General features: G+C 71.1%; 80 protein-coding genes and 1 pseudogene (1 of these 81 cut by a window edge). 23 read left to right on the top strand and 58 right to left on the bottom strand.

The window, feature by feature from the left end:
* From FF041_RS23965 to FF041_RS23935, 7 genes are all read right to left on the bottom strand, one after another.
* On the bottom strand, positions 1 to 228 hold the 5' portion of the coding sequence (locus tag FF041_RS23965) for a hypothetical protein (protein ID WP_323392531.1). It extends 210 nt beyond the left edge of the window; 228 of the gene's 438 nt are visible here — the first part of the coding sequence; its start codon is at positions 226 to 228; the stop codon falls past the left edge of the window.
* An 11-nt stretch (positions 229 to 239) separates the two neighbouring features.
* A complete protein-coding gene (locus tag FF041_RS23960) occupies positions 240 to 794 on the bottom strand; it encodes a DUF6221 family protein (protein WP_153524726.1) in 555 nt (184 codons plus the stop codon).
* A gap of 142 nt (positions 795 to 936) precedes the next feature.
* Complete coding sequence (locus FF041_RS23955) at positions 937 to 1,218, bottom strand: HNH endonuclease signature motif containing protein (RefSeq protein ID WP_323392530.1); 282 nt, start codon at positions 1,216 to 1,218, stop codon at positions 937 to 939.
* A gap of 14 nt (positions 1,219 to 1,232) precedes the next feature.
* A complete protein-coding gene (locus tag FF041_RS23950) occupies positions 1,233 to 1,541 on the bottom strand; it encodes a hypothetical protein (RefSeq protein ID WP_153524724.1) in 309 nt (102 codons plus the stop codon).
* Between the two features lie 174 nt (positions 1,542 to 1,715).
* Entirely contained in the window at positions 1,716 to 2,063 is a 348-nt protein-coding gene (locus tag FF041_RS23945) for a hypothetical protein (protein ID WP_153524723.1), read from the bottom strand.
* Positions 2,017 to 2,280: a hypothetical protein gene (locus tag FF041_RS23940; RefSeq protein WP_153524722.1), complete on the bottom strand. Its 264-nt coding sequence runs from the start codon at positions 2,278 to 2,280 to the stop codon at positions 2,017 to 2,019. The genes FF041_RS23945 and FF041_RS23940 overlap by 47 nt, the downstream gene beginning before the upstream one ends.
* A complete protein-coding gene (locus FF041_RS23935) occupies positions 2,277 to 2,948 on the bottom strand; it encodes a hypothetical protein (protein WP_194292144.1) in 672 nt (223 codons plus the stop codon). Before FF041_RS23935 ends, FF041_RS23940 begins: the two co-directional genes overlap by 4 nt.
* Before the next feature lie 117 nt (positions 2,949 to 3,065).
* On the opposite strand from FF041_RS23935, the gene FF041_RS23930 reads away from it, so the two are divergent.
* Positions 3,066 to 3,257, top strand: a complete 192-nt coding sequence (locus FF041_RS23930; RefSeq protein WP_153524721.1) for a hypothetical protein — start codon at positions 3,066 to 3,068, stop codon at positions 3,255 to 3,257.
* 49 nt (positions 3,258 to 3,306) lie between these two features.
* Here the strand turns inward: FF041_RS23930 and FF041_RS23925 are convergent, their stop codons facing one another.
* The 15 genes from FF041_RS23925 to FF041_RS23855 form a co-directional block, all read right to left on the bottom strand.
* Positions 3,307 to 4,008 carry a hypothetical protein gene (locus FF041_RS23925; RefSeq protein WP_153524720.1) on the bottom strand — a complete coding sequence of 234 codons (702 nt, stop codon included), beginning with the start codon at positions 4,006 to 4,008 and terminating at the stop codon, positions 3,307 to 3,309.
* A 166-nt stretch (positions 4,009 to 4,174) separates the two neighbouring features.
* Entirely contained in the window at positions 4,175 to 4,633 is a 459-nt protein-coding gene (locus FF041_RS23920) for a Pycsar system effector family protein (protein WP_153524719.1), read from the bottom strand.
* A 99-nt stretch (positions 4,634 to 4,732) separates the two neighbouring features.
* Complete coding sequence (locus FF041_RS23915) at positions 4,733 to 5,092, bottom strand: RapZ C-terminal domain-containing protein (RefSeq protein ID WP_267133224.1); 360 nt, start codon at positions 5,090 to 5,092, stop codon at positions 4,733 to 4,735.
* Positions 5,089 to 5,442: an HIT family protein gene (locus FF041_RS39290; RefSeq protein WP_153524718.1), complete on the bottom strand. Its 354-nt coding sequence runs from the start codon at positions 5,440 to 5,442 to the stop codon at positions 5,089 to 5,091. The genes FF041_RS23915 and FF041_RS39290 overlap by 4 nt, the downstream gene beginning before the upstream one ends.
* Before the next feature lie 32 nt (positions 5,443 to 5,474).
* Positions 5,475 to 5,621, bottom strand: a complete 147-nt coding sequence (locus FF041_RS23905; protein WP_153524717.1) for a hypothetical protein — start codon at positions 5,619 to 5,621, stop codon at positions 5,475 to 5,477.
* 85 nt (positions 5,622 to 5,706) lie between these two features.
* Positions 5,707 to 5,925 carry a hypothetical protein gene (locus FF041_RS23900; protein WP_153524716.1) on the bottom strand — a complete coding sequence of 73 codons (219 nt, stop codon included), beginning with the start codon at positions 5,923 to 5,925 and terminating at the stop codon, positions 5,707 to 5,709.
* Between the two features lie 52 nt (positions 5,926 to 5,977).
* On the bottom strand, positions 5,978 to 6,799 hold the full coding sequence (locus FF041_RS23895; RefSeq protein ID WP_153524715.1) for a hypothetical protein: 822 nt from the start codon (positions 6,797 to 6,799) through the stop codon (positions 5,978 to 5,980).
* Complete coding sequence (locus FF041_RS23890; RefSeq protein ID WP_323392528.1) at positions 6,796 to 7,254, bottom strand: hypothetical protein; 459 nt, start codon at positions 7,252 to 7,254, stop codon at positions 6,796 to 6,798. The genes FF041_RS23895 and FF041_RS23890 overlap by 4 nt, the downstream gene beginning before the upstream one ends.
* Positions 7,251 to 7,928 (bottom strand): hypothetical protein, encoded by a 678-nt coding sequence (locus tag FF041_RS23885; protein ID WP_153524714.1) that lies wholly within the window; start codon positions 7,926 to 7,928, stop codon positions 7,251 to 7,253. The genes FF041_RS23890 and FF041_RS23885 overlap by 4 nt, the downstream gene beginning before the upstream one ends.
* Before the next feature lie 9 nt (positions 7,929 to 7,937).
* The gene (locus FF041_RS23880; RefSeq protein WP_153524713.1) at positions 7,938 to 8,156 is read right to left on the bottom strand and encodes a hypothetical protein; all 219 of its coding nucleotides are present in this window, start codon (positions 8,154 to 8,156) and stop codon (positions 7,938 to 7,940) included.
* Positions 8,153 to 9,172, bottom strand: a complete 1,020-nt coding sequence (locus FF041_RS23875; RefSeq protein ID WP_153524712.1) for a winged helix-turn-helix domain-containing protein — start codon at positions 9,170 to 9,172, stop codon at positions 8,153 to 8,155. Before FF041_RS23875 ends, FF041_RS23880 begins: the two co-directional genes overlap by 4 nt.
* An 11-nt stretch (positions 9,173 to 9,183) precedes the next feature.
* Entirely contained in the window at positions 9,184 to 9,636 is a 453-nt protein-coding gene (locus tag FF041_RS23870; RefSeq protein ID WP_153524711.1) for a Pycsar system effector family protein, read from the bottom strand.
* 270 nt (positions 9,637 to 9,906) lie between these two features.
* Positions 9,907 to 10,059 (bottom strand): hypothetical protein, encoded by a 153-nt coding sequence (locus FF041_RS23865; protein WP_153524710.1) that lies wholly within the window; start codon positions 10,057 to 10,059, stop codon positions 9,907 to 9,909.
* Positions 10,056 to 10,223 (bottom strand): hypothetical protein, encoded by a 168-nt coding sequence (locus FF041_RS23860; protein ID WP_153524709.1) that lies wholly within the window; start codon positions 10,221 to 10,223, stop codon positions 10,056 to 10,058. The genes FF041_RS23865 and FF041_RS23860 overlap by 4 nt, the downstream gene beginning before the upstream one ends.
* Positions 10,220 to 10,873 carry a hypothetical protein gene (locus FF041_RS23855; RefSeq protein ID WP_153524708.1) on the bottom strand — a complete coding sequence of 218 codons (654 nt, stop codon included), beginning with the start codon at positions 10,871 to 10,873 and terminating at the stop codon, positions 10,220 to 10,222. Before FF041_RS23855 ends, FF041_RS23860 begins: the two co-directional genes overlap by 4 nt.
* A 156-nt stretch (positions 10,874 to 11,029) precedes the next feature.
* On the opposite strand from FF041_RS23855, the gene FF041_RS23850 reads away from it, so the two are divergent.
* From FF041_RS23850 to FF041_RS23835, 4 genes and pseudogenes are all read left to right on the top strand, one after another.
* Complete coding sequence (locus tag FF041_RS23850; RefSeq protein ID WP_153524707.1) at positions 11,030 to 11,350, top strand: helix-turn-helix domain-containing protein; 321 nt, start codon at positions 11,030 to 11,032, stop codon at positions 11,348 to 11,350.
* A pseudogene (locus tag FF041_RS40575) lies at positions 11,331 to 11,555 on the top strand (GIY-YIG nuclease family protein); the annotation flags it as partial. The gene FF041_RS23850 and the pseudogene FF041_RS40575, both read left to right, overlap by 20 nt.
* Positions 11,556 to 11,924: 369 nt before the next feature.
* The gene (locus tag FF041_RS23840; protein WP_153524705.1) at positions 11,925 to 12,749 is read left to right on the top strand and encodes a DUF6221 family protein; all 825 of its coding nucleotides are present in this window, start codon (positions 11,925 to 11,927) and stop codon (positions 12,747 to 12,749) included.
* A complete protein-coding gene (locus tag FF041_RS23835; protein ID WP_153524704.1) occupies positions 12,746 to 13,057 on the top strand; it encodes a hypothetical protein in 312 nt (103 codons plus the stop codon). The genes FF041_RS23840 and FF041_RS23835 overlap by 4 nt, the downstream gene beginning before the upstream one ends.
* Before the next feature lie 57 nt (positions 13,058 to 13,114).
* Here the strand turns inward: FF041_RS23835 and FF041_RS23830 are convergent, their stop codons facing one another.
* The 29 genes from FF041_RS23830 to FF041_RS23690 form a co-directional block, all read right to left on the bottom strand.
* Positions 13,115 to 13,372 (bottom strand): hypothetical protein, encoded by a 258-nt coding sequence (locus tag FF041_RS23830; protein ID WP_153524703.1) that lies wholly within the window; start codon positions 13,370 to 13,372, stop codon positions 13,115 to 13,117.
* Positions 13,369 to 13,674, bottom strand: a complete 306-nt coding sequence (locus FF041_RS23825; RefSeq protein ID WP_153524702.1) for a hypothetical protein — start codon at positions 13,672 to 13,674, stop codon at positions 13,369 to 13,371. The genes FF041_RS23830 and FF041_RS23825 overlap by 4 nt, the downstream gene beginning before the upstream one ends.
* Before the next feature lie 161 nt (positions 13,675 to 13,835).
* Entirely contained in the window at positions 13,836 to 14,585 is a 750-nt protein-coding gene (locus FF041_RS23820) for a hypothetical protein (RefSeq protein WP_153524701.1), read from the bottom strand.
* Entirely contained in the window at positions 14,582 to 14,959 is a 378-nt protein-coding gene (locus FF041_RS23815; RefSeq protein WP_153524700.1) for a hypothetical protein, read from the bottom strand. Before FF041_RS23815 ends, FF041_RS23820 begins: the two co-directional genes overlap by 4 nt.
* Positions 14,960 to 15,028: 69 nt before the next feature.
* Positions 15,029 to 15,169, bottom strand: a complete 141-nt coding sequence (locus tag FF041_RS23810) for a hypothetical protein (protein WP_153524699.1) — start codon at positions 15,167 to 15,169, stop codon at positions 15,029 to 15,031.
* An 8-nt stretch (positions 15,170 to 15,177) separates the two neighbouring features.
* Complete coding sequence (locus FF041_RS23805) at positions 15,178 to 15,537, bottom strand: DUF4326 domain-containing protein (protein ID WP_153524698.1); 360 nt, start codon at positions 15,535 to 15,537, stop codon at positions 15,178 to 15,180.
* Complete coding sequence (locus FF041_RS23800; RefSeq protein WP_153524697.1) at positions 15,537 to 15,950, bottom strand: hypothetical protein; 414 nt, start codon at positions 15,948 to 15,950, stop codon at positions 15,537 to 15,539. Before FF041_RS23800 ends, FF041_RS23805 begins: the two co-directional genes overlap by 1 nt.
* Before the next feature lie 75 nt (positions 15,951 to 16,025).
* Entirely contained in the window at positions 16,026 to 16,463 is a 438-nt protein-coding gene (locus FF041_RS23795; protein ID WP_153524696.1) for a hypothetical protein, read from the bottom strand.
* Between the two features lie 194 nt (positions 16,464 to 16,657).
* Entirely contained in the window at positions 16,658 to 16,885 is a 228-nt protein-coding gene (locus tag FF041_RS23790) for a WhiB family transcriptional regulator (RefSeq protein WP_153524695.1), read from the bottom strand.
* Positions 16,886 to 16,922: 37 nt separating this feature from the next.
* Positions 16,923 to 17,201 carry a hypothetical protein gene (locus FF041_RS23785; RefSeq protein ID WP_153524694.1) on the bottom strand — a complete coding sequence of 93 codons (279 nt, stop codon included), beginning with the start codon at positions 17,199 to 17,201 and terminating at the stop codon, positions 16,923 to 16,925.
* A complete protein-coding gene (locus FF041_RS23780) occupies positions 17,198 to 17,473 on the bottom strand; it encodes a hypothetical protein (RefSeq protein ID WP_153524693.1) in 276 nt (91 codons plus the stop codon). Before FF041_RS23780 ends, FF041_RS23785 begins: the two co-directional genes overlap by 4 nt.
* A gap of 169 nt (positions 17,474 to 17,642) precedes the next feature.
* Entirely contained in the window at positions 17,643 to 18,356 is a 714-nt protein-coding gene (locus FF041_RS23775) for a zinc finger domain-containing protein (RefSeq protein WP_153524692.1), read from the bottom strand.
* Positions 18,353 to 19,327, bottom strand: a complete 975-nt coding sequence (locus tag FF041_RS23770; RefSeq protein ID WP_153524691.1) for a hypothetical protein — start codon at positions 19,325 to 19,327, stop codon at positions 18,353 to 18,355. The genes FF041_RS23775 and FF041_RS23770 overlap by 4 nt, the downstream gene beginning before the upstream one ends.
* Positions 19,297 to 19,755: an HNH endonuclease gene (locus FF041_RS23765; RefSeq protein ID WP_228388572.1), complete on the bottom strand. Its 459-nt coding sequence runs from the start codon at positions 19,753 to 19,755 to the stop codon at positions 19,297 to 19,299. Before FF041_RS23765 ends, FF041_RS23770 begins: the two co-directional genes overlap by 31 nt.
* Before the next feature lie 72 nt (positions 19,756 to 19,827).
* Complete coding sequence (locus FF041_RS23760; protein ID WP_153524690.1) at positions 19,828 to 20,241, bottom strand: hypothetical protein; 414 nt, start codon at positions 20,239 to 20,241, stop codon at positions 19,828 to 19,830.
* A 75-nt stretch (positions 20,242 to 20,316) separates the two neighbouring features.
* A complete protein-coding gene (locus tag FF041_RS23755; protein WP_153524689.1) occupies positions 20,317 to 20,592 on the bottom strand; it encodes a hypothetical protein in 276 nt (91 codons plus the stop codon).
* Positions 20,589 to 20,831: a hypothetical protein gene (locus FF041_RS23750; RefSeq protein WP_153524688.1), complete on the bottom strand. Its 243-nt coding sequence runs from the start codon at positions 20,829 to 20,831 to the stop codon at positions 20,589 to 20,591. Before FF041_RS23750 ends, FF041_RS23755 begins: the two co-directional genes overlap by 4 nt.
* The gene (locus FF041_RS23745) at positions 20,831 to 21,625 is read right to left on the bottom strand and encodes a hypothetical protein (RefSeq protein WP_153524687.1); all 795 of its coding nucleotides are present in this window, start codon (positions 21,623 to 21,625) and stop codon (positions 20,831 to 20,833) included. The genes FF041_RS23750 and FF041_RS23745 overlap by 1 nt, the downstream gene beginning before the upstream one ends.
* Complete coding sequence (locus FF041_RS23740; protein ID WP_153524686.1) at positions 21,622 to 21,987, bottom strand: hypothetical protein; 366 nt, start codon at positions 21,985 to 21,987, stop codon at positions 21,622 to 21,624. The genes FF041_RS23745 and FF041_RS23740 overlap by 4 nt, the downstream gene beginning before the upstream one ends.
* Positions 21,988 to 22,067: 80 nt before the next feature.
* Positions 22,068 to 22,475, bottom strand: coding sequence for a hypothetical protein (locus FF041_RS23735; RefSeq protein WP_153524685.1), 408 nt, complete (start codon positions 22,473 to 22,475; stop codon positions 22,068 to 22,070).
* Entirely contained in the window at positions 22,475 to 23,260 is a 786-nt protein-coding gene (locus FF041_RS23730) for a hypothetical protein (protein ID WP_153524684.1), read from the bottom strand. The genes FF041_RS23735 and FF041_RS23730 overlap by 1 nt, the downstream gene beginning before the upstream one ends.
* A complete protein-coding gene (locus FF041_RS23725) occupies positions 23,257 to 24,129 on the bottom strand; it encodes a PD-(D/E)XK nuclease-like domain-containing protein (RefSeq protein ID WP_194292142.1) in 873 nt (290 codons plus the stop codon). The genes FF041_RS23730 and FF041_RS23725 overlap by 4 nt, the downstream gene beginning before the upstream one ends.
* Before the next feature lie 101 nt (positions 24,130 to 24,230).
* Positions 24,231 to 24,617, bottom strand: a complete 387-nt coding sequence (locus FF041_RS23720; protein ID WP_153524682.1) for a hypothetical protein — start codon at positions 24,615 to 24,617, stop codon at positions 24,231 to 24,233.
* Positions 24,614 to 25,126: a hypothetical protein gene (locus FF041_RS23715; protein ID WP_153524681.1), complete on the bottom strand. Its 513-nt coding sequence runs from the start codon at positions 25,124 to 25,126 to the stop codon at positions 24,614 to 24,616. Before FF041_RS23715 ends, FF041_RS23720 begins: the two co-directional genes overlap by 4 nt.
* A gap of 183 nt (positions 25,127 to 25,309) precedes the next feature.
* Complete coding sequence (locus FF041_RS23710; RefSeq protein ID WP_153524680.1) at positions 25,310 to 25,537, bottom strand: hypothetical protein; 228 nt, start codon at positions 25,535 to 25,537, stop codon at positions 25,310 to 25,312.
* On the bottom strand, positions 25,537 to 25,680 hold the full coding sequence (locus FF041_RS23705) for a hypothetical protein (protein WP_153524679.1): 144 nt from the start codon (positions 25,678 to 25,680) through the stop codon (positions 25,537 to 25,539). The genes FF041_RS23710 and FF041_RS23705 overlap by 1 nt, the downstream gene beginning before the upstream one ends.
* Positions 25,681 to 25,906: 226 nt before the next feature.
* Positions 25,907 to 26,374, bottom strand: coding sequence for a DUF6197 family protein (locus FF041_RS23700; protein WP_323392522.1), 468 nt, complete (start codon positions 26,372 to 26,374; stop codon positions 25,907 to 25,909).
* Between the two features lie 91 nt (positions 26,375 to 26,465).
* Positions 26,466 to 26,708, bottom strand: coding sequence for a helix-turn-helix transcriptional regulator (locus FF041_RS23695; protein WP_153524678.1), 243 nt, complete (start codon positions 26,706 to 26,708; stop codon positions 26,466 to 26,468).
* Positions 26,692 to 26,994: an XRE family transcriptional regulator gene (locus tag FF041_RS23690; protein ID WP_153524677.1), complete on the bottom strand. Its 303-nt coding sequence runs from the start codon at positions 26,992 to 26,994 to the stop codon at positions 26,692 to 26,694. Before FF041_RS23690 ends, FF041_RS23695 begins: the two co-directional genes overlap by 17 nt.
* Positions 26,995 to 27,262: 268 nt before the next feature.
* Here FF041_RS23690 and FF041_RS23685 point away from each other — a divergent pair, with 268 nt between their 5' ends.
* From FF041_RS23685 to FF041_RS23675, 3 genes are all read left to right on the top strand, one after another.
* The gene (locus FF041_RS23685; protein WP_323392520.1) at positions 27,263 to 27,628 is read left to right on the top strand and encodes a helix-turn-helix domain-containing protein; all 366 of its coding nucleotides are present in this window, start codon (positions 27,263 to 27,265) and stop codon (positions 27,626 to 27,628) included.
* Between the two features lie 162 nt (positions 27,629 to 27,790).
* Positions 27,791 to 28,033 (top strand): hypothetical protein, encoded by a 243-nt coding sequence (locus FF041_RS23680; protein ID WP_153524675.1) that lies wholly within the window; start codon positions 27,791 to 27,793, stop codon positions 28,031 to 28,033.
* A complete protein-coding gene (locus FF041_RS23675) occupies positions 28,023 to 29,303 on the top strand; it encodes a tyrosine-type recombinase/integrase (RefSeq protein WP_323392518.1) in 1,281 nt (426 codons plus the stop codon). The genes FF041_RS23680 and FF041_RS23675 overlap by 11 nt, the downstream gene beginning before the upstream one ends.
* 402 nt (positions 29,304 to 29,705) lie before the next feature.
* Here FF041_RS23675 and FF041_RS23670 read toward each other — a convergent pair whose 3' ends face one another.
* Positions 29,706 to 30,494, bottom strand: coding sequence for a GntR family transcriptional regulator (locus FF041_RS23670; RefSeq protein ID WP_153524674.1), 789 nt, complete (start codon positions 30,492 to 30,494; stop codon positions 29,706 to 29,708).
* Between the two features lie 117 nt (positions 30,495 to 30,611).
* Here FF041_RS23670 and FF041_RS23665 point away from each other — a divergent pair, with 117 nt between their 5' ends.
* From FF041_RS23665 to FF041_RS23615, 11 genes are all read left to right on the top strand, one after another.
* Positions 30,612 to 31,019, top strand: coding sequence for an NUDIX hydrolase (locus FF041_RS23665; protein ID WP_323392546.1), 408 nt, complete (start codon positions 30,612 to 30,614; stop codon positions 31,017 to 31,019).
* A gap of 57 nt (positions 31,020 to 31,076) precedes the next feature.
* Positions 31,077 to 31,487, top strand: a complete 411-nt coding sequence (locus FF041_RS23660; protein ID WP_407698188.1) for an ATP-binding protein — start codon at positions 31,077 to 31,079, stop codon at positions 31,485 to 31,487.
* A gap of 452 nt (positions 31,488 to 31,939) precedes the next feature.
* Positions 31,940 to 32,128, top strand: a complete 189-nt coding sequence (locus FF041_RS23655; protein ID WP_153483909.1) for a hypothetical protein — start codon at positions 31,940 to 31,942, stop codon at positions 32,126 to 32,128.
* Between the two features lie 23 nt (positions 32,129 to 32,151).
* Positions 32,152 to 32,340 (top strand): hypothetical protein, encoded by a 189-nt coding sequence (locus FF041_RS23650; protein WP_153524671.1) that lies wholly within the window; start codon positions 32,152 to 32,154, stop codon positions 32,338 to 32,340.
* Between the two features lie 78 nt (positions 32,341 to 32,418).
* A complete protein-coding gene (locus tag FF041_RS23645) occupies positions 32,419 to 32,616 on the top strand; it encodes a hypothetical protein (protein WP_153524670.1) in 198 nt (65 codons plus the stop codon).
* Positions 32,617 to 32,683: 67 nt separating this feature from the next.
* Positions 32,684 to 32,899, top strand: coding sequence for a hypothetical protein (locus FF041_RS23640; RefSeq protein ID WP_323392516.1), 216 nt, complete (start codon positions 32,684 to 32,686; stop codon positions 32,897 to 32,899).
* Positions 32,900 to 33,322: 423 nt separating this feature from the next.
* Positions 33,323 to 35,140 carry an alpha/beta fold hydrolase gene (locus FF041_RS23635; RefSeq protein ID WP_153524745.1) on the top strand — a complete coding sequence of 606 codons (1,818 nt, stop codon included), beginning with the start codon at positions 33,323 to 33,325 and terminating at the stop codon, positions 35,138 to 35,140.
* Entirely contained in the window at positions 35,137 to 35,745 is a 609-nt protein-coding gene (locus FF041_RS23630; protein WP_228388571.1) for a hypothetical protein, read from the top strand. Before FF041_RS23635 ends, FF041_RS23630 begins: the two co-directional genes overlap by 4 nt.
* Positions 35,742 to 36,536, top strand: coding sequence for a class I SAM-dependent methyltransferase (locus FF041_RS23625; RefSeq protein ID WP_323392513.1), 795 nt, complete (start codon positions 35,742 to 35,744; stop codon positions 36,534 to 36,536). The genes FF041_RS23630 and FF041_RS23625 overlap by 4 nt, the downstream gene beginning before the upstream one ends.
* Positions 36,533 to 38,497, top strand: a complete 1,965-nt coding sequence (locus FF041_RS23620) for an ABC transporter ATP-binding protein (RefSeq protein WP_153524669.1) — start codon at positions 36,533 to 36,535, stop codon at positions 38,495 to 38,497. Before FF041_RS23625 ends, FF041_RS23620 begins: the two co-directional genes overlap by 4 nt.
* Positions 38,498 to 38,646: 149 nt before the next feature.
* Positions 38,647 to 40,134, top strand: coding sequence for a phytoene desaturase family protein (locus FF041_RS23615; protein ID WP_153524668.1), 1,488 nt, complete (start codon positions 38,647 to 38,649; stop codon positions 40,132 to 40,134).
* Between the two features lie 72 nt (positions 40,135 to 40,206).
* Here FF041_RS23615 and FF041_RS23610 read toward each other — a convergent pair whose 3' ends face one another.
* Positions 40,207 to 41,214: a helix-turn-helix domain-containing protein gene (locus FF041_RS23610; RefSeq protein ID WP_153524667.1), complete on the bottom strand. Its 1,008-nt coding sequence runs from the start codon at positions 41,212 to 41,214 to the stop codon at positions 40,207 to 40,209.
* Positions 41,215 to 41,410: 196 nt separating this feature from the next.
* On the opposite strand from FF041_RS23610, the gene FF041_RS23605 reads away from it, so the two are divergent.
* Positions 41,411 to 43,249, top strand: a complete 1,839-nt coding sequence (locus FF041_RS23605; RefSeq protein ID WP_153524666.1) for a hypothetical protein — start codon at positions 41,411 to 41,413, stop codon at positions 43,247 to 43,249.
* Between the two features lie 86 nt (positions 43,250 to 43,335).
* Here the strand turns inward: FF041_RS23605 and FF041_RS23600 are convergent, their stop codons facing one another.
* On the bottom strand, positions 43,336 to 44,190 hold the full coding sequence (locus FF041_RS23600; protein WP_323392510.1) for a nuclease-related domain-containing protein: 855 nt from the start codon (positions 44,188 to 44,190) through the stop codon (positions 43,336 to 43,338).
* A gap of 133 nt (positions 44,191 to 44,323) precedes the next feature.
* Here FF041_RS23600 and FF041_RS23595 point away from each other — a divergent pair, with 133 nt between their 5' ends.
* Positions 44,324 to 44,569 carry a DUF2277 domain-containing protein gene (locus FF041_RS23595; protein ID WP_153483897.1) on the top strand — a complete coding sequence of 82 codons (246 nt, stop codon included), beginning with the start codon at positions 44,324 to 44,326 and terminating at the stop codon, positions 44,567 to 44,569.
* A gap of 15 nt (positions 44,570 to 44,584) precedes the next feature.
* Here the strand turns inward: FF041_RS23595 and FF041_RS23590 are convergent, their stop codons facing one another.
* The 4 genes from FF041_RS23590 to FF041_RS23575 all read right to left on the bottom strand — a co-directional run bounded on the left by FF041_RS23590 (position 44,585) and on the right by FF041_RS23575 (position 48,806).
* Positions 44,585 to 45,283 carry a DedA family protein gene (locus FF041_RS23590; RefSeq protein ID WP_323392508.1) on the bottom strand — a complete coding sequence of 233 codons (699 nt, stop codon included), beginning with the start codon at positions 45,281 to 45,283 and terminating at the stop codon, positions 44,585 to 44,587.
* A 275-nt stretch (positions 45,284 to 45,558) separates the two neighbouring features.
* Positions 45,559 to 46,029: a DoxX family protein gene (locus tag FF041_RS23585; RefSeq protein ID WP_407698187.1), complete on the bottom strand. Its 471-nt coding sequence runs from the start codon at positions 46,027 to 46,029 to the stop codon at positions 45,559 to 45,561.
* Between the two features lie 222 nt (positions 46,030 to 46,251).
* The gene (locus FF041_RS23580) at positions 46,252 to 48,003 is read right to left on the bottom strand and encodes an alkaline phosphatase D family protein (protein WP_153524664.1); all 1,752 of its coding nucleotides are present in this window, start codon (positions 48,001 to 48,003) and stop codon (positions 46,252 to 46,254) included.
* 119 nt (positions 48,004 to 48,122) lie between these two features.
* Positions 48,123 to 48,806, bottom strand: a complete 684-nt coding sequence (locus FF041_RS23575; RefSeq protein WP_153524663.1) for an HNH endonuclease family protein — start codon at positions 48,804 to 48,806, stop codon at positions 48,123 to 48,125.
* A gap of 265 nt (positions 48,807 to 49,071) precedes the next feature.
* Between FF041_RS23575 and FF041_RS23570 the strand changes: the two genes are divergently transcribed.
* Both FF041_RS23570 and FF041_RS23565 read left to right on the top strand, forming a co-directional pair.
* A complete protein-coding gene (locus FF041_RS23570; protein WP_323392506.1) occupies positions 49,072 to 49,809 on the top strand; it encodes an ABC transporter permease in 738 nt (245 codons plus the stop codon).
* A gap of 248 nt (positions 49,810 to 50,057) precedes the next feature.
* Positions 50,058 to 50,642 (top strand): TMEM165/GDT1 family protein, encoded by a 585-nt coding sequence (locus tag FF041_RS23565; protein WP_323372369.1) that lies wholly within the window; start codon positions 50,058 to 50,060, stop codon positions 50,640 to 50,642.
* The last annotated feature ends 87 nt before the right edge of the window (positions 50,643 to 50,729 follow it).

Raw genomic sequence — 50,729 nt, 5'->3', positions numbered from 1 at the left:
GTAGACATCGATCTTGTCCAGGTGCTGACAGGCCTCGTCGATGGCGGCGAACCGTGCACGCTGGGCGACCCGTTGTACCAGCGTGGCCTGGTTCCACTGGGGTGCGCCGGGTCCGGTGAGCGCCAGCGCGATGCGGTCGAGGTCGATGACGATGTCCGTCGGCTTGGCGTGGGCGTCGATCCAGCTGGACTTCCCTGCGGCTGGTGGGCCGGTGACGACGTACAGCACGGTGCGTCACCTCACTCCTCGGGGTGCCATGACTCCTGGTGGTCGGGATGGCTGGCGTAGAGGGTGGCGTCACGGTGGAGGAGGCGACGAAGGGTGTTCGCGGCACCGGTCATGACGTCGTGGGGTGTGGTGCCGGGGCCGGCTGTGCTGAGAGAGACGAGGGCTTCCTCGAACTCCGTGACGGTCTGCTGCTTCGCTTCGGTCTCGGCAAGGGTGCGCGCCGGGTCCTGGCGGGCCATGTGCCGGACGACGCCGCCATCGTCGGCGGCAGTGCATCGGACCTCGATGCCCTCGTCCAGGTCGTCGATCAGGACCCACCGATCGTCGGCCGTTCGGTAGTGGGCGTGCCAGTGCCGGGAGTCAGCGTCGTCCCAGGTGGCGTCGAGTGCGGCCTGTCTGTCCTCGGCGTGCCGGGCGCGGAGGAAGGCGATCAGCTCGTGGTCGCTCATAGTCGATACCTCTGTGGTGTAGCCAAACCGGTGCCCTTCCATGTGTTCATGGAGCGGGGCGAAGTCGAGGGTCGTCGTGGCGTGCTGTCCGCGCTCGTAGCGCAGTCTCGTCGGCACGGTGATGGGCTGACGGCATTCGGGGCAGGGGACTGCTCCTGGCTCAGCACGGGCCATGCTCAAGACCTCCGGGAGTGGCCAGCGGCCCCGCGTATCGGGGGACTTCGGTGAGCCCGGCCTCGGCGAGCGCGAGGAGGCATTCTCACCACCTCCGTGAGGACCGTACCGGCTGCCGTGGCGGTGAGGGTCGGTTGCCGCGGGCGCTGTTGCACCGCCGGTGCGCGCTACGAGCGTTGGCGGGGTCGAGGAGGGAACCTCCTCGGGACAGCGGGATCAGGTGGTCGAGGGTGAACGCCATCGGGTGCCGCTTCCCGTCAAGCTTCCCGTCGATGTTGTGGCCGCAGATCCAGCACGGCAGACCGAGCGCCCGTTGCGCGTCGACCAGGCGGCGGTAGGGGCGTCCGTTGCGCGGGTTGGCGGCCACGGACGCCCCCTCCATCAGTCTTCGAGGAGCGGGTCGTCTAGGTCGGGGTCGCCTGTGGGGTTGAGGAACTTGTCCATGTTGACGTCTCCGTCTTTGTCGACCCATCCGCCCTTTTCGAGGACAGAGCTGATCGCCAGCTTGTCGTAGTCGTCCTCGTTGACGTCCTTGCAGGCGTCGGGCTTCTCCTTGTCGCCTTCGGCCCGCTTCTCAAGTGCCTTGACGCACTTGGCGGTGATGTCGGCGTAGCTTTCTTCTTCGCCGCATCCGGCGAGCAGGAGTGCTGCGCCGATGGCGAGGGCGAGGGTGGTGGTTCGGGTGCGCATGGTTCCCCCACGGTTGGTTGTGGGGTGCATGGTCCCGGATTGGGGGCGGTGATGGGGTGGCTGTGCTCGTTCCGTGACATGCGTCGAGCCCCAGCAGGGAGGGCTGGGGCTCGGTGTGAGTCCTGTCGGGCATGCCGGACGTGCCCCGAGTGTTACACGTGTCGGGGTAACGGGTCAATAGCGCTTCGGCGTTACACCGGATTCGGTGAGCGCGATCCGCAGCGCGTCGGTCATCGGCACGTCGACCGTCTCGGGGGTGAGGCGCGGAACGGCGGATTTGCTCTCGCGCCAGAGGTGTATCACGTCGGTGCCGTCGATGCTGTCGGCTCTGATCGGGTTGTGGTTGGTCTCGATGTCGACGACGGTGATGGCCTGGTCGATGAGGGGTACGAGGTACTTCCGTACCAGCGTGACCAGGGGGTATTCCACCTGATTGGGGTCGATGCCGTGTCTGTCGCAGTAGTCGTACCAGTCGTCAGGCGGCACGCCGTCGTTGAAGCCCCACTTCGACAACAGGTCCACCGAATACAGCGTGATCGTCGGGCCGCTCATGGTCTTCCCTTTCCAGGGGCGGTGAGGTCTGGAGTTCTGCCAGGTCGACGAGGGCGCGGCCGTGCGCGTCGTAGCCGTGGTGGGTGATGCGGTGCCGGTGGAGACGGAGCCGGATGGTGCCGGGCCGGATGCCGGTGGCGAGGGCAGCGGCATAGATGTCGACGACGAGGGGCTCGGGCGCGGTCATGCTGCGACCGGCTCGGGCTGCTCGTCGGCGGCTTCGAGCCGGACGATCCGTTCGGCGAGCTGGCCCCAGACGCCGGGTGGGTAGGTGGTGGAGCACCAGGTGCAGGTGATGGTGGCCTGTCCGGGGCGGGCGCGGAGGATCGCGCCGCACGGTGAGCCCTCGGTGGTGAGGGTGGGGCAGGGGCCGAGCCGGTGGCCGCGCTCGGCCGGCTCGATCGGGCCGGCGATGGTGAGGATCTGGCGCTCCAGGTCGCGGATCTCTCCGGCGAACTCGCCCGCGAGGGGCCAGGAGGCGGTGATCCAGTCGAGGTTGTGCTCCAGGCCGCGCGCGGCGACGGCGACGCGTCGCTCGATCGTGCCCGAGAGTGCGGGCTGGCCCCACCCGCGGTCTTCTTGCATCACGCTTCTCCAGCCCTCCAGCGTGCCGACGATGCCGCCGGGGCCGCGGAGCACGAGCGGTGCCTCGGCGACGGGGATCCCGGGGCGTCCGCCGTGGTGGATGCGGCCGTACTGGGTGCCGCTGCGTCCGGGTGCGAGGTGCCCGGCGAGGGCGGCGTACAGGGCGGGCATGTTCTGGAGACGGCGGCTGGTGTGGGCGGTGCAGGGGTCGCACAGGTAAGCGTCGTGCTGGAGCTGGGTGTTGCAGTGGGTGCAGGTGTTGTCGTGCACGGCTCGGCTCCTCGGGGCGGGTCGGGAGATCGATTCGCTGAGCCTATTGTGCACCGTGGGTTGATAGTTCTGGCTAATCGTGGTCTGGGGTGGCGCGGGGGCGGCAGACTGCGGGTTATGGATGAGGTGTCGTACATGGTGCGTGGGCGCACGGAGAGTGAGTGCGCACGGGAGTTGGACCGGCTGTGCCATCTGCTGGGCGCGCGGCCGACGATGCGGCCGTCGGATCGTGTGGGTCCGGGGTGGGTGGCCCGCGCGGTACGGACGGTCCACGGCGGCCCGCTGCTGGAGCCCGGACCGCAGGGATGAACGCGCGAAGGTGCCCCCGCCATTCCGCGGGTGCACTCGGGATCTGTGGTCAGTCGTCTTGGGTTCCGGTCCATTCGACGCCGGTGACGATGCCGTGGGTGCCGGGTCCGAATGCCCCGGTCGGTGCCCAGCCGGCGGCGATGAACTTCGCGGCGGTCTCCTGGGGGACCCAGTCGCTCCCTCGGTCGGGGTGGGCCATCCAGACGGCCAGGTCGTCGGCTGTGGCGAACACGGGGCTGATGGGCGAGCCTTCGGAGACGGTTTCCCAGAGTTGCCACCCGTCGCCGGTGGGCGGGTCGGTGGGTTCCCAGGCTTCGGCGTCGGCGCGCTGTCCGGGGTACTTCTCGGTCCGGGCGCTGCCGTGGCAGGTGGGGCAGATGCCCCAGGTGCTGGGGTCGAGTCCAGCAGCTTTGATGATCTTGCTGGCGGCTTTCCACTCGTCGGTGGAGTCGTGGCCGAACGGTCCCCGCCGTCCGGCGAGCCCGGTGGTGAGTTCGGCGATCTCCGGGCCGGGAGCCCTGCTTGGCCGCCGGGCGAGCGCGGTGATGTAAGGGTGGGTGGTCGCGCGGTCCTCGGGGAGCATCATCAGCAGTTGGACGAGGGCGGCGAGCCAGTCCCGTGCCGGGGTGCTGCCGAGTTCACAGTCGGGGCACTTCTCCTCGGAGAACCGAGCAGGGAGGAGGAAGCCTTCCCAGGGCTGTTCGAGGGGCCAGTCGAAGTCGAGGGGTACGCGGCGAATCTGGCGGCCCATGGGCGTCTCCTTGGTGACGGGGTGGGTTCGAGGGTAGTTCGACGGGAACGGTGGAGCCCCTGCCGTCTCATGATCGGCAGGGGCTCCGGTCCCGAGTAGCGCAGCAGCCAGAAGCGCGAATGGGATGCTCCTGAGGCTACGCCCGGGCGCTGACAACGGGCGCGGATCAGACGAGCGGGGCGATGCCGCCGGTAGCGGCGAGCAGTCCGAGACCGAGCAGGTCGAGGTGGACGGTGACCCTCAACGCCCGGTACTTGGCGACGGCGATGGGGGCAAGGACGGCGGTGAGGCTGGCCCGCTGGTCGGTGTCGAGGTCGCGGCGGATCTCGTCGGCGGTCATGCCGGCCCAGGCCGGGAAGCCGACCGGACTGCTGCCGCCGAGGTTGGGGCGGATGGCGAGGAGGGTGTAGGCGGTGGCGGCGAGGATCGTGAGGATCCCGGCTGCGCCGAGGGTGTAGGTCAGCGGGTGGGGCGGGATGTCCTTGGTGATCGTCGCGGTGCCGATGAGGATTCCGATGTTCAGGGCGGCGAGGAGGCTGGCCTTGACGTTGACCTGGGCGATCTCGTTCTTGATCTCGGTGACGGCGGCGGTGAGGGCGGCGTCGGGGTCGTAGGGCGCGGTCACGAGGTTCCCTTCTTGGCTGGTCGGGTTTTGAGGATGCCGCCCCGATCGGTGGGGCGGCATCTATCCCGCATTTCTGCGGGGTTGCTGGACTGCGGGAAATCAGCGTTCGATGACGTCCTTGTCGAGGTCGCGGTGGATCAGGGTGACCGTCTGCCCGGCGTCTTGGAGGCGGGTGGCGATGGTCTGGGCGGTGACGGGGGCCCTGTGGCGTCCGCCGGTGCAGCCGGTGGCGATGGTGGTGGGCCGGTCGGCGGTGAGCGCCGCGGTGACGGCCTGGTCGATGAGGTCGTCGATGCCGGGCGTTGCGAGGACGCGGGCCTGTACCTCCGCGTCGCGGGCGGTCATGTGGCGGAGGCGGGGGTCGATGTGGGGGTCGCGGTAGGGGCGGAGGTCGTAGACGGCGTCGGCGGCGGGCGCAGGGTCGTGGCCGTAGCCGAAGGAGATGACCGTGATGTTCATGTGGGGCTCCAGGGGAGTTTGAGGCCGTCTCCGTGCTCGCGGGGCACGAGATGCCAGTGGAGATGGCGGATGGTCTGGGTCGCGGCGGTGCCGATGCTGGTGACCAGGTTCGCAGAGGGGTGTGCGGCGGCGAGCTGGGCGGCGCATGCGGCGGTCCGGCCGGCTATCGCAGGGTCTGCGGCGGCGTCGGGGATGTGCTGGTGCGGCATGACGATGATGTGGCCGGGGACGACGGGGGCGAGAGGGATGATGGCGAGGTCGTAGGCGAACTTGCGGACGATCTGCGCTGGCGCGGTGCCATCGACGATCGCGCAGAACGGGCAGTTGGGGATTTCGGGCAGGTTGGACATCTGTCACCCGGTCCGGTGTGCGGTATGCGTGGTCATCGGCGGGTCTCCTTGGGGGTGCCGGGTGTCGGCTTGGCCGGGGGCTTGAGCCAGCCGCCGCGGGACGCCTGGTAGACGGTCCCGTGCGCGGGGTCCGGGCGGGTGTTTGGGGCGGTGCTGATCTTTCGGTCGCGGAGTGCCACGATGGGCTCCTGTCTCTGCGGAGATGGAGCGGGGCGACCGCCAACTGCCAAGAAGACCGGTCGCCCCGCACTGGGTGATTGCCGGTCAGGCGAGCGGAAGGTCGGGACGGATCCCACGCAGTCGGTCGGGGGTGACCAGGGAGTGCTCGGACTTGATCGCGACGAACTTGGCACCGCAGGGGGCCTTGGCGCTGTATCCGGAGATCCGGGTGTGGTGGCTGTCCTGGGGGAACGCCCCCTTGCCGCAGTTGCTGCACCTGGAGGTCGAGCGGTCGACCAGCAGGGTCGCGGTCTTCGTGGTCATCGTGTGCTCCTTCGGGTTGTTGATGCGGGTCGCACCGGGTGGCGGACCAAGATCAGACGGTGTGGTGCCGGGTGTGGTCGGCCGGGTCTTTGATGATCGTCATCCCCTCTCGACGTTCCACCGTGACGCCGTTGTTGGTGTTGTTGTTGCCGGGCTGACCTGCGGCAACAACACCCCCCGGGGTGGGGGGAGGGGGTGGGGGGACGTCGTCCCGGTGGACGCCCTCCAGGCCCGATCGGCCGGGCATCCTCACGCCGGCCCGCACGGGGATGCTCATGCCGGTGAGGAGGTCCCGCACTTGTCCGGTGGTCCATGGCCCGCCGGGGAGGGCCCCGGCGAGGGTCTTGAGGTGGACTCCGCCGGTGGGACCGGAGAGGTCGCGGAGGAGTGCCGCGACGGTGTCCCGGGTGGGGGGTTCGGCGGCGGGGTCGACGGGTTCCTCGGACGGCGGTGGGGCTTCTTTGTCGCGGGGTTTCCGGGGTCCGGGGGGCGGGGCGACGGCCCATGCGGCGGCGGCCCAGCCCGCTCCCCCGGCGGTGGTGATCACGCCTTGTACGGGATCGCTGACGTGAATGTCGGCCAGCTGGTCGGCGATCAGCGCGGCGATGGTGCTGATCGCCCCTGAGGCGAGGAGGGCCCCGAGACCGAATATCGCGGCGGTCTCGCCGAAGGACCGTTTCCCTGGCGGCTTCTCGGGCTCGTCTTCGGCGGGCTCGGGCGCCGGTACCGCCCCGGCCTGGGACCAGGCCCAGGCGATGCTGCGGCCGATGCACCGGCAGATCCGTCCGGCGAGGACCACGGATCCCCGGTAGAGGGCGGTGATCGCGGCCCAGCTGCCGCGGGTGACGGTGCGGACCTCGCTGATGGTGGTCACAGCGCCCCCAGGACGCCGGCGAGCTTGACGACGAGGGTGGATCCGATGCCCCAGATCCCTCCGGCCTGCCCGTAGGTGACGCCGGCGGAGATCCCCAGCACGGACGGGATGACCAGTTTTTCCCATTTGAAGAGGAACATTGTGGCGGTGAGGGCGAGGGCGGTGAGCCCCAGGCCGACGTCCCCGGCGGCGGTGCCCTCAACCAACGCGGCCGGCACTTCGGCGACGCCTTCCGCGACGTCGCCCCACATGTCGCCTGCTGCGGCAGCGAGGGTCCCAAACACGATGCCGATCCCGCCTGCTTTGTCGCGGGTGAGCTCGATGCGGTCGGATCCGCGGAGTCCGGCGAGGAGGACGATGCCGGTGGTGATGGTGAGGCCGGACATGCCCACGCTCCCGAGGACGGGCCCGGCGGCCAGGGTCTGGTCGGCGGCGACGAGGAGGAGGGCGGTCACAGCAGGGCTCCGGGGGCGTAGAGGGCGGAGGAGAGGACGATGGTGGCGAGGGGGATGCGGGCGGCCCACCGAAGGACTGGATGCCAGCCGGTGGTGCGGCGGTCAAGGAGCGCCCAGCAGGCCACCGCGGCACCCCCGGCGATGATCAGCGGGGCGAAGAACTGGGGCCACGGATGGACTTGAGTCAGGGCTTCCGACAGGAACGGGCCGGTGCCCTGTGCCCAGAACGCCCCGGCGAACGCGGCGGCCGGGCGGGCGCGGTCCATGGCGGCGACCGGGAGACCGCGGAGGATCGTCTGGAGGGCGCCGCCGGCGCGCCATCCGGCGTACGCGGCCCCGGCGGTGACGGCGGCGACGCCGAGGGGTACGAGCGAGATCGTGCCGACGGCGAGGGCGTCCGGTCCGGCCATGAAGTTTCCGGTGATGCCCCACAGGGCGGCGTGGCCGAGTGCGGCGGCGGTGCCGTTGTAGGCGAGCCAGCGGAGTCGCCGGTTCGGTACGGCGGCGGTGAACGCCTCGGCGATCTCGCCTTTCGGTTCGTCCTGCTTGTCCGGGGTTTCGTCGGGAGTGTCCACGGCTGCCGTGTCTGCGGTGCCCGTTCCGGGTTCGCCGCGGAGGCTGAGGAGGTAGTGGCGGACGCGGTTCTCGTCCGCGTCCGGTGCGCTGCTGGTCATCGCGGGCTCTCAGTGGATGAGGTGGCTGATGGTCAGGGCGAGGGTGGTGCCGGCGGCGACGGTGAGCGCGGGGCGCGTCCGGCCGGCGGCGAGAGAGAGGGCGGCGAACATCAGGCCGTAGCCCTCGGTCAGGACCGCGGCGGTGGGGTTGAGGAGGCCGAGGACGGCGCAGGCGTGCCAGGCGTCGGCCAGGTCGCGGAGAGTCCACTCCCCCGCGGGGGCGGTCATGGCCGGGGCCTCCTGGGCGTCCGGGCTTCGCGGAGGTACCGCTTCGCGGTCGCCGAGCTGACCTCCAGGCGCTCAGCGACCTGAGCCGAGGTGAGCCCCGGGTCCTGATCCAAGAGCTCAGCCACCTTCTCGACGGCGGCGAAGCGCTGCGCCGACTGGGCGGACAGGTGCGCGGAGAACCCGAAGGGCTCACCGGGCTGGGCCGGGGGCTCAGTGGGACTGGCCAGCGACGACGTGAGAACAAGAGGGGCCGTGGAGGGCTCGGGCTCGACAGGCTCAGCAGGGGGCTCAGTACGCTCAGCCGCCGGTTGAGCCTGGGGGTCAGCGGGCTGAGCCGCGTAGCTGAGCGCAAGCGGCGAGCGGCGGTCGATCTCGGCGCGCATCTCCAGCCGGTCGAGGGCGATCTCGAAGTCGGCTTGGTCGCGGGCGGCGGTGATGCGGGCCTGCTGCCGGATGCGCTCGATCGCGGCGTCGGCCTCCGCCTGGACCTGGGTGCGGCGTGCGGCGTTGATGCGGGCGGTGTGCTCGCTGTCGCGCATCACGGAGTGGATCTCGGCCTGCTGTTCGTCGGTGAGCCGGGTGGGGTCGCGGAGGGCGGGCAGGGCGATCTCCCAGACACCTTTGCCGACGAGGACGACGAGCGGGCCAGCGATCGTTTGCCCGAGGTGGTCTTCCTCGATGCCATGGAGGACGAGGAGTGCGCCGACTCCGAGGGCGATGGCCCATCCCGCGGCGCGGGGGATCCAGGTGCGGCCGGCGACGGGCACGCGGTGGTATTCGGCCCAGAGGACGGTGAGCCAGCCGATGTCACCGGCGAAGGCGACGGACAGGCCGAAGGGTCCGGATTCCATGAGGTCGGTGATCGCGTAGCCAGACCAGGCGAGGGAGAGGGCGGCGAGGAGGACGGCCCCGATGAGGATCCGCGGGGCACCGGTGCCGGTGTACGCGGGCCGGGCGGTCGGGGGCGGCTTGGGCTTCTTGGGCTTCTTGGCGCGACGAAAGAGGCGGGCGAGCACGGTGGTCTCCGTCAGATGGTGGCGAGGGCGGCGGCGAGAAGGATGGTGAGGTTGCCGGCGCGGGTGAGGTCGACGGCGCGTTGGAGCTTGCGGTATTTGGCGAGGGCGATGCGGGAGAGGGTTGCGATGTCGTCGGCCCGGCTGTCGGTGGCGAGTTCGCGGCGGATCTCGAAGCTGGTCTGGGTGGCCCACAGGGGGAACCCTGCTGGCGCGTTGCCGCCGAGGCGGGGCCGGACGGCGTGGAGAAGGAGGGTGATGGATCCGCCGAGGGTGACGATTCCGAGGCTGCCGGTGATCTGTGCGGCGAGGGCAATGTCGTGGAGGTCTTTGGCGAGGGCTCCGACGGCGAGGAGGACGGCGCCGTTGAAGGCGAGGAGGAGGCCGACTTTGTTGTCGACGCGGGCGATTTCGGCGCGGACTTCGTCGTGGGCGCGGTCGAGGGCGGTGTCGGGGTCGTATGGCATGGCGGTTCTCCGGGTCGGTGGTCGGTTGGGATGGCCGGGCCCGCCCATTCCCCGGCGGGCGCGGCCGTGCCGCGCGGGACTGGCCGGGGGGCGGTTCAGCGGCGGCTGGTGGGCCAGAGCAGGGCGTAGATCGTGAAGGCGATGAGTCCGGCGAGGGCGAGCATCGACAGGACGATGGCGATGTAGATCACGAGGTCGGGCCTTTCAGCTGGTTCGGGGTGCCGCGCCCCGGCTGGCGGGGGTGGTGCCGGGGCGCGGCGGTCTGGGTGGCTAGTCGTCGTGGTCGAGCCGGTTGGGGCTGGAGGCGCTGGCGGCGCGGAGGAATCCGATGGGGTCCTCGGTGGGGCGGGGGTCCGGGGGCGGCAGCGGGTTCGTTTCGAAGGTGCCGCCGGGGTCGCGGTGCGGGAGGGGGGCGGGGCTCATCGGGTCCTCCACTGGCGTTCGCGGCGGGCGCGGCCTTCGGCGTAGCTGTCGTAGTCGGCGCGGAGAGCAGCGGGGGTGACGGTGGGGAGGCCGGTTTCGGCGACGGTCGGGTCCGCCGGGGCTGGCTGTTCGTCCGGCTGCTCGGGGTCGGTGTGGGTCATCACGCGGCGGCCGTCTCGCGGGTGCCGTCGAGCTCGGCGATCAGGGACGGGCCGTTGTTGGTGAGGTCCCAGAGGGTGGCTTCGTAGCGGATGTGCGCGGCAGTGACCTGATCGTGGCGGGCGGTGGCGGTGATGTAGGCGGTGACGAGCTCGGCGCGGGCGTCGTGTTCGGCGGCGGCGATGTCGTCGGCCGAGGGGATCTGGGGGAGGTCGGCGGTCTCGTGGGTGTGGGCGACGAGGGCGCGGCAGATGGTGGCGAGCTGTCCGGTGGCGGGGTGGATGCCGCTGAGGCCGAGGTGGTGGGTGATCGTCTGCCCGTCGTGGAGGTCGTAGGCGTAGATCCGGTTGCGTGTGGTGCTGCTGGCGGAGGTGTCGTGGAGGCCGGGGATCGCGGGGCGGTCGATCTGCGCGAGGTACTGCTCGGCGAGGTCGATGATGAGCTGCTGGCGGCCGGGACTGGTACGGGTCCAGGCGGTGATGGCGTGCCGCGTGAGCCGGAAGTCGCCAGGGATGACGGTGACGGTGGGCCGGACGTGGGACGCGGCAGCGTGAGCAGCCAGGTCGGCGGCCGACATCACGGCCAGAGGGCCAGTGCCGTGCCGGTGACCGGCGGCGACCAGGCGACGAGACGCGGTGACGGAGATACGATCCATGAGGACCTGCCTTTTCGTAGTGGTTGAGGTGGGTCCGGCCCCGGCCAATGGAGGTGCAACTCCGGCCGGGGCCAACTGCGTTCAGCTGGACTGCTTGATGCCAATGTATGGGCTCCCATACACTGACGCAAGCGGCTCCCCGGAAATGAGGACGGGATGGCCGAGAATCCGATCGAGGAGGAGGCGCAGCGTGTGTTCGAGGCCCTTGGTGCAGTTGAGGAGATGACGGACCCCTTGGCGCGAGCGCGCGCAATCGGCCAGCTACTCAAGGATCAGGCGGAGCGGAACAAGCGGTTCATGGAGTACCGGCGTCAGGTCGTGCTCGATCTACGGGCGCAGAAGGTCCCGTATCGGAAGATCGCCGCCGAGTTGGGCGTGTCCCTGGGGACCGTGCAGGACATCGAGCGGGGCGCGGGCAGATGGTCTTCCCGGCCGAAGCCGAAGACCAAGGAGAGTCATGAGCAGCAGCCAGAGTGAAGTGCGCCGGACGGCCGTGTACCGCCTGTTCGACTCGGGTGACCAGCTTCTATATGTAGGGGTGGCGCACGATCCGAAGATGCGCTTCAGGCAGCACCGCAGAGAGAAGTGGTGGTGGCCGCAGGTGGCCGTCCGCGAGGTTGAGTGGTTCACAGACCGAGCAGGGGCACTTGCGGCGGAGGAGTGGGCAATCGAACGGGAGAGGCCGCGCTACAACGAGGCGGGGGTGCAGTGGCCCGTCTACCTGCTCGGGGAGGTTCCAGCTGCGACCATGACCATGACGGAGTTCCGTTCGGACCCCATCAGCACGATTGACGCCATCGCGGGCGGAGGTCCGCCCGTCGTTCTGACGAGGAAGCAGCGGCCCCTTGTCGTTCTCGTCCCGTATTCCGAGCAGCTGAAGCGCCCGACTGAGAGAGATCCGTCAGCAACGGGTCCTGAATCTGCGCAATCAGGGGAAGACCTGGCAGGAGATCGGCGACGTGATGGGGGTGCACTTCACCCGCGCTCAGCAGATCGCCAAGGGGCTGCGCGGTAACAAGCGCCCAAAGAAGGGCGAGACGGAGGAGAGCTCGTGAGCAGCCATTACGCCACCGTGACGGTGAGCATGCTCAGCGTCGGGGAGGTACGGGACGCGCTGCGGGCGGCCGGACTCCGGGTCGACGCTCACCCGGGGCTGCCGACGGTGCCGGATGTGGAGGTGTGGACGGTGGACGGGACCGTGGTCGTGAAGGTCGGCGTCGCGCCCGGTGAGCGTGCGGGCGCGGCAGCGATCCCGGGCCGAATCCGGGAGGCGCTGACCGCACACGGGCTGACCGTGGAGTCGGAGGAGGCCCTGAAGGCTGGCGAGGCCGTACCCGTCAGCCGCGCCCAAGTAGCCGAGGAGGCCCCGGTGCATGATCTTGTCGACTTCCTGACCGCCCGCTACGACGAGGACGAGCTGTGGGCGGTAGAAGCGAGCCGAGACGGAGGGGAAGGGCCCGCTCAGCCGGGGGGCGTGCACTGGCAGTGGGTTGAGCCCGGAACGGACACCCCTGTCGAGCCGGACCCGGCGCGGGGGCCGATGCTCACCGACGCGGAGGAGAACAACCGCTTCTGCCTGCGGAGCGTGGAGGAGTTCCCGACGAACATCGGCACGCTGCTGCCGCAGTTCGCGATCGACACGGACGAGGTGCCCGCTGCTGCGGCTGGGCACATCGCCCGCCACGATCCGGCCCGGGTACTGCGGGAGATCGACGCCAAGCGGCGGGTGCTGACCGAGTACGCAGAGGTCATACACAACGAGGGCGCCAGCTACGAATGGGCAGGCGGCTGGGCCAACGGCCTGGGCCGAGCAGCGGCCTTGCTCGCTCTGCCCTACACCGATCATCCCGACTACCGGGAAGCGTGGCGGCTGTGAGCACCGAGGAGATCCCGCTCGACGGGGCCCGCGCCATGGCCTTCCACGCCGCGTTCGAGAAGCGCGACCACTACATTCACTCCGAGCAGATCCATCGGCTGGTCGACGGCGAGGCCCGCGTGCCTCTCCCCGGCTGCCCGGAATGCGACGCGCCCGCCGAGCAAGTGGGGTGGTCCGTCTTCGACGAGCCGATGGCGATTCGGGTCGATGTGTATCCGTGCAGGCATCAGTTCCACGTCGACCGGCCCGCCGGTGAGATCCGGAGGAGCGGAGACGGCTGGGTCACGGTGGAGGAATGGATGCCGTAACCCCGGGCAGCAGTGAGCCCCCGACCACCGCGGTCGGGGGCTCTGTCGTGCCGGGGGTCAGCCTGCGTGGACCAGTTCGACGAGTGTGATGTCGCCGCTCTTCGCGCTGACGATCCACGCGGTGATCAACGGGCCGACCGCAGCCGTCCGCACCTGCACCGGGCCGCCGGGATCCTGCCCGTAAGGGCTGGTCGCCGCATGCGGGTCGATCCTCAGCCGCTCGGCGACGAAGTCGTGAAGCGCCGAACGCGGGCCGGGCGGGAGGTCCCAGATCCGCTGCTGGAAATCGGTGGGGATGATGACACGCCAGGTCACGCGGCCCGTCCCTCCCTGCTGCTGGCACTGAGCTGCTGGAGGAAGTCGTCGGTTGCGTCGGCCGCCGCGTCGGTCGGCTGGTGGCCGGCCGGCGGTTCGCCGTGGCGGGCGATGTGGTCGACGATGTGGTCGAGTCGGCGCTCGGCGGCCTGCCACTCGGTCACGGTGCTGACCCAGCGGTCCAGCACGCCGGGGACCGCGGCCAGTGGCGCGAGGTTCACTTCGGCGAGGAACTGCTGCCGAAGTGCGGGTTCTGGTAGGGCGTGGGCGATGGAGTCGATGGTCCACTGCTGCTCGGTCATGGCCTCACGCTTCCCTTCTAGCGGTTCGCCCCGTGCGTCCGCGGGTCCACGGTACCGCCCGGCCGGGCGGCCGGGCGGGTGGTCGGGCCAGGATCACTCCGCCGGGGCCCCGTCGTCCCAGACGCCTCCTGCCTGGTGGCCGCAGTGCTCGGCGGGCCGGGTCATCGGTCGGTCTCCTGGTCGAGGGCGGTGTCGAGGGCGTCAGCCCAGAAGCGGGCGCCGGTGATTCCGTGCATGTCGGCGACGACGGCCCGGACGCGGGTGATGGCGGCCTCGGCCCGTTCGGCGCGGGCTTCGGCCTGCTGGCGGGCCTGGTGCGGCGTCAGCTTCCCCACGCGCTGGAGCACGAAGGCGAACCGCTCGGGTGACTCGCCGACCTTCACGGTCATCTCCACCGGGGTCTCGCTGTAGTTCGGAGCGTCTCCGAGCATCGCGCGGGCGGCGCCGACCCACTGGGCGACCATGTCGCGGGCCGGTTCGATGTCCATGCTCATGCCGTCGCGGAAGTCCATGGACTTGAGGCCGGTCTCGTCGAGCTGCTTCTGGATCCAACGTTCCCGGGCCTCTTCGTCCCGGCCGTCCAGCTCGGCGAGCAGCTGGTCCCGCTCCGCCTCGGCCGTCTCGGCGCGGGCTCGGAGTTCGGCCTCGTATCGGTCGGCGTCGTGCTTGTGGAGCTGCCGGGTGCGTTCGGCCGCCGCAGCGAGGTCGGCCCATTTCTGGCAGTCCGCCCGGAGCTGCTCCATCTCGGTGTCGCGGGCGGCGAGGATCGCGTCGGCGAGGTCGTGCCAGACAGCCCGGTGGTGGTCCCACACGCGGCCAGAGGCGAGGAAGGCGCGGCTCCCGGCGTGTCCGGCGAGGGCGCGGGCGAGTCGCTCGCGGAGTTCGGTCGCTTCGGTCGCTGGATCGGTCATCGGTTCGCCTTTCTGGCAGCTCGGACTATCGCGCGGCGGGTGGCCCGGTTGGCGGCCGGAGCGGGCTCGGGATCGTGGTGGGCGGGGACTCGGCGGTTGTCGGGCTGGCGTCCGAGGACCGCCGTCGCCATCCGGACCGCTAGTTCCCTGTCCTCCGGGGTGCCGGAGCGGTCGCCTGCCCAGGCGTCGGCCATGCCCTCCAGCCAGCGGGCGTGGGTCTCAGCGTCTTGCCGGACACGGTCGGCGGCTTCGCGGAGAAAGTCGGGCTCGGGCTCGGTGGCCAGCTGCTCGCCGCCCCAGCGGAGGGCGGTCTCCCAGCGGGTCCCGGGGCGGCTGGCGCGCTCACCGCGCGGCGTGCTGGACGGGGCGGTCATCGGGTTCTCCTGGTGGTGGTGGACTGGGCGGGTGCCGCCCCCGTCGTCAGCGGGGGCGGCGTGCTGCTGTCAGCAGGTGCAGCTGTCGGTCTTCTGGAGGCAGTCCCAGCAGCGGGGGCAGTCGCATCCGCAGGCGCAGTCGGCGTGCTCAGCGCTGGTGCCGATGCAGTAGCAGCTGTTTTCGCCGCAGGCTTCGGGGTGGTCGGACATGGTTCTCCTTAGGTGGGGTTGGCGAGTGTGAGTAGTACGGCGGCGTGGCAGTGGTCGGGCTGACCGGGCTCTGGGAGCGGGCAGTAGCAGGCGAGGTTCTTGCCGCGCAGTTCGTGCAGTCCGTCGAGGAGGCGCTTTCGGGTGGCGGCGGCTTCGGGGCCCATCCACCATTGGTCGGAGCCGCGCACCCAGGACTGGAACGCCATGTGGCATGCCTCGCGGGCCTGCTCGGGGGTCTCGGCCCCGAGCCATTCGACGGCCCCGGCGAGGGTGAAGGGGTTCCCGAACCGGCTGGGCCGGGTGACGATGACGGTGTTGTCGGGCTTGCGCCAGCCCTTGGTGCGGCGGCGCTGGAGTCGGGCGGGCATCAGCGGGTCTCCTTCGGGGTGGTGGGCCCGGTCTCGGCTGGCTGGTCGGTGGCCGGGGTGTCCAGCAGTTCCACGGGGATCAGATATCGGTCTGCGCCGCCGCCCGGCCTGAACATTTCGCCGAGGTTGAAGCGGGCGATGGTCGTGTACACGCGCTTGGCTGTGTCGTCGTCGCGACCGTGCGCGAATTTGATGAGCGATCGGCACAGGGCTTGGTAGGCGTGCACTTCGGCGCGGGCGGCGCGGAGGTCCTGGGTTGTGGTCAGCTCGGCGCGGAGCCGCAGGGCTTCGACGTCGGTGACCTCTATCGCGATCTTGTCGTAGAGGCGTTGGGCTGCTGCGGCTGGATCAGGGGCGAGGGTCGTGTGGCTGATCCAGTGGGTCAGCTCCCGCATGCCGGGGGTCGTGATCACGGCCGGCCTCCTGGGTGGTGGTGGGATGGTGGGGGTGCAGCGCCCGGATATCGGCCGGGCGCTGCACCGGGTCGGTCACGGGGTGGTGGGCGCGGCGTCGGTCACCCGGTCGGCGAACTCCTCCAGCTCGCCGATCACGTCCTGCCAGCCCTGCCCGTACCAGACCGGTCCGGTCAGCGCGGTGCAGTTGACCGGGATCGAGCGGAGGTGGGCAACGGCCCGGTCGAGGATCTGCCGGTGGTCCAGCGGGGGCGCCGTGCTGCGCATCTCCAGCGCGGCCCGCAGTGCGTTGACGACGGCGGGGATTCGGATCGTCTCGGGGAGCTGCTGCTCCCAGCAGGTGGCCATCTGCTGCACGCGGTCGAGGATGGCGTTGAGGGCGGCGGCGTGCTGCTCGGCTGCGGCGAGGGCTTTGTCGGCGCGGTCGCGGTCGGTCTGCATGTGTTCGAACCGGCGCTTCCAGAAGTCGCCGCGCCGCTGCGCCTTGGCGACGGCCGGGTCGGTGGTGGTCACAATGAGCCTTTCTTTGCAGTTGCGGTGTTTGCTGTGGCGTGTGGGCGGGTGGTTGGCGGCGGGATCCAGCCCGGGCGGCCGGTCAACCGGCGGCGCTCTGCGGGCCCCTGAGGGCCGCTCAGGGTCCGGGTCGACCCATGGGGCGGATCCGGGCCGTTCGGCCGCGAGACAGCCGCACAGGCCCCCTCCCGGCCTCACGCAGCAGGCCGGACAAGCCGCCGCCGCTCCGCCCCCGACAACCCGCCCCACACCCCGTGCCGCTCCCGCCGCTCCAGCGCATACGCCAGACACTCGGCCCGCACCAGGCACCTGGCACACGTCTCACGCACCCAGCCAGGCACCGTCCCCCCGTCCGGATACCAGGCGTCGGGATCGATCCGGGCGCACAGCGCGCTCTGCTTCCAGTCCAGGTCAGAGGTCATTTCGTACTCCTGGTCAGTGGTGGTGGGGTGGGGTGGGTCAGGGCGTGGTGCCGGAGCTGGGGCAGCGGGTTCCGCTCGGATCCCGGTGGCGGCGTATGAGGCCGGCGGTGGTGATGAGCTGGCTGGTGCCGCAGGTGGGGCAGGGGGGCCGGGTCCCGGCCGAAGGCGCGGGTGCGGTGGGGGTGATGGTCCAGCCGCTGGAGGCGAGGTACATGGCGACGCGGGTGGCGCGGGCGTCGAGGTCTTCGCCGATGAGGTCGGCGTCCTCCTCGGCCGCGCGGATCGTGGTGAGGACCGCGGCGGGGATGGCGGTCACCGGCTGGCCTCCAGTTCGGCGATCCGGGCTTCGAGAGCGGCGATGCGGGCGCCCGTGGAGTCCTCGGTGGCGCGGCGCAGCAGCTCGTCGAGTGCTCCTGCCGTGCCGGGGTAGCCCTTCGCGAGGATGAAATTCCGGAGCATGGCGGACGGCATCTCTACCTCGCACGTCACGTCGCAGTACCCGTGATCACCGGCTGCGTGGGCGCGCTCGGTCTCCTCCCGGTCCTCGCGCTGCTCGTCGGATTCCGGTGCGGCGGGGATGGTGCTCATGCGGCGGGCCTTTCGGTGCTGGTGGTGCGGGACGGATGGGGGCTGGGGAGTCGGCGGCCGGTGGCGGGGACGGTGCACGGCTGGCCGGGGAGGGCCCGGCAGTGGGGGCAGGGGACGGCGTGGGCGGGGTTCTGTGGGCCTCCGAGCCCGGCCGGGCGGGGCGCGCCCATCAGGACGCCTGCTGCTCGCTGGTGAGCCGCTCCAGGGCCCGGCGGGACATTTCCCGGATCCGGTCCTCCTCGGCGGCCCGCTGAGCGGCGGACACCTCGGGCTCCCCGGCGGCGGCCCGGCGGCGTGCGGGGTGGGCGCGGGGGATCGGCTTGCCCATTGGGTACTTCGCGGTCGCTCGGCCGGTCTTGCACGGATGACCGATGGCGGCGGCGCAGCGGGGGACGGGGCAGGCGATGGACAGCGGTCCGGCGACGTGGACGGCCGCGGCAGGTTCGTCATCGACGGGCTGGCCGACCGTCCAGTCACGGGCTTCCAGCTCGCGGACGAACCGCGCGTTCGGGCCGCCTTCGAGTACGGGCCTGTCGGCGGGGGCGGGGATGCGGCCGGAGGCGACGGCGGCGACCTGGCCGCGGTAGCGGGCGAGGTAGTGCGGGTCGCTGTCACCCGGGGGCGGCTCGTACTGGTAATTCTCCAGCCGGGCGTTGCGGATCTTGGTGCGGAGGGTGCGGACGTGGTGGGGCAGGATCCACAGCCGCTCATTCGGGTTCTGGGGTGGGGTCGTGTAGTAGGCGGCGACGGCGTTCCGGGTGTCCTGGTCGAACGGCACGTCGGGCAGTGCGGCGGCCCAGGACTTGGCGGCGGCGACGGAGGGCTGCCGGTTGTCGAAGCCGGAGCAGTGAGCGAGCAGCTCAGCCGCCTGGTCGGCGTTCATGCGGGGTCTCCTTCCTGGCGGAGTTGCTGGGCGATGGCCATCCATCCGGCGACTTTGGCGTCGGTGCCGGTGAGGGTCTGGCCGGTCGGCAGGGCGATGACGTTGGAGGGTGGTCGCTGGCCGCGGTCGGCGGCCCGTTTGGCGTCGTCGCGGATCCACTTCTGCCAGGCGTCGGGCCAGCTCTTCCGGTGGGCGCCGGTGGAGCGGTAGTGGCTGACGAACTGGGCGGTGGAGTGGTCGATGTCGATGAGGGCGGCGTATCCGTCGCGGTGGGCCCAGCGGCGCATTCCGTCAGTCACCGTGAAGCCGGCGTCGTCAATCGGTGCGGGGCCATCAGGCCCGGGCGGGCGGCTACTGCTACCTGCACCCTCCCTAACTGCATCAACCACCTGTGGTTGGGCTGGGAGGGGAGGGGAGGGGACCACCGCTTCACCCTCATGGGTGTCACGCCGTGACGTACTGCCGTGACCAGCGGTTTCATCGCCAAACAGGGGTTCATTTTCACGCGAGTTTGGAGCGAAACTCGATTCATTTTCGCGCGAGTTTGAGTCGAGAATCGCGTCAGAATCGCGCGAGTTCCGCTCGCTTCGCTGTCTGCTGCGGCCCTTCTGCTGACGCTTCCGGGCGTGCTCGCGGGCGGATTCGATCTGGGCGCGGGACCGGTTGTAGTCGAGGTAGTCGTGGATGATGTAGCCGTCCTCCGTCGGCTGTTCGCAGCGTCCACAGGTGTGGCCGTGACTGTGGAGGAGGCCGACGGTGATCAGCTTGCGGACGGTGGCGGGGGTGCCGTAGTCGCGGACGATGGACCCGTCGAGCTGGCCCTCGGTCAGGTGCTTGGCGGCGTGCACACCGAGGCGGCAGAAGAGGCCGATGGCGGCGTTGCCCGCCTTGCGCACCTTCGGGTGTGTGTCGAATCCGTCGTCCAGAGCGAACCAAGGCATTAGATCCGAGCCCCCTTTGCGCTGTTGCACGAGCGGCAGAGCGTTGCGAGGTTCTCGTCGGAGTCGCCTCCGGCTCGGGAGCGGGGGTGGATGTGATCGAGGGTGAGATCGTCGGTTGCGCCACAACGACCGCAACGATGTCCGTCTCGGCTGTAGATCCGCTCGCGCTGCCCGGGGCCGTACTCCGGATCCCGATCGACGCTGAACGCGTCGTGAGTGATCAGGAAGTCGCCGTCGATTCTGGTGGCCCACAGGCTGGCGGCGACGAGTTCGTCGGCGGCCTTGCGTGCCTGACGGACCGGAAAAAGTTGCGAGATTCCCTTGCTCGGAATGACGCAAGCTGTGCCGTGTCGGGCAGTCCAGCAGATGGCGGCGAGGTGCAGCCGGAAGGCACGGTCACTCAGCAACATCACGGCGGGTGAGTGGATGAACCGTGTGTCGAGCTTGATCTGCGCCATCGCGGCTTCCTTCTTTGTACGGGCTGTACAGGGGTTCGGTGGTCCGGGGCGCGGGCCCCGGACCAGGACGGGTCAGGGACGGGCGGAGGCGGCCATGCGGGCGAGGGCGGCACAGTTGCCCAGCAGGGCCCAGACGGACTCGACGTACTGCTCGCTCTCCAGTGCGGTCCGGAACAGGGCTGGGGCGGTGACCTTGTCGTCGTTGGCGTAGGCGACGAGGAACCGGTTCGCGAACAGCTCGGGCGGGGACGCACCGTCGAGGGCCTGGAAGCCCCACCCGCCGGTGTCCGGAGTGGGTGCCTGGTCGCCGTACAGCTTGATCAGGGCGGCCTTCCCGTACTGGGCGAAGCCGCAGCAGGCGGCGTAGATCTGGAAGTCGCCGTCCTTGCTGATCTCGTGGAGGGTGGTGAGTGCGCCGTCCTTGTCCTGGGCGATGGCCTGCTTGACGGCCTTCGTGACGAGCTGGGTGAGCTGAGTGGTGTCCACAGTGGGCTCCAGAGGTTGGGGCTGTCCGGGGCGGGGCTCGGGGCCGGCCGCTCCGGACGGTCAGGCGGGGAGGGGTCAGGCGGTGCAGGTAGGGCAGAGGTCGGCGTTCGGTGTGCAGGTCCAGCCCTCGGCGCGGAGGTGACGGCGGGCGATCTCGAACCGCTCGGGCCTGCTGGTCCGGTCGTTGACGAGGTAGTCGCGCTCGTCGGCTCGTCCGCAGTGGTCGCAGAAGACGCCGATCTGGGCCGGGTGCAGGGCGTCGGGGCCGGTGTCGTCGGACCGGAGGATCGCTGAGACGGTCTCGGGGCTGGCGGCCCATACATCGGGGCTGGTGGGACGGAACGCGGTCATCGGGCGGGTCCGTTCTGGGCGAGTTCGGTGGTGGTCATGAGGTCGTGGGGCACGCGTCCGGTGCGGAGGACGGTGTCGATGTCGTCGGCAGCCCGCCGGATGTGCCGGGCCCGCTCGTACCGGGCCTCAGAGAGCACGCGATTTGCAGTTGTGATGGCGAGAGACTCCGTGGAGTCCGCGATCTCCCGCCACCGCTCGGCGAGGGTCGCGAGCGTGACCCGCAAGCGGTCGTCGGACATCAGGCGGCCTTCCTCAGGCTGTGGATGAGGTCGTGGACATAGGCGGGGGCCATTCCGAGGCGGGCGGCGATCTCGCCCTCGGAGATCCCGAACTCGACGAGGTGGACGATCTCCTCGCGGCGCGCGGCGCCCTGCTGGTTGCGGTTGAGCGGACCGGACTGCATGTCGGTCTCGGGCTGGGTGTCGGGATCGTCGATGTCGTCCCATGCCATCGGGCTCAGCCAGCCGTTTCGGCGGGCGATGCTCCTCGCGTGCGTGCTGGGTCCGGGAATGCGCGCGAGGCGTCGGTACTCGCGGGCGACACGCTCCGCGGTGGCGGCCCGGACCATGGGGTGGTGACCGCGGGCGAGCCGGCCGAGAGCGCTCTGGTGCAGCCCCAGTTGGGGCGCGAGCTGGGCGAGCGGCCAGCCGATCGCCACCAGGGCGCGCACGCGGCGGATGGTTCCGGTCGGGTCGGTGTCCCTGAGGTCGGCGGGCGGCGGGCCGATGGAGATGGTGAGGATTGCGAGCGCGGTGTGGCGGGCGACGGTGGGCTGTCCGGCGATGATGGCGCTGATGATGCGGTGGTGGATATCTGCGGCGCGGGCGATCTGGGCCTGGCTCCAGCCGGCCGCTCGGAGTCGTTCGGCGTGGGCCCGGGTTTGGACGGCGGGGGTGCGGCGGGGTTTCCCCGCGAGGGCGTCGAGGCGGCGTCGCTTCATGTAGCGGTAGTGGGCGGTGGAGCACTCGGTGCGACGGCAGCCTCGGAGGTAGCAGGCGCGGGTGCCGTGGTCGGGGAGAGGGCGCTGGCTCATGCCGCCCTCCCGGTGTGTGCGGTGCGGCGGTGTGCGGCGATGGCGTGGCCTCGGGCGGTCAGCGTCCAGACGGTGAGCCGGTGGCCCTTGGTGGCGGGGCTGGTGGAGGGCACCATCGCGCCAGTCGGCCGGATGATCCCCCCGGCCTGGAGCGCCTTGATCGCAGCACCGAGATAGCCGTGGCCCATCTCGGGAAGCAGCGTCCTGAGATCGTTGGCGGAGAAGGTGTCGCGGGTCTCCCCGACCGCGAGGATGGCCTGCTCGACAAGGAAGCGGTCCCATTCGGACTGGTCGGCTATGGCAGCGAGGGTGAAGTCGCGGTCCGCGGCGGCCAGCCGCTCGGCAACAGTGAGGTGAGGCATTCGGGTCTCCTCTATGGTCTGAGGGTGGGGCCCGGCCGGGGCCGGGAGGCAGGACATCCCGGCCCCGGGGGCAGACAGGGCTAGCTCGTCTCCCGGTCGAGCGCGGCGTCGAGGAGACGACGCTCGGCCTCCGTGTAACCCATCGAGTCCATGAGCTGACCGGACAGACGGGAGGTCACCCGCTTCTGCTTGGCCAGCTCGGCCCGGAGCCTGGCGACGGCACGGGCGAGCCGGTCGATGCGGGTCTCGTAGCGGACGAGTGCGGCCTCGCTGCCGATGGCGTACACGTCCATCGCAGCGGTGTACTGACGGAGTCGGCGCGCGGCTCCGTCGAGCTGGTCGGAGAGATGGGTAGCGTGCGCGTCAGCCCTTCGTGACCTCTCACTCTGCTGGACGGCATCGGTCGTCGCCGAGTCGAGGGCGGCTTGCAGGATGGCGATGTGCCGGTGGAGACGGCGGTACTCGCGGGAGCGGACAATGCGCCACATCAGACGGCCCCCGACCCGGGCTCCGCGACCGCCGGCCACGCGACGGCTGGCTGGTCGTCGGTCTCCTCCTGTTGCCACAGCCCGTCACCGTCGTCGTCGGGGTGGTCGTCGCGGCCGACGGTGTACTGCTCCTCGGGAGCCGTAGGGGCGGGCTGCTCAGGTACGGCGGTGATGGCGGCGACGTTGAGCGGGGCCTTCGGGGCGATGACCTGCCCGGTGTAGACCGAGGATCCGTCAAGTTCCTCGGCGACGTAGGGCATGCCGTGCAGGGCGTCGGAGGCGACGAGGCGGCAGATCTCCCCGGTGGCGCGGGCGACCAACATCGTCTTCGGCTGCTTCTTCCACTGATCCTTTCCGAGGAGCCCGAGGAGCCGGGCACGGGGGATGTCCCACACGACCTGCTGCCAGCTCTCGGATCCATTGCGGCGGCCCCGCATGATGCAGAGCGTGTCCGTGGACTCGACGACCTCGACCTCATGCCCGCGGGCCTGGAGGATGCCGCGCATGGCGTGCGCACGGAGAGCGGGCTGCCCCTGGATCACGTCGATAGACTTCAGCGCGGTCATCGGCTGGAGGCCGAGCTCCTGCCCGGTGAGGATCGCGGCGGTGATCTCATCGGGTTTGCCGCGGTAGGCGCCAGCGAAAGACGTCTTGGCCAGAGACTGAGCAACGATGGAGGCCTGGCGGGCTGATTCGACCCACTGCATGAGGTCGGTCGGCTGTGCGGCCGGGGTGTCCGCCGTGACGACGGCGTTCTCGTCGCGGGTGGCGATCTCGCTGGTCACTTCAGGTACTCCTCAGTTTCGGACAGGACGGCCCACAGCGGCATGGAGATGACGGGTATCTCGGTGACGGGGCCGGTCCAGTCGGGCCAGATGCCGGTGCGCTGGCAGTCGGCGTAGAGGCGCAGGGCGCGCTGATTGCGGGCGCGGCCGATATCGCGGTCCTGCTGGTTGAGCTCCCGCACGGTGATCAGGTACGGGGCGGCCTTCGACTGGAAGACGAAGACGAAGCGGCATCCGTCGGGGGCGAGCCCGGCGGCCTCGACGCCGTCGGTGTAGAGGGCGTCCTGCTGGTGGTAGGCGCGGTCCCGGATTGCCTTGGATACGGTCTCCGGGTCGGCGCTCTTGATCGTCTTGTAGTCGACGGCGAGGGTCAGGCCGGGCAGCTGCTTCAGCCAGTCCGGGCGGACCCGGCAGCGGACACCGGTCGCCGGGTCGGTCCAGAAGATCGACTGCTCTGCCAGGCCCGTCCCCGGGGTGAACAGCGGGCCGGCGAGCGGGTGCTGGCGGATCGCCTCAGCCATCGCCTGGACCATGTCGTAGTCCTTGGTGAGGAGCGGCGTCTTGCCTTCGGCGTAGGCGGCGTCGCGCTGGTCCTGCGCGCCCTTCTTCCGCCAGTCCGGGTAGTCGATGACCTCCAGCTCCGGGCCCTCGCCCAGCACCATCAGGTGCGCGGCGTGCCCGAGGTCGAACTCGCGCTTGGGGGGCTGGGGGTGGTCGAGGTCGTAGCGGAGCTGGGCGGGGCATCCGGGGGCGAGGATTGTGCGGAGCCCGGTCGACGAGATCGACGTCCGATCGGCGTGGTAGTCCTCCGCGGACAAGCCGTCGATGACGGCCGGGGCCAATGCCTCAACCTCGGGCGTGATCGTCATCGCGGGCTCCTGGGGAGGTAGTAGCGGCCATCGCTCGGCGACTCGGGGCGGGAGGCCGGGCCCGGGGGCCGGGACCGAAGTCCCGGCCAGCGGTGCGATCGTCATCCGGCATCGCCGCCGCGTGCGACGCCCCTCAGGTACTCGCGGAAGCGGCGAGCCTCCCCCACGCTGGGGAGCGTCCGCCGGCGGCGGGCCTGGCCCTCCCGCCAGTCGACTCGGGTGCCGGAGACGCGGATGGTGGTGATGCGGGGTGCCGTGGACGCCCCGGCAGTGGCGGCCTTCTCCGCGCGCTGCCGCAGCAGATCGGTAGCCCATGCGGCGCCGTCGTCGAACGCACGCGCGTCCGAGTCCGCGACATCGTCGGGCAGCTCGGCGTCGTCGATCTCGTCAGCGGCCGTCCGCAGCGTCTCGGAGCTGATCGCGGCGTACAGGCGGTCGGCGTCCGCGCTGGTCATGTACCTGCGCAGCTCGGTACGGGCATCGGTCATCGGGTGCCGTCCTCTCGGGTGTCGGGGGTGTCCTTCTCCAGCGCGGCGGTCTCGTCGGCCATGCGACGGAGCTCGGTGATGGCGGCCATCAGGCCGGGGCCTCGGGTGTCGCCCCAGCCGTCCTCGAACCGGTCCGCGGCGCGTATGGCGCGGACCTTGGCGTCCAAGGCGTTAGCAGCCTCCTGCAGCACCTCGGCCCGGGAGATGGGCGGGTTCAGCATCACCATGATGGTGTCCTCGCTGATCGCACGGCCGATTCGGCCGTAGACCGCGAGGTAGCAGTCAGTCCCCCCGCTCATGGTGAAACTGCCGCCCTTGTAGCCCTCGTAGGTCTCGCCAAGGGCGCTCACCGCAGCGTCCAGCATGTCGCCGACCGTCACGTCCTGCGCGGGCTCAAACGCCAGCTCGGAGTAGTAGCCCCGGTAGGAGTGCGGGCTGGCGAAGCCGTTCCGGACGACCTGCGCGGGGTCTGCCTGCCTCAAGGCGGTGATCAGTTCGTCGAGCGTCATGCGGCCCTCCTCGGGGCGTTCGTCGTGGTGGTGTCGGGACGGGGCGGCATCCAGCGGGCCAGCGAGCCGTACCCGTCCTCAGCCATCGCCTGCTCACACGGACCGATCGGACGGGCGGTCACAGACCAGTGGATGCAGTCCGCGCCGTGCCCGTACACGTCACGGCAGTCCGAGCCATCGCAATCACTCATCGCCGTCCATTTCGTTGCAGTCGTCGTGGCGGTCGTCGAAGTTCCGGCACACCCAGCCGCACCACGTCCGACCCGCCGGAATCGCCCGCTCACAGCCCAGACACGACGTCACCGGCTCAGCCAGCCCCAGGCCCCGCAGCAGCCGATCCCCCGCACCCGCAGGCACGACCGGCAGCACCAGCACGTCGGACACCGGGATCACCCGCTCCTCCAGCGCCATCACGACCCACCCCCGGACGCGGGCGCGACATCGACCTCGGAATCCGGCTGCTGCGGCGTCGCCGCCTTCAGCTCAGCCAGTACCTGAGCCGCCGCGCTCCAGCTCTCCGACGGCACGTCCAGCCGCTCCAGACCGTCCGACATCAGTCGTCACCGCCCTCGGATACCTCGCCAGCCGCGAAAGGACCGAACTCGAACCCGGCCAGCCCGTGCTCCGCCAGCTCCGGCAGCGTCGCCATCACGAACTCCGGGCAGTCACACACCCCCGCCACCGCGTACAGGCCACGCCCGTCAGACGTAACCGCCCGACGCAGCCACGACACACCATCCGCTGTGGTCACCGCGATCGGATCCCTGCTCTTCGGGGTGCTCACAGCGCCACCACCGTGGCGTCAGCAGCCGCCTCCAGCACCGCCACCACCGACTCCACCGACCGACCCGGGGCATCACCCCACGCCGCGATGTGCTCCTCCAGGTCGAAGATGCCCGTCCGGTACGGGCCGACCTCCCCGCCGACCTCCAACCGAGCCGCCAACACAGCGATCGCGTTGTCAGCCAGCAGACTGTCCCGATGCGGATCACCCGACATCGCGCACTTCAACGCCGCCACGATCGACATCGGCCGCAGAGCATGCGGAACATCCATCTCCCGATCGAACGCATCCGGGACGTAATCCCCCTGCCAGTGACCGTTCGCCGCGATCAACCGGGCCGCAGCCCGGAACGCCTCGGCCACAGTCGTCGGGCGGGTCGGCAGGACACCGACGACCCGCACCGTCCGCCGATCACCCGCCGGAAGATCAGTCGGCGCAAAGCGCCGGATAGACTCAATAGTCACGGTGGACCTCTTCGTTTGTTGGTTGGTTGAGGTACTGCCGGAGGGGCTTCCTGGACCAGGCACGGTCCGGGGGCCCCGAAACTTTTGGGGGTCAGGCGGTCGCGGTGGCCAACTCGCAGTCACGCGCCGGGTCGTTGTCCGCCATCCACGCCTCCACCTCGTTCAGGTCGAAGCGCTTCTCGCGGCCGGGGTATGGGCGGACCGGCATTCCCTGCTTGATCCACTTCATGACCGTCCAGTCGGAGACTCCGTAGAGGGTCTCCAGCTGAGGCTGGGAGAGCAGGGGGGTCAGGCCGGCAGGGAGGGGGACCGTGCGGTCACTCTTCTTCGGCATCAGCCCTTGACCTTTCTACAGTTGCTGTTGAATGTGGAGGCATGCTGAAGAGCCGGTGCATTCGGGCGTCGAGCCCTTCGGTGATCAGCCATGCCGTGTGCAGCTCGCATCGGTCTCGCGCGGTGCGCCCCGTGCCGGTAAGTCGGCCTATGGCGGCCGGGCTGACTCCGCGCCCTTCCGGGTCGACCGCTCGGGTCAGCTCGGACAGCTGGTCGAGGGTCAGCTTCTGTCGCTTCATTTCGTCGCGGATTGGCTGGCCTTCGCTCTTGCGGAGCACCTTTGGCATGGGTACCTCGTGCGGGGTGAGACGGGTGCAGCCTCGACGTTGAGGCGTTGCGACATTTCTACAGTTGCTGTTGAAGTCTGTCAACGGGGAAGTTCCGAGAACTTCCGAGGATTCGTCGAGTGCGGGTGGCGTGATTCGCACGGGCGTTCTACCGTGTGGCGCATGCCGACGCGACGCCGCGTAGCGGGGAGGCTGCGCGCTGCTCCAGTTCTCGCCACGCTTCTACTTTTACTTGCGAAAAGTAGAAGCTGAGGGCACCCTTACGTCTGTGGAGACCACCGACGAGACCCCCGGCGAGGACTTCGCGCAGATCCTGAAGCGCCTGAAGGACGAGTACGGCATCCGGAGCGACAGTGAAATCGCTCGTCGCATCGACGTGTCTCCCGCCACGGTCAACACCTGGGTGCACCGCAAGCGCCGCCCGCGCGACGAGGCCATCAGGGCCCTCGCTGCGGCGTTTCCTCGGTTCAGCAGGGAAGAGCTTTCTGCCGCCGCCGGCCGCCAGGCCCCCGGGCCGCTCAGTCCGGATGCAGAGCAACGGATCATTGAGCTGTTCCGTGAACTCACCAAAGATCAGCAGGAGTTCACCGAGACTCAGCTGCGCGCGCTGCGTGACGCAAACAGGACGCGGTAGGTCCTACAAAACCGGACCTGTTCACTCCCTGTAAGGCTCATGGGGCTCAATGTGCCAAGATCGGTCGCCTATTCACCCTCTTGGGGGTACGGTCGGTCGCACGGCCACGTCCTCCCCCGCGGCTGACAGCCTGTCGCCTGCCCGCATCACGGGGGAATTTGTATGTGCATCCGCACCGAAGCCGCTCCTGCCGCGCTCATCCTGCCGTGGGACCCGTCCCGTCATGTGATCACAGTGCCGCAGGGGGTGCCCCCTGAAGCGGCCCTCATAGGCGTGCGCGCCGTTCTCACCGAACTCGCCATCCCCCAGCCCTCGGCTGGTGCACGCTGCTGGTGCGGGGCCGCCGTGGAGCTGCCTCGCGTACCCAACCGGCAGGAGGACGAGGTGATCCATCGTGCCTCGTAGAGCAACGAACAATCCCCGCCAGGTCCGGAGCAAGAGCTGCGGCTGTGGGCTATGCCTGGAGGAGTATCCGCCCGAGGAGTATGGCGAGAGGAAGAAGCACCGGGACTGCATTGGTGCGTGGCAGGCCCGCTACCGGGATCCCGCTGGCAAGCAGAGGTCGAAGAATTTCAAGATCAAGGACGGCGGGAAGACGGCCGCCGAGGCGTTCCTCGACAAGACCCGCACCGACGTGCGCGAGCGACGGTACAGGGACCCCAAACGCAGTCAGATCCGCCTGGCCGCCTGGTGGCAGGAGTTCTGGGACGTCGAGAAGAAGAAGGGCAAGCTCACCACCCGGAACCGCAAGATGGGCATCTGGACCAAGTACATCAACCCCAAATGGGGCGGCTACAGGCTCATCGACCTCGAATACATGGCGCTTCAGCGGTGGCTGACGCACGAGGTCCCGGGCTACGACAGCCAGAAGAAGGCCAAGGAACTACTGATCGCTGTGCTTGCCGCCGCGATCAAGGACGGTGAGCGGATCAGTGTCAACCCCGCCGTCAATCTGGAAGTGACCGCAACGAGGAAGAAGAAGCACCCGGATGATCTGAAGCCGCCGACGGAAGCCCAGTACGCACTGATCCACGCTGCCCTGCCCCCGTATTACCAGGTGATCCTGAAGGACTTCGCACACGAGACAGGCCTGCGTCCAGGGGAGTACGCCGGGCTCCGCCTGCACTGTATCGACGACGATGAGCGACTCGCTCACATCAAGGAGATCCTCGTCCTCGACGGCGGCCGGCTCGTGCGGCAGCTGGCGCCGAAGACGGACGCCGGATTTCGCACGGTGCCTTTGACGGACCGAGCCTGGACGGCGGTCGAGTTCATGAAGGCCCGGTGGGCACCGGCTCGGACGCGGTCTGCGATCGGCGACGGCTACGACCTGCATGTGGAGGAGTTGCTGATCCGTGGGCCGCGCGGTGCGGCGCTCAACGTCAACAACCTGTCGCGGCCGTGGCATCGGGCAACGGTGCAGGCTGGAGTTGCCCGCAAAGTATACAACCCGGAGACGAAGCGGCATGAGTGGTGGCCGCGGGTCTACGACTACCGGCATACCGTCACGACCCGTCTGCATGGGGCGGGAGTCCCGGAGAAGGATGCCCAGTCGGTCCTTGGCCAAGAGCGAGGCGGTCGGGTGACCTGGGTGTACACCCATGAGAGCGAGGATGCGCGCGAGCGGGTCCGGGATGCGTTGGGCGGTGGACGTGGACTCCGGGTGGTGTCGTAGGCGGTTAGCCTCCGAATCCACTCGGAGTCCACATAGGGTCCACAACCCCGGCTCGGAGGTTCTCGGAGTGTCTCGGGGACTCCATAGGATGATGCGCCATCATGGCCGTCCGGGGTTCTCGGAGATTCTCGGAATTCCTCGGAAACCCTGTGACCTGTGGAAAGAAGCTCTTACAAAGCAGATGTCGGCGGTTCGAAACCGTCCGCGCCCACTAGTACGGAGGCCCCCAGTCGATCACGGCTGGGGGCCTCTGGCATCCACTGACGTTCGAGCTCGGTGGCGGCCCAGACCGGCGGAGGTCTCCTCGGGGTCAGCCTCCACTCTCAAGAACGCCTAGTCGTCTAGGTGAGATGATCCGAATTCGGGGGCCTTGCGGGAACGCGGACTGCTCTGACACGGCGGTTACTTGGCGGGCAGGTGGTAGTTGAGGATGTACGCGTCGGCGGCCATGACGGTGTCGCAGACCTCGACCGCGCGTCCCTTGGTGTCGAACGCGGTGCGGATGAGATGGATGACGGGCACGCCGGTGGCGAGCTGGAGCGTCTTGATCTCCAGGGGTGAGGGCATCCGGGCCCGGATCTCCTCCTCGAAGTGGTCCAGTGTGTGCCCGAGTTCTTCGAGCCGGGCGTAGATGCCGCCGGGGCCCGGGTTGGGCTGGGCGATCGGGGTGTCGCGGGCGATGTCGAGCGGCAGATACGAGGTGGCGAACTCCACCGGCCGACCGTCCAGCAGATACCGGCGCCGCCGGGCCAGCACCCGGCGCGGTGCGCCGAGCCGGGCGGAGACGTCGGTGGACGGCCGCTCCTCCTTGACCTCCAGGTTGTCCACTTCGGGGCGGCTGCCCGCCGCGTCCGCCTCCACGATGAAGGCCGACTTCCCCTGCTCCCGATGGCGCCGGGCGAACCGGTCCGAGGCGAGACGGCGCACGGGCGGTCGTGGCCGGACGAAGACGCCCTTGCCGTGTTCGGAGGAGACCAGGCCCTCGCTCTGGAGGATGGAGAGCGCGTTGCGGACCGTCATCCGGGAGACGCTGAAGTGCTCGACGAGCTCCGACTCCGAGGGCAGCTTGGCGCCCTCCGCGAACCGCCCCTTGTCGATCGCTTCCCGCAGGTGATCGGCGATCTGCCGGAAGACGGCACGGTCGCTGGTGGGGTCCAGCGAGCCGAGCAGGCCGGATGCGAGAGCGGCCATGTTTACTCCTTTAGATATCTAGACAAGAAGCCGAGTCGGGTTGCTACGGTGAAGAGCGTAGCCAGCCCTCCGGGACGAGGAATGCCGAACGTGACGATTGCCGAGCGCCCCCACTCCGTGAGCGTCGCCGGGGTGATCGTGGACGGCCACGGCCGCGCCCTGCTGATCAAGCGCCGCGACAACGGGCACTGGGAACCGCCCGGCGGCGTGGTCGAGGCCGGCGAGACCCTCCCCGACGCGCTCCAGCGTGAAGTCCTGGAGGAGACCGGCATCAAGATCGCCCTCCCGGCGACCCTGACCGGGGTCTACAAGAACATGACGGGCCTGATCGTCTCGCTCGTCTTCCGCTGCCGCGCCATCGAGGGGCAGCCGACCACCGGCGACGAGACCAGGGCGCTGCGCTGGGTCACGCGCGAGGAGGCGGCCGAACTGGCCGATGAGGCGTACGCGATCCGTGTCCAGGACGCGCTGGACGCTCTCTCCCCGCCCGCCGTCCGGGCTCATGACGGCGTGAAACTCATCTAGCACAAACCTGCGGTCCATAGCCGCCGCCAGCATAGGAGAACTTGTATGCACGAGTATATGAGTGAGGTTCGGGTGTGGGGCCTGATCTGCCCGGGCCGTACGGAAGAGATCGGCCGGGTACGGCGCTGGACCCGCGACATCCTCACCGACCACCCGAGCGCGGACGACGAGGTGGTGATCGTGAGCGAGCTGGGCACGAACGCACTCCTGTACACGGCCAGCGGCCAGGAGAACGGGGTCTTCCAGGTCGCCCTGGCCCTCTCCGACCATGTGCTCGCGGTGTCGGTCGCGGACGCCGGCGACAGCGCCACGATCCCCCGGATCGCCTCCGCGGACGCGGCGGCGGTGCACGGCCGGGGCCTCAGCATGGTCAGCACCCTCGCGAACCACATCGCCATCCACGACACCGGCCACGGGCACACCGTCACCGCCGAACTGACGACGGCCCGCCCCGGAGGCCACCCGTAATGACCGGCCTACTGGCGCGAGTCCATGCCATCGACCGGGGACCACACTCGCTGGCTCGCCTCCCACAAGGCTGCGACTCCACGCCCGGCGATCCGCTGGCTCCACGACCGCGCCCAGGACGTGACCGACCAGCTCGACGAGGTACGGGGCGGAGGCGCGGGTGCTGATCGTGAAGGCGATCGACGCCCTGGGCTGAGTGCGTCCGTACGGCCCGCGCGAGGGCAGCCGCCCTGATCGTGGCGGCTGTCCACGCGTCGCACGCTGCATCATCCTGCGGGCGGCCCTGCAGCCTTGTGCCAGCCGACGATCTTCCGTTCGTCCGGTGGCCTCGCCATCGTTGTGGCGGAAGCGGAACGTCAGTCCCGCCGGGTCCGCCGGGTCCGGGGGCGCGGTTCCGTGACGGATCTGGCGGGCGCCTCGCCGGTGCCGGTCAGGCTGACAGAGGAGGCAGTGTGCAGCAGGTCAGAAGCCGTCGATGGGCCGATGCGGTCGGCCCGCTCGACGAGGGGGCCGAGGGGCAGGTCTTCGACGGTGTGGCGCCGATCGCCGCCACGCAGGTCGTCGCCACGGTCGCCGCCGCGGTGGTCGTCGCCTACGCGGCCGGCGCCATCATCGGCGAGTCCCAGCCGGTACTCGAATGACCCGCGTCCCGCGGGGGGCGGCCATGAGCGTCGCCGGGTGCCCCGCCGCGCCGGTCACGGTGCGGGAACTGGCCGAGACCGAGCCCGGGTTCATCGCCGCGGCCGTCGCCCCGATCGCCGCCGCCTTCGTCGTCGTGGCGGAGTTCGGGAACGGGCTGGGGGCCGGATACGCCTCCCATGTGATCGCCGGCAGCGAGGAACGGCCGCTCTGAGCCGGTTCTTCCACCATCGGCGGACATGCCCGCCGACAGTGGGCTTTTCCTCATCATCGAACACCTCAGGAGAACACCATGAGCGTTTCCGTGTGCCCTGTCGCGCCGGTCACGACGTGCGAGCTGTCTGAGACCGACCCCGGGTACGCCGCCACGGCGGTCGCCCCGGTCGCGGCCACCCCCGTGGTGGTGGCCGTGGCGGCGTTCGGCGCGGGCGCCGCGTTCGGCGTGGCCGTCACCGCCGCGATCGGCGAGACCCAGCCGGTCCTCGAATAGCCCCCCGAATCCAGCACATCCCACGAGATCACGAGATTCACGAGATTCACGAGACCAGGAGATCAATGTGAGCGACGTTTCCTTTCTGCACCGGCCCGGTGCACTCACCGACATCGGGATCGAGGACGCGAAGGGCCGTTTCGTCACCGCCCATGCGCCTGTCATGGCCACGCCAGCTGTCGCGGCGGGGGTGATCATCGGCATGGCGCTGGTGAACGCGTTCGTGGCCGGCCGGGACGGCGGACCGCTGGAGCCGTCGGTGCCGGAGATCGTCCTCGGCTGACGAAGCCGTCCACCGCCGGCCGGGACGCCGGACCGGTCAGCCTGGTGCCGTACGCCTGACGGTCGGTAAGTCCGGTGCCGTACGTCCGGCAGTCGGCCAGCCCGGTGCCGTACCTCCGACGGTCGGTCAGCCCGGTGCCGTACGTCCGACAGCAGGCCAGTCCGGCACCGTACGTCCGCCAGCTGGCCGCCGGCGCCTCGCATCGGAGCGATTCCGTACCCGGGCAGCTCCCACGCTGAACCGGTCCCCACCGCCGGGCCCCCCGGCGGTGGGGACCGCCCGCCCGACGGCCAGCAACCCGACTTCCGCCCAGGAGACCCCTCCATGCCCTCTCCCCTCGCCACGCTGAGACGATCGAAGCCCACGGCCAGAGCGGTCCTGTCCGCCCTCAGCGGCCCCCTGCCCCTCTCCCGCGCCCAGGCCATGGGCGCCTCCGAGCGGCTGTCCGCGGTGACCTCCCTGCTGTCCAGCCTGGAACACCTCACCACCCGGCGGCAGAACCGGCCCGGCGGGCTGAACGACTGGGCGATCGCCAAGCACGGCCACGCCCGGCACGGCAGGCCGCTGCGGAGACTGCTCGACGCCGTCGGCGACGAGCGGACCACCCTGGCCCTGCACAGCGCCCGGGTGACCGCGAGCGCCGCGCTCCTCCTGCCCGGCGACGGCCGCTGGCGCGGAGCGGCCAATCTCTTCCTCGGAGTCAGCGGCGCCCTGCTCTACCCGACCCATCGCTACGGCACCGACGGCTCCGACCAGGCGTCCGGTCTGGTGCAGACCGCGACCGGACTCGCCCGGCTCGCGCCCTCGCCACAGGCTCAGGACGCCCTGATGTGGTACGTGGCGCTCCAGTCCAATCTGTCGTACCTGGTGTCCGGCTGGATCAAACTCCTCGGCCGTGACTGGCGCACCGGCGCGGCCCTGACCGGCGTCATGCGCACCAGGACCTACGGACACGAGCACATCTGGCGGCTGACCCGGCGGCACCCCCGCTCCGCGCGGGCCGTCGCACACGGCGTGCTGGCCCTGGAGTGCCTCTTCCCCGTGCTCTACCTCAAGGGCGGCCGGCTGACCCGCCCGGTGCTCGGCAGCGTCGCCGCGTTCCACGTCGCGAACGGCTTCGTCATGGGGCTCGGCAGATTCGTCCCCGCCTTCGCCGCCATGCACCCGATGGTCGCCTACACCAGCACACCCCGCAGCCACCCCGCCGTCGCCGGACGGGACGACCGCATGCCGGGAACCCTGGGCCTGCTGTTCGCCGGCGCCGCGGTCACGGCCGCGGCGCTCGCCGTCCACCGCCGGCTGCGTACCACCGACCATCCGTACGGCGGCACCGTCACCACCCGGCACGGCAACGAACTGAGCCACGACGGCACGGTCACCGGGCAGGACGCCGCCGGCCCGGCGGTGGTCTTCGTCCACGGCCTCGGCGCCCTGCCCGCGCACTTCAGCTGGTACACCCGCGCCCTCAACGCGAACGGACGGCAGTGGCTGGCCTACAGCCGGGCCGGTTACGGCCCGAGCAGACGCCGCGCGGAGACCGGGCACCACCTGGACGAGTCGGTCGACGACCTGGTCGATCTGATCGGGGCGGCCGTCCCCCGGGGACGGCAGGTGACCCTGGTCGGGCACTCCCTGGGCGGCGAGATCTCCCGCCGGGCGGCGGCACGGCTCGGCGCACGGGTGCATTCCGTCGTCTACGTCGACAGCTCCCACCCCGAGCAGCTCAACCGCTCCGGCCAGCAGGGCAGAAACGCCCAGCACGTCGAAGAGATGATCCGTATGACCTCCGTCAGCCTGCGGATGGGACTCGGGTTCCTGATGCAGACCCCCGAGTGGGTGATGAACCTGCCCGCCACGGTGCGGGGCAGAGCGATGGCCGAGTACGCCGATCCCCGGGTGTGGACCGCCGCCCTGCGCGAATGGCGGTCGGCGGAACGGGACTTCCGCTCCTTCGACGGGCCGCTCGACCCCCTGGACGCCCACGCCCTGGTGCTCTCCGCCCAGCACACCGTGGACCGCGACCCCGAGCATCTGCTGATGCACCGGGACCTCGCCGACGCGCATCTGCCCGGACGGACCGTCCGCACCGCCGTCATCGAGGGCGCCGACCACGACGGCATCCTCACCGACCCCCAGTTCGCCGGGGAGGCGGTCCGCCGCATCCTGGCCTTCCTCGACGACACCACCGCCCCGGCCGCGGCCGGACAGCACCCCGCCCCTGCCGAGCAGGAGGCCCGGTGAACGCCACACGTCTCGCGAAGCCCGCCCGCGAGGTGCTCGCCCGGCACCTCGGCGGGACGGGCGGCGCCGTCCGCCTGCTCGCCGGCCTCGCCCTGCTGGGCACCGTCTGCTCCCAGCACCCCCATCCGTCGTTCACCCGCGTCATCCGGCTCGACCCGTTCTCCACGCTCTTCCCCAACTGGCGCTTCTTCGCCCCCACCCCGGCCCAGCACGATCTGCAGTTCTACTGCAGGACCCTCGACGAGGCGGGCGAGACCTCCGAATGGGCGCCCGTGGAGGTCATCGCAGGACGCAAGGCCCACCAGATCCTCTGGTTCCCCGAGCGCCGCACGGAGAAGGCCGTCTTCGACCTGGGCACCGAGGTGATGCGCCACCTCGACAAGGGCTTCCGGACCGCCCGCGGCCTGCCCGGCTACCGCATCCTCTGCGCCTACTTCCGGGCCGGGATCGAGCGCTCGGGCGCCACCGGCGTCAAGGGCTTCCAGTTCACGCTCGTCCGCAACGCGGGCTACGACGACACCGAAGAGCCCGAGATCATCTTCGTCTCCCCCTACACGCCGATGCGCACCCCGTCCGCCCCGGCGGCAGAAAGCGAGCACGTGTGAGCACCGCGACCACCACCCCCGGGATCGAGGACATCGGGTACGGCAGGGCCTTCGCCGACTTCTACGACCGGCTCTTCCCCCAGGACGGCGCAGCCGACCGTACGGCCGACACACTGGCCGCCTGGCATCCCGGCGGACGCGCCCTCGAACTCGGCGTGGGCACCGGACGCATCGCCCTCCCGGTCGCCCGCCGCACCGGCGAAGTCGTCGGCGTGGACTCCTCACCGGAGATGCTCCAGCGGCTCCGCGCCGCCGTCGACGGATCGGGCGCCGCCGTCACCCCCGTACACGGCGACATCCGCACCTACGCCGACGGCTCCCGCTACGGACTGGTCTACTGCGTGTGCGGCACCCTGTCCCTGCTGCTCGACCCCGCGGCGCAGCGCGCGGCCATCGCCCAGGCCGCCCGCCATCTGGCGCCCGGGGGCACGCTGGCCGTGGAGACCCATAACCCGGGCCTCGTCCACACCCTGCACGAAGGGCGTGCCCGCGCCTCGTTCTTCGTGCCCTACCCGGAACCCGGAACCGGGCTCCAGACCTACTCCACGCTGCTCCCCGAGCAGAGTGTCTGGCACACCTCCCATCTGTGGCACGAGGCCGGCGGCGTCCGGATCGGGACCGAGACCACCCGGCTCACCACGCCGGAGGACATCGACGCCTACGCGGCCGACGCCGGGCTCGTGCTCGTGTCCCGGCAGGGCGACTGGACGGGCGCTCCCTTCGTCCGCGAGCACAGCCCCGTCCACATCAGCCGCTTCACCCGGTCCGCCGATCACCAGGAGCGGCCATGACCGCCGCCCCCGCGCCGCGCGGGCTCATCCGGGAGCTGACCCGCGCTCAGCGGCGGCTCCTGCTGGGCGGGGTGCTGCTGGGGATGGCGGGGGTGGTGTCCACCCTCGTACAGCCCCAGATCGTGTCCCGGCTGATCGCGGCGGCCGGGCAGCACCGGCCGGTCGCCGGCCTCATCACGCTCCTGGCGGTCCTCTTCCTGGCGGACGCCGCGCTCTCCTCGACCCAGGGCTATCTCATCGGCCGGGCCGGCGAGAACATCGTCCGCGACGCCCGGGTCCTGCTCGCGGGGAAGGTCCTCCGCGCCGACCTCGCGCATCTGAACGCCCAGCGGCAGGGCGATGTGCACACCCGGCTGGTGGGCGACACCGCGCTGATGAAGATCGCGCTCACCCAGAGCCTCGCGCAGATCATCCTCAACGGTCTGGTCGTGGTCGGCGGAACCGTGATGATGGCCCTGATCGACGTCTGGCTGCTGCTGCTGACCGTCGGCTGTCTCGGCGTCGCGAGCGCCGCCTCGGTGTGGCTGGCCCGCGGGCTGCGCAAGGCGGCCCTGGTGAACCGGGAGGACACCGGGGAGTTCGGCGCCGACCTCCAGCGGGTGCTGGCCGCCCTCCCCACCGTGAAGGCGGCGAGCGCCGAGGGCCGCGAGGAGAGCCGGCTCGCCAGGCTGGCGGACCAGGCCCGCAGATCCGGCAACCGGGTCACCGTCCTGAACGCGCTGCTGTCCCCGGTGCTGAACGTCGGCCTCCAGGCGTCCCTGGCCGCTGTGATGGGCGTCGGCATGGCCCGGGTGGCGACCGGCTCCCTCGGCGTGGCGGACTTCACGGCCTTCACGATGTACCTCTTCTACCTGGTGTCGCCGCTGGTCCTGGTGTTCATCTCGATCGGCGTCTACCAACAGGGCCGGGCCGCCGTCCAGCGGGTGGACGAGCTCGCCGGACTGCCGCAGGAGGACGACCCGGTTTTCGGGGACGGCTCCGCTCCCGGGGACGCCCCGGCCTCCGGAGACGGCTCCGCTCCCGGGGACGCCCCGGCCCCCGGGTACGGCTCCGGGATCCCCGCGCCGCGACCGGCGCCGGACGGCGGCCACCCGGCCGTGGAGTTCCGGGACGTCGGCTTCGGCTACGGCGACCGGCCCGTACTGGAAGGGGTCTCCTTCACCATTCCCCGCCGCGGACTCACCGCCCTGGTGGGCGTATCCGGCGCGGGCAAGACCACGGTCTTCCAGCTGATCGAGCGGTTCTACCGGCCCGGACACGGCGCCGTCGTCCTCGACGGCAAGGACATCGCGCATCTGTCGCCGGCCGAGATCCGCGGTCGCGTCGGCTACGTCCAGCAGGACAGCGCCGCGATGCGCGGCACCCTCCGGGAGAACATCGTCTACGCCGCGCCGGACGCCGCCGACGCGGACATCGCGGAGGCCGTCGAACTCGCCGGGCTCGCCGACGTGGTCGCCGCACTTCCCGACGGTCTCGACACCCGCCTCGGCGACCAGGGCATCGGACTCTCCGGCGGACAGCGGCAGCGGCTCTGCGTGGCCCGCGCCCTGCTCCAGAAACCCGCGGTGATCCTCCTCGACGAGGCCACCGCGCATCTGGACTCCGACGCGGAGGCGGCGCTCCGCGACAGCCTGCGGCGCATCGCCCGCCGGTGCGCGGTCGTCGCGATAGCCCACCGCATCTCCACCGTGGTCGAGGCCGACCGCATCGTGGTCCTGGACGCCGGGCGGGTACGCGCCGTCGGAACGCATCAGCAGCTCCTCCAGAACGACGGTCTCTACCGGCGGCTGGCGACGGCGCAGTTCGCCGACAACGCCCTCGCCGGGTCCGCGGCCGGGTCCGCTGCCCGGCCTGCTGCCGCACCTTCTGCCGGGTCCGCTGCCGGACCTTCCGCCGGGCCCCCCGCCGGGGAGCCGTCCCCCGCCCCGTCAGCCCTCCCGACCGCAGGAGCAGCCCGATGACCCGCGCCCTTCCCGACAGCGACAGCGACAGCGACAGCGACAGAGCCCGCACCCGCCCCGCCCGTACCCCCGCGGGTGCGGCGCCGGCGGTCAACGGATGGCAGTGACATGACCGCAGACCCCCCTGTCCACGGGCAGGAGCACCGCCGATGAGCGATATCGACGCGGCCGTCGTCGGCAGCGGCCCCAACGGGCTCGCCGCCGCCGTCGCCATGGCCCGCGCGGGACTGCGCGTCGCGGTGTACGAGGCCGCCGACACGATCGGCGGCGGACTGCGCGGCGCCGCCCTGTTCGACTCCGACGTGATCCATGACATCTGCGCGGCGGTACACCCGCTGGCGGTCTCCTCCCCGTTCTTCCGGGAGTTCGGCCTCGCCGCGCGCGGCGTGCGCATGCTGCGCCCGGAGATCAGCTACGCACACCCCCTCGACGGCGGGCGGGCCGCCTTGGCCTGGCACGATCTCGACGCCGCCTGCGCCGGTCTCGGCCCGGACGGGCCGCGCTGGCGCCGGCTGATGGAACCCCTGCTGGCGCACGGCGACGCCATGGTCGATCTGCTCCTGTCCGACCTGCGCGGACCGTCCGGACTCCGGGCCGCCCCCGCGCTGCTGAGCCGGGTGCTGCTCCACGGCACCCGCCTCGGCCCGCGCTCCTTCCAGGGGGAGGAGGCGCGCGCGCTGCTCGCCGGCGCCGCCGCGCACATGATCGGCCCGCTGCCGTCGCTGCCCGGTGCGGCCGTCGGACTGCTGCTGGCCCAGCTCGCCCACGGCCCCGGCTGGCCGCTGCCACGCGGCGGCAGCCGGAGCATCGCCGAGGCCATGGCCGCCGACATCCGGGCGCACGGCGGCACGCTGCACACCGGTCAGGAGATCACCGACCTGCGCCGGCTGGACGGGGTACGGGCCGTGCTGCTGGACACCTCGCCCACCGCCCTGCTGACCCTCGCCGGGGACCGGCTCCCCCCGGGCTACGCCCGCCGGCTGGCCCGCTATCGATACGGTCCGGCCGTCGGCAAGGCGGACTTCCTGGTGTCCGAGCCGATCCCCTGGTCGGCCCCGGGCGTCGGCCGGGCGGGCACCGTGCACCTCGGCGGAACCGCGGCGGAGATCTTCCGCCGGGAATCGGCCAACGCCCGCGGACAGGCGAGCGACCGGCCCTTCGTCCTGGTGGTGGATCCGGCGGTAGCCGACCCCGAACGGGCCCGCGGCGGTCGCCGCCCCGTGTGGGCCTACGCCCATCTGCCGCACGGCGACGCACGGGACCCGCTGCCCGTCATCCGGGCGGCGATCGAGCGGTACGCGCCGGGATTCACCGACACCGTGATCGCCGAGCGAGGTCTGTCCGGAGCGGCCTACGCCCAGTACAACCCCAACTACGTCGGCGGGGACATCGCGACCGGGGCGATCAGCGTGCGGCAGTCCGTGTTCCGGCCCGTCGCCCAGTGGGACCCCTACCGCACCCCGCTGCCCGGCGTCTATCTCTGCTCGGCCGCGACCCCGCCGGGACCCGGTGTGCACGGCATGTGCGGCCTGCTGGCCGCCCGGTCGGCGCTGCGCCGGGAGTTCGGTCTGCCGCTGCCGGCCCTGGGGCGGACCGTCGCCGAAGGGAACGAAGTGAGCGAAGTGAGCGAGAGCTGACCGGCGCGGCCCGAGAAGCCGGAAGGGCCGCCGTCGCCTCGCGGTACTCGGCCGCCGCGAGCACCCCCGCGCTCACACCCACCCCCGCTCGCGGGCCAGCAGCGCCGCCTGCGCCCGGTTGCGGGCGCCCAGCAGACGCAGCAGATCGGAGATGTGCCGCCGATAGGTGCGCAGCGACATCCCGGCCTGCCGCGCGCCCGTCTCGTCCTTGCTCACGGCGCACATGGCGGTCAGCACCAGCTGCTGGGTGTCCGTGAGCCGGGCGGCCTCCCCACTGTCCGGGGCCGTCGGTCCGGCGAAGTCCGCCGCGGCGGCCCACAGCCGTTCGAAGAGGCCCACAAGGCTGTTCACCAGGCCGTCCTCCTCAGTGCACAGCGCGCCCCGGCCGGTGTCGCGGGCGTCGATGGGCACCAGGGCGGTGCGGCGGTCATAGACGAGGATCAGCTCGGACAGCTCGTCCGCGACCCTGATCCGTGCGCCGCCCGCGTGCAGCTCCCGCAGATACTCCAGGGTCGCCGGGTCCTCAAGAGCCCTGGCGCGCACGAGGCTGCGGATGCTCACCCCGCGGCTGAGGCAGCGGAGGTCGAGATGCCGGGCGTGCGCGATGTTCTCCGGCGACAGGGCGTCGTAGGGCTCGGCCGCCAGCACCTCCGACCGGGTGGTGAAGGCCAGTTGGTCGATATGGGCGCGCACCTCCCGGAGGTCTTCCAGCCGGCGCAGGGCCGCGCCCCCGCCGAGGGGAGAGGGCTCCTCCCGCGGGCCCGGCCGGTCGCGTTGCAGCGACCACAGAATGGGCCGGGTGTCGACGAGCTGACGCACCGTCCGGTGCGCCGAGTCCAGCTGCTTCTCCGCCAGGCGCGGCACGGCGACGCCGGGATCCGTCGCCCAGGTGCTCTCGTCGTCCCCGTGCAGCAGCCAGAGCTCCCGCAGCCGTCTGATCGCCCGGCCGGCGCCGTCCTGATCGGGTGGGAACACCGCAGGGGCCTGGTCCGCGGGCGTTCCCGGATTCCGCAGAAAGTGACGGTAGACGTCCTCCTCGGCGCTGGTCAGGCCGAGTACGGACATGCTGTGAGTGTCCATGTCATCTCCCCGAGTGCTCGATCCCGTAAGAGTGGTGTGACCACGGACACAAGCTAGCCGGGCGCTCGCGGCGCCGAGTCTCACAGGAGTCTCACATCGGCGTGAGCCTCCGGCTTCTTCTCGCCGTGACGATCGGTCAATAAGGTGATCGCCGTGGGCTGCAACGGAGCGTTCGTGGAGCGTGGCAGGGGGTTCGATGGCTGATACGCCGGCGGCCGGGTCTTCACCGCGGCTGACGCCGGGCGTGCTGCGGGCGGCGGTCGTCAGGCATCGCCTGGTCAATCTGACCGGACCGCTGGGCAGCGGGAAGTCCTGGCTGGTGTCGCGGCTGCCGTCCGCGTCCGTGCTGGATCTGTCCCGGCCCGGCGCCGCGGACGCGGTGTCGGCCGCGCTCGGCGAGCACACCGGGCGACCGCTGGTCCTCGACGGCGCGGACGGTCCGGCGGCCCTCTCCGCGCTGGAGGGCGTACGGTCCTCACACCGGGCGGACGGCAGGCCGCTGCTGCTGGTGAGCCGACGGTCGTTGCTGGCCCACCCGGAGTGGACCCTGTCGGGGGCCGTGGTCCTCGGGGTCCTCCCATGGCAGGACGAGCGGATCAGACGCCTGACGGCGGACGCCCAGCTGAGGGACGCGCGGGGCCAGGAGCTGGTCGTCCGTCTCGCGGGGGGAAATCCGCTGATCGCCGGCGCGGCCTGCCGGGCCCTGCACGCGGGCGCCTCGCCGGACGCCCCCGGAGCGGTGGCCGACCAGGTCGCCCGGGAGATCGTCGAACGGCTCTCCCGTGAGCAGCCGGCGCACCGGTGGCAGCCCGCGCTGGAGCGGCTGGCCGTCATCTGGTCGGGGGACAAGGAGCTGCTGGAAGCCGACCGGGAGCTCTTCGACGCCCTCGGCCGGCTCAGCCTCGTGACCTCGACGGAACTCGGGCTCACCGTCCTCGAACCGTTCCGCAGCGTGCTCGAACGGGCCTGTCGCTGGCGGCAGCCGGTCGCCCACGGCGACTCACGGGCCCGGGCGCTCGCGTACCGGAAGAGACAGCTGACCGGGGAGAGAGCCGTCACCCGCCGGAGCCGGCTCGCCGAGGGGGCCATGGCCCTCAGCGGCGACGAGACGTTACGCGAGATCCTGTTCCCCGCGAGCCCGCCGACGGGCGTGATCCAGGCCGCGACCCGGGGGGACGCCGACGCCGTCGGCGGGCTGATGCATCAGTGGGCCCGGCAGGGGGGAATGGACACCCGGCGGACGGACCGTCTGGTGGAGCAGTGGCTGTGCGACGACCCCGACGGCTTCCAGCTGGCCCGGGACGGCGACGGCCGGCCCGTGGGTCTCGTCGGCGTGCTCCGGGTCGCCGAGCACACCGTGAGCAGCGTGGAGCCGCTGCTCCAGCAGCACACCGACCGGCTGCTGGAGCGGCGGCGGACGGGGGGCCTGCTCCTCGGGGCCGCCTACTGCCCCGACCGGGGCCTGCACGCCCGTCTGCTGCGCGACCTGCTGCACCGGGTCATGGCCGGCAACCTCCTGCTGACGGTCTCCACGCCGACCCCGCGCTACCAGCGGCTGCTGTCCGCCCTGCGGTTCCAGCGGCACGGCACCACCGCCGACGACGTCTACCGGTGCGGCCGGAAACCCGAGATCTACAGCCAGGACTTCGGCCATGACGCGATAACCGAATGGGCGGGGCGGTTCGCTCTCGAACCGGGCGCGGACGGCTCCCGGCGGCCCACCGGCCGGGAGGTGGGCCAGGCCCTCGCCCGCATCGGCGACACCGCTCGGCTGGCGCACAGCCCGCTGCTGCGAACCGCTCGCACGGCGACCGTGACGGACCTCCAGGAGTGGTTGCGGGACGCGGTGCGCACCCTGGCGGACAGCGACGTACCGGAGGACGCCGAGGCCGGATGGATCCTGCTGCACTACTACCTCGGCCGGCCGCAGACCCATCAGCAGCTCGCCCGCAGGCTCCATATGAGCCGGGCCACCTACTTCCGCCGGCTCCGGCACGGCCTGGACGTTCTCGGACGCCGGCTGCCGGCGGACTGAGGCGGCGGACTGAGGCGGGGGACTGAGGCGGCGGACTGAGGCGGGGGACTGAGGCGGCGGACTGAGGCGGCGGGTGCGGCCCGCCGTCACGCCTCCAGCCAGGAGCGCCGGTCGCGGGCCACGGCGAAGATCTGTTCGGTACGGGCGGGGGTGAGGACGCCGGTCAGCGGGCCCAGGGCCGCTATCTCGCGGTCCCGGCAGACATGGACGTCCCGCTGGGCGGCGGCGACTTCGAGGGCGGTGACGCCCACGAAGACCAGGACCGGCTGGACGGGGACGGCGAAGCCGCAGAAGCGCTCCAGGACTCCGCGGACCCGCTGGGCCTCGGCGCGGCTCTTCGCCGGATAGGGGCGGGGCATGCCGTGGTCGATCCTCGCCGTCTCGTCCCCGACCCAGACCGACCGGCGGTCGTGGTGCTTGGTGTTGACGGAGAACACCCCGCCGGGGCCGATCAGAAGGTGGTCGACGTCCACATCGCGCGGCAGCGGCACCGAGTGCAGCACCCGCCAGCCGTAGCGGGTCAGCCGGTTCAGCTCGGCCCCCACCCGGCGTTCGCCGGCCAGTCCCTTCCGCCAGGAGTCCCACTCCGACTCCCGGCGGAGCAGCCGGGTGACGACCCGCTCCAGCAGCCCCGGGCCGGACTCGGCGAGCAGGGCGCGGATCGCCGCGCCGGGTCGCCGGGAGAGCAGATCGTCCTCCGGGGTCAGCGGGGGGAGCGCCCAGGGCGCGGGGTCCGCCGTGCCACGGGCGGCGGCGGTGTGCCGGGCCAGCGCGTCGAGCACCGCGTCACGGTAGCCCGGGTGCAGCAGGGTCACCTCGCCCGTGGCGCGGTCGGCCCAGGCGACCGATGTGCCGTCCCGCAGATTCACATAGAGACGGTCGTGCCCGTAACGCTTCCATGAGGCGACCCTCAGCCCGTCCACCGCATCCCCCTGAGCCACACCGCATCCCTTCCGCGACACAGGGATGGTCCCGCCGGGGCCGCGGGGGCACAAGGCCGTGTCTTCAAAGGCCGTGTCTTCAAAGGGGACCCGCGCCGCCCTTCGATCACCGGGGGAGAGGCACACTGAACGCATGTGCCGCAGTATCAAGACCCTTCGCCCGCCCGTACTGCCCGAAGAGGCCACCGAGGACGATGTCCGGGCCGCCGCGTTGCAGTACGTACGCAAGGTGTCCGGCTTCCGGGCGCCCGCCGCGCACAACCGGGAGGTGTTCGACCAGGCCGTGAACGACATCGCCGACGCGACCCGCAGACTTCTCGACGGTCTGGAGATCCGGGGCGCGGCCCGCCGGGCCCCGGAGGGCGACCGAGCAGGCTAGGCCGTTTCTGATGGATCAGGAAACGGGGGCCGCTTCCGGGACCGGCGCCGCCGGTCCCGGAGCGGGTACGGCACCGGCTCGCGCCGCCGCTGCCGGGCGGCGCATCACGAAGGTCGCCACCGCGCCCGCGGCGAACAGCGCCAGCACGGAGACCGCCGCGCCGACCCAGCTCGCGCCCAGCCACCGCCCGCCGAAGTAGCCGAGGCCCACGCTGTAGCCGGCCCATGCCACGCCCGCCAGCGCCGACCAGGGCAGGAATTCCCGCGTCTTGCGCTGTGCCGCGCCCGCGCCCAGGGAGACCACGGAGCGTCCGGCGGGGGCGAAGCGGGCGATCACCACCAGGGCGCCGCCGCCACGGCTGAGCGCCGTGCCGAGGCGGGCCTGCGCCGTTCTCAGCCTGCGGGATTTGGCCATCGCGCGGTCGAAGCGGTCTCCGCCGCGCCGGGCCAGCCGGTACGCCACCAGATCGCCGAGTACGGACGCGGTGGCCGCGCACAGCGCCAGCACCAGGAGCGAGGGGACTTCCCGGGGCACCTGATCGGCCGCGCCCGCGACCGAGGTCGCCGTGGTCGAGCCCGCCGCCGCAGCGGTCGCCGCCGTGATCACCAGGACCCCGCTCGGCAGCACCGGCAGAAAGACGTCGAGGAGCACGGAGAGGGCGACCACCGCATAGATCCAGGGGCTGCTGGTCAGCGACACCAGACTCTCCAGCACCTTCGGCTCTCCCCGTTGTGTGGTCGTGCCGCGACGTGCAAGGCAGTCGGTTGTGGCGGCACTAACAGCTGTACAGCGTACGCCCGGGCACCGGTGATCGATCACCTGGGGCCGGTGATGTTGTGATCATCACTCTCTGCCCTAAATTGCCGCTTGATCAGCCCGTGATCGCGTAAGGCCGCTCTGCGGCAGCGGCCGGACCGGCCCGGGAAAAGGCCGGTGCCCGGACTTCCGAGGAGGTCCGGGCACCGGATGTGGGGGGAGGAGGGAGCAGGTCAGACCGAGATTCCCCGGGCCGACTCGCGCTCCTCGTCCGACGTGCGGTCCTTGTTCCGCGCCCCGGACGGCGAGATCAGCGTCAGGGCGCCCGGTCCGGTGAAGACCAGCAGCAGCATGCCCCAGCAGAAGAGCGCGGACAGTTCGCCGCCGTTCTCCATCGGGAACAGGCCGGCCGACTGGTGCTCCACGAAGTACGCGTACGCCATCGAGCCGGAGGAGACGAAGGCGGCGCTGCGGGTGCCGATGCCGAGCATCACCAGGCCGCCGCCGACGAACTGGATCACCGCCGCGTACCACCAGGGCCAGGTGCCGGCCGCGACGGTGCCGCCGCCGTGCGCGCCGCCGAGGACGCCGAAGAGGGAGGCCGCGCCGTGACAGGCGAAGAGCAGGCCCGTGACGATGCGGAACAGCCCGAGGGCATAGGGCTGGGACTGGTCGAGTTTCGCGGTCAGAGAGGTGTTGGACATGGGGAGACTCCTGTGTGTGGGGGACAGGGCACTGGCCGAAAATTAGGCTCCCTCGTTATTACTTGCAAGTTCAACATTCAATCCCGGAGGTTTTCTCATCGGAATCTCATACCGGGGTGGCTCCTGGGGGGCGTCTTCGCCCGGGTGCCGTCCGCCCGGCGGGCGTGCGGTGCCAGGGCGCGGCGGGGCGCGGCGGCGGCGCGGTGCAGCGCGGCCCCGTTCTCACCCGCCCGATCGCGGCGCCTCTCGGCGGCCGGCGGACGCTCCCCCCGCCGTCAGCTCCCGCTCATCCGTGATCACCAGCCGCGCCCGCCTCCCCTCCGCCGGGACGGTCTCCGAGAGCGGCTGAGGGAGCGGGACCGGCGCCGCCGCCTCCGCCTGCTCCAGCCGGAGCGCGGCCGACCGCCCCCGCAGCGTCAGCGTCATCAGCTGATTGCCGAACCACGGACCGCCTTGCCGCTCCCAGCGCACCGAGGACCTTCCCGTACGGCCATGGCGTGCCAGCAGCCGGCCCAGCAGCCGGCCGATCCGGCTCCAGCCGAAGCGGAAGCCCAGCTGGAGCACGCGCGGAATGGAGTTGTGCAACGGAGAACAGGTCAGCTGCCACACCCGGGCGTCCGGCCCGGCCGTGCCCCGCCAGCCGGGCTCGGCGACATACGCGTGGTGCACATCGCCCGAGAGCACACAGATCATGGACGGCCCGCCCTCCCCGGCGCCCGCCTCCGCGATCAGATCGGCCAGCTCCTCGAAGGAGCCGGGGAAGGCCGACCAGTGCTCCAGATCGAAGCGTCTTCGCATCCGCTCGCCCAGCCGCGCCCAGCGCGCGCCGCGCTCTCCCCGGCAGAGCGCCGCGTTCCAGCTCTCCGCGTCATGGATCAGCGGGGGCAGCAGCCAGGGCAGGGAGGCGCCGATGAGGAGATGGTCGTACGAGCCCCGGGCCTCCAGCGCCTGGGTGCGCAGCCACCCGGCCTCCCCGGCGTCCAGCATCGCCCGGCGCCGCTCGTCGAGTACCCGGGCGGAGCGCGTGTCGACCATCAGCAGCCGGGTCCGGCCGAAGTCGCGGCGGTAGCTCCAGCGGGCGGTCGCCAGATCCGCGTCCGCCCGCAGCGCGAAGTCGCGCAGCGCGCCGGTGCCGTCCGGGGACTCGCGCACGGCGGCGTAGAGCTCGTCCTTCTCCAGCTCGGCGAGGGAGAGATTGCCGATGTGCTGGTAGACCCAGTACGACATCAGCCCGCCCACCACCCGCTCCCGCCACCAGGGCCGGGTGCGCATGCCGGCCACCCAGGCCGCACTGGTGTTCCAGTCGTCAATCACGTCGTGATCGTCAAAAATCAGACAACTCGGGACGGTGGAGAGCAGCCAGCGCACCTCGGGGTCGAGCCAGGACTCCTCGTACAGCCTGGTGTACTCCTCGTAGTCGGCCACCTGCGGGCCGGGCGGCCGGTCCAGATCGCGGCGCTCGGCGAGCCAGGCCCGGGTGGCCTTCGAGGTCTCGTCCGCGTACACCTGATCGCCGAGCAGCAGCAGGACATCGGGGCGCACCTCGTCCGGGTCGGCGGCGAGGCGACCCGCGAGGGTGTCCAGCGCGTCCGGGCCGACCGGGTCGTGCTCGCCGACGGGCTTGGCCGACCAGCGGCAGGAGCCGAAGGCGACCGTGACGCCGTCCGAGGGCACGGCGGGGGCGCTGATGACCGACGGCGGGAAGCGGGAGCCGGGCGGCGGCCAGACCCGCTCGCCGTCCAGGAACACCTCGTACGCCGTGGTCGTGCCGGGGGTCAGCCCGGTCACCGGCACCAGCGCGTAATGATGGTCCGCGATACGGAAGGCGGGCGCCGCGCCGCCCGCGCCGTCGGCGCACCGGACCTCGGCCGTGCACGGCCGGTCGGTCTCGACCCAGACGGTCGCGGCGTCCCCCGTCTCCCAGTCGACGAACCGCAGCAGCGGTCCCAGCCGAAGCCCTGCCGTCGCGGCCATGTCCCGTCCTCCTCCGTCGTCTCGTACGGTACGGAACGACGGAACGACAGAGGGGCGCGGGCCGGTTCCGTGCGGCGTGCCGGGTGGCGTGGATACGCCATCCGGAGTCGGGCGATCGGTCAGCAGCCGTTGAGCACGGACTGGAGCGCGCTCTTCTCCGCCGAGTCGACCGTCAGGCCGTAATGGTGCTTCACCTGCACCCACATCCGGGTGTAGACGCAGTGGTACGAGGAGAGCGGCGGCAGCCACTCGCCCGGGTCCTTGTCGCCCTTGGCCTGATTGACGTTGTCGGTGACGGCGATCAGCTGCGGGCGGGCCAGATCGTTGGCGAACGCCTGCCGCTGCGGGGTGGTCCAGCTGTTCGCCCCCGAACGCCACGCCTCCGCCAGCGGCACCATGTGGTCGATGTCCACATCCGAGGCGGCGTACCAGGTCGCGCCGTCGTACTCGGAGAACCAGCTGCCGCTGACCGCCGCGCAGCTCGCGTTCTGCACGACGTTGACGCCGTCGCGCTTGAGGACGACCTCACGGGTGTTGCAGGTCCCTCCCTGGGAGCTCCAGTGCGGGAACAGATCGCGGCTGTAGCCGCTGGAGGAGCCCTCGGCCCGCACGGTGAGCTGGGCGAGATAGCCGCGTGCGACGGACGCGCTGACCGGAGTGGGCGGCGCGGCCTGCGCGGCGGGCGCGGTGGCGAGCAGACCGGTGAGGGCGAGCGCGGCGGTGGCGGCGAGGGCGGCGACACGGCGTCCGATGCCGCCGGTACGGCTGGTGCGGTGCTGGCGGGGCGCGTTGCTGCCGGGCATGGGGACTCCTCCGGAGTGCGGGGATGCGGCCATCGGGCATGGCGGGCCGGCGCCGCGATTCCGTGAGGCGGTCGCCGGCTAACAGGGTGTCGGCATGGACACGACAAGGCAAGTGTTCTGATGGAGCGACATATTCCAGTGGGTGTTCGAGGGTTGGGGGGTGGGCACAGGTGAGGGCGCGAACGGCGGACGACGGCTCGGCTCGGCTCGCTGAGGGCGGGCGACGGGCGGGCGAAGGGCGGCCGGACCCGCGTAGGGTTGCCGGGTGCTGCTGACGGTCGATGTCACATTCGGGGTGGTCCTGGCCGTACTGCTCGTCGTCGCGGCGACAGTGGTCGCGGTCGCGCATCTGGGACGGGCCAGGGACACCGTGATCGCGGGCGTCCGGGCCGCCGCCCAGCTCGCCGCCGTCTCCCTGGTCATCGGCTGGGTGGTCGGCTCGCTGCCGCTGCTCCTCGCGTTCGTGCTGCTGATGTACTCCGTCGCCGTACGCACCGCGGGCCGCCGGATCACCCCCAACCGGACCTGGTGGTGGGCCGGGGCCCCCATCGCCGCCGGCGTCTTCCCCGTCGTGGCCGTCCTGCTGCTCACCGGGCTCGTACCGCTGAAGGGGATCGCGCTCATCCCCGTCGCCGGAATCCTCATCGGCGGCGCCCTCACCGCGACCGTCCTCGCCGGACGGCGTGCCCTGGACGAGCTGAAGCTGCGCCACGGCGAGGTGGAGGCGGGCATGGCGCTGGGGCTGCCCGACCGCGAGGCGCGGCTGGAGGTGGCGCGCGCTCCGGCGGCGGACGCGCTGATCCCGGGCCTCGATCAGACCCGGACCGTGGGGCTGGTCACACTGCCCGGAGCGTTCGTCGGCATGCTCCTCGGCGGGGCGTCGCCGCTGCTGGCCGGGGCGGTGCAGCTGTTCGTCCTGGTAGGGCTGATGGCGGTGCAGGCGGTGGCGGCGGCGGTCGCCCTGGAGCTGGTGGCGCGGGGGAGGCTGCACCGCGCGGAGTGACGGGAGCGGACCGGGGAGCCGGCGGCGGGTGCCGTACCCTGGACGGAGCAGAAGGGGAGTAGCTCTTCGCCGGACCGTCGACATACTGCTGGGCCCTGTGCCCGGCCGGCGCCCGGAGGCGGACCGTACGGCCCGCCAGCGAGACCTTCGGCCGCAGTGTTCCATTCGACGCTGCCGTGCCGAAGCGACCCCTTTTTTACGTATGGTCTCTCGGTTCGGGCAGCCCGACCGATTGAGGAATCCCACCCGTGATCAGCTTCACCGTCATGGCGGTCACCTTCGGCGTCGTCTTTCTCGCCGAGCTTCCCGACAAGACCGCGCTCGCCGGACTGATGCTCGGCACCCGCTACCGCGCGTCGTATGTCTTCGCCGGTGTCGCCGCCGCCTTCGCGGTCCATGTGGCGCTGGCGATCGCCGCGGGCAGCGTGCTGACCCTGCTGCCGCACCGGCTGGTGCAGGCGGTGGTCGGCCTGCTGTTCCTCGCGGGCGCGCTGATGCTGCTCCTGAAGAAGCACGACGACGACGGGGAGAGCATCAAGGACCCGGCCGACCAGTCCTTCTGGAAGGTCTCCGGGGCGGGGTTCATGCTGATCCTGGTCGCGGAGTTCGGCGATCTGACCCAGATCATGACGGCGAACCTGGCGGCGCGCTACGACGATCCGCTGTCGGTGGGGCTGGGGGCGGTGCTGGCGCTCTGGTCGGTGGCGGCGATCGGGATCCTGGGCGGGCGGACGCTGCTCAAGTACGTGCCGCTGAAGCTGATCACCAAGGTCGCGGCCGGGTTGATGCTGGCGCTGGCGGGGTTCAGTCTGTACGAGGCTGTCACGGGCTGATCTTGCGGGTGCGGGTGCGGGTGCGGGTGCGGGTGCGGGGCTTCGTGGCTGGGCGGGGGTGCTTGAGGGTGCGGGTGCGGGTGCTTC

This window comes from Streptomyces jumonjinensis, assembly GCF_009600885.1.
GTDB lineage: Bacteria > Actinomycetota > Actinomycetes > Streptomycetales > Streptomycetaceae > Streptomyces > Streptomyces jumonjinensis.
Note: the sequence above shows the minus strand (reverse complement) of the source record. Positions and strands in the feature narration are given on the sequence as shown.

Bases quoted from the DNA above. Each gene is read 5' to 3' on its own strand.
- FF041_RS23950 (WP_153524724.1), bottom strand. From the start codon at position 1,541: ATGCGCACCCGAACCACCACCCTCGCCCTCGCCATCGGCGCAGCACTC.
- FF041_RS23940 (WP_153524722.1), bottom strand. From the start codon at position 2,280: ATGACCGCGCCCGAGCCCCTCGTCGTCGACATCTATGCCGCTGCCCTC.
- FF041_RS23930 (WP_153524721.1), top strand. From the start codon at position 3,066: ATGGATGAGGTGTCGTACATGGTGCGTGGGCGCACGGAGAGTGAGTGC.
- FF041_RS23925 (WP_153524720.1), bottom strand. From the start codon at position 4,008: ATGGGCCGCCAGATTCGCCGCGTACCCCTCGACTTCGACTGGCCCCTC.
- FF041_RS23915 (WP_267133224.1), bottom strand. From the start codon at position 5,092: ATGAACATCACGGTCATCTCCTTCGGCTACGGCCACGACCCTGCGCCC.
- FF041_RS39290 (WP_153524718.1), bottom strand. From the start codon at position 5,442: ATGTCCAACCTGCCCGAAATCCCCAACTGCCCGTTCTGCGCGATCGTC.
- FF041_RS23900 (WP_153524716.1), bottom strand. From the start codon at position 5,925: ATGACCACGAAGACCGCGACCCTGCTGGTCGACCGCTCGACCTCCAGG.
- FF041_RS23885 (WP_153524714.1), bottom strand. From the start codon at position 7,928: ATGACCAGCAGCGCACCGGACGCGGACGAGAACCGCGTCCGCCACTAC.
- FF041_RS23880 (WP_153524713.1), bottom strand. From the start codon at position 8,156: ATGACCGCCCCCGCGGGGGAGTGGACTCTCCGCGACCTGGCCGACGCC.
- FF041_RS23870 (WP_153524711.1), bottom strand. From the start codon at position 9,636: ATGCCATACGACCCCGACACCGCCCTCGACCGCGCCCACGACGAAGTC.
- FF041_RS23865 (WP_153524710.1), bottom strand. From the start codon at position 10,059: ATGAGCCCCGCCCCCCTCCCGCACCGCGACCCCGGCGGCACCTTCGAA.
- FF041_RS23855 (WP_153524708.1), bottom strand. From the start codon at position 10,873: ATGGATCGTATCTCCGTCACCGCGTCTCGTCGCCTGGTCGCCGCCGGT.
- FF041_RS23850 (WP_153524707.1), top strand. From the start codon at position 11,030: ATGGCCGAGAATCCGATCGAGGAGGAGGCGCAGCGTGTGTTCGAGGCC.
- FF041_RS23825 (WP_153524702.1), bottom strand. From the start codon at position 13,674: ATGACCGAGCAGCAGTGGACCATCGACTCCATCGCCCACGCCCTACCA.
- FF041_RS23820 (WP_153524701.1), bottom strand. From the start codon at position 14,585: ATGACCGATCCAGCGACCGAAGCGACCGAACTCCGCGAGCGACTCGCC.
- FF041_RS23815 (WP_153524700.1), bottom strand. From the start codon at position 14,959: ATGACCGCCCCGTCCAGCACGCCGCGCGGTGAGCGCGCCAGCCGCCCC.
- FF041_RS23810 (WP_153524699.1), bottom strand. From the start codon at position 15,169: ATGTCCGACCACCCCGAAGCCTGCGGCGAAAACAGCTGCTACTGCATC.
- FF041_RS23805 (WP_153524698.1), bottom strand. From the start codon at position 15,537: ATGCCCGCCCGACTCCAGCGCCGCCGCACCAAGGGCTGGCGCAAGCCC.
- FF041_RS23790 (WP_153524695.1), bottom strand. From the start codon at position 16,885: ATGACCTCTGACCTGGACTGGAAGCAGAGCGCGCTGTGCGCCCGGATC.
- FF041_RS23780 (WP_153524693.1), bottom strand. From the start codon at position 17,473: ATGAGCACCATCCCCGCCGCACCGGAATCCGACGAGCAGCGCGAGGAC.
- FF041_RS23775 (WP_153524692.1), bottom strand. From the start codon at position 18,356: ATGAACGCCGACCAGGCGGCTGAGCTGCTCGCTCACTGCTCCGGCTTC.
- FF041_RS23765 (WP_228388572.1), bottom strand. From the start codon at position 19,755: ATGGCGCAGATCAAGCTCGACACACGGTTCATCCACTCACCCGCCGTG.
- FF041_RS23755 (WP_153524689.1), bottom strand. From the start codon at position 20,592: ATGACCGCGTTCCGTCCCACCAGCCCCGATGTATGGGCCGCCAGCCCC.
- FF041_RS23750 (WP_153524688.1), bottom strand. From the start codon at position 20,831: ATGTCCGACGACCGCTTGCGGGTCACGCTCGCGACCCTCGCCGAGCGG.
- FF041_RS23745 (WP_153524687.1), bottom strand. From the start codon at position 21,625: ATGAGCCAGCGCCCTCTCCCCGACCACGGCACCCGCGCCTGCTACCTC.
- FF041_RS23740 (WP_153524686.1), bottom strand. From the start codon at position 21,987: ATGCCTCACCTCACTGTTGCCGAGCGGCTGGCCGCCGCGGACCGCGAC.
- FF041_RS23735 (WP_153524685.1), bottom strand. From the start codon at position 22,475: ATGTGGCGCATTGTCCGCTCCCGCGAGTACCGCCGTCTCCACCGGCAC.
- FF041_RS23725 (WP_194292142.1), bottom strand. From the start codon at position 24,129: ATGACGATCACGCCCGAGGTTGAGGCATTGGCCCCGGCCGTCATCGAC.
- FF041_RS23720 (WP_153524682.1), bottom strand. From the start codon at position 24,617: ATGACCGATGCCCGTACCGAGCTGCGCAGGTACATGACCAGCGCGGAC.
- FF041_RS23715 (WP_153524681.1), bottom strand. From the start codon at position 25,126: ATGACGCTCGACGAACTGATCACCGCCTTGAGGCAGGCAGACCCCGCG.
- FF041_RS23710 (WP_153524680.1), bottom strand. From the start codon at position 25,537: ATGGCGCTGGAGGAGCGGGTGATCCCGGTGTCCGACGTGCTGGTGCTG.
- FF041_RS23705 (WP_153524679.1), bottom strand. From the start codon at position 25,680: ATGTCGGACGGTCTGGAGCGGCTGGACGTGCCGTCGGAGAGCTGGAGC.
- FF041_RS23695 (WP_153524678.1), bottom strand. From the start codon at position 26,708: ATGCCGAAGAAGAGTGACCGCACGGTCCCCCTCCCTGCCGGCCTGACC.
- FF041_RS23690 (WP_153524677.1), bottom strand. From the start codon at position 26,994: ATGCCAAAGGTGCTCCGCAAGAGCGAAGGCCAGCCAATCCGCGACGAA.
- FF041_RS23680 (WP_153524675.1), top strand. From the start codon at position 27,791: ATGTGCATCCGCACCGAAGCCGCTCCTGCCGCGCTCATCCTGCCGTGG.
- FF041_RS23670 (WP_153524674.1), bottom strand. From the start codon at position 30,494: ATGGCCGCTCTCGCATCCGGCCTGCTCGGCTCGCTGGACCCCACCAGC.
- FF041_RS23660 (WP_407698188.1), top strand. From the start codon at position 31,077: ATGAGTGAGGTTCGGGTGTGGGGCCTGATCTGCCCGGGCCGTACGGAA.
- FF041_RS23650 (WP_153524671.1), top strand. From the start codon at position 32,152: ATGAGCGTCGCCGGGTGCCCCGCCGCGCCGGTCACGGTGCGGGAACTG.
- FF041_RS23645 (WP_153524670.1), top strand. From the start codon at position 32,419: ATGAGCGTTTCCGTGTGCCCTGTCGCGCCGGTCACGACGTGCGAGCTG.
- FF041_RS23635 (WP_153524745.1), top strand. From the start codon at position 33,323: ATGGGCGCCTCCGAGCGGCTGTCCGCGGTGACCTCCCTGCTGTCCAGC.
- FF041_RS23620 (WP_153524669.1), top strand. From the start codon at position 36,533: ATGACCGCCGCCCCCGCGCCGCGCGGGCTCATCCGGGAGCTGACCCGC.
- FF041_RS23615 (WP_153524668.1), top strand. From the start codon at position 38,647: ATGAGCGATATCGACGCGGCCGTCGTCGGCAGCGGCCCCAACGGGCTC.
- FF041_RS23610 (WP_153524667.1), bottom strand. From the start codon at position 41,214: ATGGACACTCACAGCATGTCCGTACTCGGCCTGACCAGCGCCGAGGAG.
- FF041_RS23605 (WP_153524666.1), top strand. From the start codon at position 41,411: ATGGCTGATACGCCGGCGGCCGGGTCTTCACCGCGGCTGACGCCGGGC.
- FF041_RS23595 (WP_153483897.1), top strand. From the start codon at position 44,324: ATGTGCCGCAGTATCAAGACCCTTCGCCCGCCCGTACTGCCCGAAGAG.
- FF041_RS23585 (WP_407698187.1), bottom strand. From the start codon at position 46,029: ATGTCCAACACCTCTCTGACCGCGAAACTCGACCAGTCCCAGCCCTAT.
- FF041_RS23580 (WP_153524664.1), bottom strand. From the start codon at position 48,003: ATGGCCGCGACGGCAGGGCTTCGGCTGGGACCGCTGCTGCGGTTCGTC.
- FF041_RS23575 (WP_153524663.1), bottom strand. From the start codon at position 48,806: ATGCCCGGCAGCAACGCGCCCCGCCAGCACCGCACCAGCCGTACCGGC.